This is a genomic window from Planktothrix sp. PLAVEN19ND (assembly GCF_057220675.1).
This window is the reverse complement of record NZ_CM170132.1, coordinates 1403754-1461424: the sequence shown is the minus strand read 5'-3', so window position 1 is coordinate 1461424 and position 57671 is coordinate 1403754. Positions and strand designations below refer to the sequence as shown.

At 39.8% G+C, this 57671-nt stretch carries 40 protein-coding genes and 1 other RNA gene (2 of these 41 cut by a window edge); 11 read left to right on the top strand and 30 right to left on the bottom strand.

From position 1 onward, the window contains the following. The 8 genes from AC2D3N_RS06270 to AC2D3N_RS06235 form a co-directional block, all read right to left on the bottom strand. A protein-coding gene (locus AC2D3N_RS06270) for a hypothetical protein (protein ID WP_079677232.1) crosses the window boundary here: on the bottom strand, positions 1-74 show its beginning. The gene continues 334 nt to the left of window position 1, outside the view; 74 of the gene's 408 nt are visible here — the first part of the coding sequence; its start codon is at positions 72-74; the stop codon falls past the left edge of the window. A gap of 125 nt (positions 75-199) precedes the next feature. Beyond that, a complete protein-coding gene (locus AC2D3N_RS06265) occupies positions 200-556 on the bottom strand; it encodes a phasin family protein (RefSeq protein ID WP_079677231.1) in 357 nt (118 codons plus the stop codon). 103 nt (positions 557-659) lie between these two features. After that, positions 660-756: signal recognition particle sRNA small type (gene ffs / locus AC2D3N_RS06260), an RNA gene on the bottom strand. A gap of 190 nt (positions 757-946) precedes the next feature. After that, on the bottom strand, positions 947-3196 hold the full coding sequence (locus AC2D3N_RS06255; protein WP_484693107.1) for a GumC family protein: 2250 nt from the start codon (positions 3194-3196) through the stop codon (positions 947-949). Between the two features lie 50 nt (positions 3197-3246). Next, the gene (locus AC2D3N_RS06250) at positions 3247-4905 is read right to left on the bottom strand and encodes a polysaccharide biosynthesis/export family protein (protein WP_079677229.1); all 1659 of its coding nucleotides are present in this window, start codon (positions 4903-4905) and stop codon (positions 3247-3249) included. 63 nt (positions 4906-4968) lie between these two features. After that, positions 4969-5715 (bottom strand): cyanoexosortase B system-associated protein, encoded by a 747-nt coding sequence (locus AC2D3N_RS06245; RefSeq protein ID WP_079677228.1) that lies wholly within the window; start codon positions 5713-5715, stop codon positions 4969-4971. Between the two features lie 12 nt (positions 5716-5727). Then, positions 5728-6624 carry a cyanoexosortase B gene (crtB, locus tag AC2D3N_RS06240; RefSeq protein ID WP_079677227.1) on the bottom strand — a complete coding sequence of 299 codons (897 nt, stop codon included), beginning with the start codon at positions 6622-6624 and terminating at the stop codon, positions 5728-5730. 109 nt (positions 6625-6733) lie between these two features. Continuing rightward, on the bottom strand, positions 6734-7873 hold the full coding sequence (locus tag AC2D3N_RS06235) for a DegT/DnrJ/EryC1/StrS family aminotransferase (protein WP_484693735.1): 1140 nt from the start codon (positions 7871-7873) through the stop codon (positions 6734-6736). Positions 7874-8141: 268 nt separating this feature from the next. Here AC2D3N_RS06235 and cysH point away from each other — a divergent pair, with 268 nt between their 5' ends. Beyond that, on the top strand, positions 8142-9026 hold the full coding sequence (gene cysH, locus AC2D3N_RS06230; RefSeq protein ID WP_484693106.1) for a phosphoadenosine phosphosulfate reductase: 885 nt from the start codon (positions 8142-8144) through the stop codon (positions 9024-9026). Between the two features lie 92 nt (positions 9027-9118). Here the strand turns inward: cysH and AC2D3N_RS06225 are convergent, their stop codons facing one another. Further along, positions 9119-9505 (bottom strand): helix-turn-helix domain-containing transcriptional regulator, encoded by a 387-nt coding sequence (locus AC2D3N_RS06225; RefSeq protein WP_484693105.1) that lies wholly within the window; start codon positions 9503-9505, stop codon positions 9119-9121. A gap of 667 nt (positions 9506-10172) precedes the next feature. On the opposite strand from AC2D3N_RS06225, the gene dnaK reads away from it, so the two are divergent. Together dnaK and AC2D3N_RS06215 are read left to right on the top strand one after the other, a co-directional pair. After that, entirely contained in the window at positions 10173-12197 is a 2025-nt protein-coding gene (dnaK, locus tag AC2D3N_RS06220) for a molecular chaperone DnaK (protein WP_484693104.1), read from the top strand. A 78-nt stretch (positions 12198-12275) separates the two neighbouring features. After that, the gene (locus AC2D3N_RS06215; protein WP_079677223.1) at positions 12276-13265 is read left to right on the top strand and encodes a DnaJ C-terminal domain-containing protein; all 990 of its coding nucleotides are present in this window, start codon (positions 12276-12278) and stop codon (positions 13263-13265) included. Between the two features lie 165 nt (positions 13266-13430). Here AC2D3N_RS06215 and fbp read toward each other — a convergent pair whose 3' ends face one another. The 6 genes from fbp to AC2D3N_RS06185 form a co-directional block, all read right to left on the bottom strand. Further along, positions 13431-14507 carry a class 1 fructose-bisphosphatase gene (fbp, locus tag AC2D3N_RS06210; RefSeq protein ID WP_484693103.1) on the bottom strand — a complete coding sequence of 359 codons (1077 nt, stop codon included), beginning with the start codon at positions 14505-14507 and terminating at the stop codon, positions 13431-13433. Positions 14508-14533: 26 nt separating this feature from the next. Then, positions 14534-15670, bottom strand: a complete 1137-nt coding sequence (locus tag AC2D3N_RS06205) for a fatty acid desaturase (RefSeq protein WP_484693102.1) — start codon at positions 15668-15670, stop codon at positions 14534-14536. Positions 15671-15696: 26 nt separating this feature from the next. After that, on the bottom strand, positions 15697-16059 hold the full coding sequence (locus tag AC2D3N_RS06200) for a rhodanese-like domain-containing protein (protein WP_484693101.1): 363 nt from the start codon (positions 16057-16059) through the stop codon (positions 15697-15699). A 210-nt stretch (positions 16060-16269) separates the two neighbouring features. Further along, positions 16270-20586 carry a helicase domain-containing protein gene (locus AC2D3N_RS06195; protein ID WP_079677220.1) on the bottom strand — a complete coding sequence of 1439 codons (4317 nt, stop codon included), beginning with the start codon at positions 20584-20586 and terminating at the stop codon, positions 16270-16272. 256 nt (positions 20587-20842) lie between these two features. Further along, a complete protein-coding gene (locus AC2D3N_RS06190) occupies positions 20843-21643 on the bottom strand; it encodes a hypothetical protein (RefSeq protein WP_484693100.1) in 801 nt (266 codons plus the stop codon). A 212-nt stretch (positions 21644-21855) separates the two neighbouring features. After that, the gene (locus AC2D3N_RS06185) at positions 21856-24030 is read right to left on the bottom strand and encodes a WD40/YVTN/BNR-like repeat-containing protein (protein ID WP_484693099.1); all 2175 of its coding nucleotides are present in this window, start codon (positions 24028-24030) and stop codon (positions 21856-21858) included. A 378-nt stretch (positions 24031-24408) separates the two neighbouring features. Here AC2D3N_RS06185 and AC2D3N_RS06180 point away from each other — a divergent pair, with 378 nt between their 5' ends. Then, on the top strand, positions 24409-25581 hold the full coding sequence (locus AC2D3N_RS06180; protein WP_484693098.1) for a hypothetical protein: 1173 nt from the start codon (positions 24409-24411) through the stop codon (positions 25579-25581). 5 nt (positions 25582-25586) lie between these two features. Here AC2D3N_RS06180 and AC2D3N_RS06175 read toward each other — a convergent pair whose 3' ends face one another. The 11 genes from AC2D3N_RS06175 to AC2D3N_RS06125 form a co-directional block, all read right to left on the bottom strand. Continuing rightward, a complete protein-coding gene (locus AC2D3N_RS06175; RefSeq protein ID WP_484693097.1) occupies positions 25587-26753 on the bottom strand; it encodes a glycosyltransferase family 61 protein in 1167 nt (388 codons plus the stop codon). Between the two features lie 46 nt (positions 26754-26799). Further along, on the bottom strand, positions 26800-27894 hold the full coding sequence (locus AC2D3N_RS06170) for a glycosyltransferase family 2 protein (protein ID WP_484693096.1): 1095 nt from the start codon (positions 27892-27894) through the stop codon (positions 26800-26802). An 86-nt stretch (positions 27895-27980) separates the two neighbouring features. Then, positions 27981-28613, bottom strand: coding sequence for a serine O-acetyltransferase (locus AC2D3N_RS06165; RefSeq protein WP_079677214.1), 633 nt, complete (start codon positions 28611-28613; stop codon positions 27981-27983). A gap of 26 nt (positions 28614-28639) precedes the next feature. Next, positions 28640-29728, bottom strand: a complete 1089-nt coding sequence (locus tag AC2D3N_RS06160; RefSeq protein ID WP_079677213.1) for a glycosyltransferase — start codon at positions 29726-29728, stop codon at positions 28640-28642. Between the two features lie 63 nt (positions 29729-29791). Further along, the gene (locus AC2D3N_RS06155) at positions 29792-31069 is read right to left on the bottom strand and encodes an O-antigen ligase family protein (RefSeq protein ID WP_079677212.1); all 1278 of its coding nucleotides are present in this window, start codon (positions 31067-31069) and stop codon (positions 29792-29794) included. After that, positions 31066-31989, bottom strand: a complete 924-nt coding sequence (locus tag AC2D3N_RS06150) for a glycosyltransferase family 2 protein (RefSeq protein WP_484693095.1) — start codon at positions 31987-31989, stop codon at positions 31066-31068. The genes AC2D3N_RS06155 and AC2D3N_RS06150 overlap by 4 nt, the downstream gene beginning before the upstream one ends. Before the next feature lie 191 nt (positions 31990-32180). Continuing rightward, on the bottom strand, positions 32181-33509 hold the full coding sequence (locus AC2D3N_RS06145) for a flippase (RefSeq protein ID WP_079677210.1): 1329 nt from the start codon (positions 33507-33509) through the stop codon (positions 32181-32183). A 52-nt stretch (positions 33510-33561) separates the two neighbouring features. Then, a complete protein-coding gene (locus tag AC2D3N_RS06140; RefSeq protein ID WP_079677209.1) occupies positions 33562-35772 on the bottom strand; it encodes a GumC family protein in 2211 nt (736 codons plus the stop codon). Between the two features lie 169 nt (positions 35773-35941). Continuing rightward, the gene (locus AC2D3N_RS06135) at positions 35942-37090 is read right to left on the bottom strand and encodes a glycosyltransferase family 4 protein (RefSeq protein ID WP_079677208.1); all 1149 of its coding nucleotides are present in this window, start codon (positions 37088-37090) and stop codon (positions 35942-35944) included. 224 nt (positions 37091-37314) lie between these two features. Beyond that, positions 37315-38835 carry a C-3',4' desaturase CrtD gene (crtD, locus tag AC2D3N_RS06130; RefSeq protein ID WP_484693094.1) on the bottom strand — a complete coding sequence of 507 codons (1521 nt, stop codon included), beginning with the start codon at positions 38833-38835 and terminating at the stop codon, positions 37315-37317. A 137-nt stretch (positions 38836-38972) separates the two neighbouring features. Next, on the bottom strand, positions 38973-39752 hold the full coding sequence (locus AC2D3N_RS06125) for an amino acid ABC transporter ATP-binding protein (protein ID WP_484693093.1): 780 nt from the start codon (positions 39750-39752) through the stop codon (positions 38973-38975). Positions 39753-39975: 223 nt separating this feature from the next. On the opposite strand from AC2D3N_RS06125, the gene AC2D3N_RS06120 reads away from it, so the two are divergent. Then, positions 39976-44418 (top strand): nitric oxide synthase oxygenase, encoded by a 4443-nt coding sequence (locus AC2D3N_RS06120; RefSeq protein WP_484693092.1) that lies wholly within the window; start codon positions 39976-39978, stop codon positions 44416-44418. 89 nt (positions 44419-44507) lie between these two features. Here the strand turns inward: AC2D3N_RS06120 and AC2D3N_RS06115 are convergent, their stop codons facing one another. The 3 genes from AC2D3N_RS06115 to AC2D3N_RS06105 all read right to left on the bottom strand — a co-directional run bounded on the left by AC2D3N_RS06115 (position 44508) and on the right by AC2D3N_RS06105 (position 47489). Beyond that, the gene (locus AC2D3N_RS06115) at positions 44508-45725 is read right to left on the bottom strand and encodes an amino acid ABC transporter permease (RefSeq protein ID WP_484693091.1); all 1218 of its coding nucleotides are present in this window, start codon (positions 45723-45725) and stop codon (positions 44508-44510) included. Positions 45726-45802: 77 nt separating this feature from the next. Further along, positions 45803-46834, bottom strand: a complete 1032-nt coding sequence (gene rlmN / locus AC2D3N_RS06110; protein WP_484693090.1) for a dual-specificity RNA methyltransferase RlmN — start codon at positions 46832-46834, stop codon at positions 45803-45805. 52 nt (positions 46835-46886) lie between these two features. Next, the gene (locus tag AC2D3N_RS06105) at positions 46887-47489 is read right to left on the bottom strand and encodes a Uma2 family endonuclease (RefSeq protein WP_484693089.1); all 603 of its coding nucleotides are present in this window, start codon (positions 47487-47489) and stop codon (positions 46887-46889) included. Between the two features lie 50 nt (positions 47490-47539). Here AC2D3N_RS06105 and AC2D3N_RS06100 point away from each other — a divergent pair, with 50 nt between their 5' ends. The 5 genes from AC2D3N_RS06100 (at position 47540) to AC2D3N_RS06080 (ending at position 57124) form a co-directional block, all read left to right on the top strand. Next, on the top strand, positions 47540-50665 hold the full coding sequence (locus AC2D3N_RS06100; protein ID WP_079677201.1) for a hypothetical protein: 3126 nt from the start codon (positions 47540-47542) through the stop codon (positions 50663-50665). A 28-nt stretch (positions 50666-50693) separates the two neighbouring features. Next, positions 50694-54368, top strand: coding sequence for a helicase-related protein (locus AC2D3N_RS06095; RefSeq protein WP_484693088.1), 3675 nt, complete (start codon positions 50694-50696; stop codon positions 54366-54368). Positions 54369-54479: 111 nt separating this feature from the next. Continuing rightward, entirely contained in the window at positions 54480-55643 is a 1164-nt protein-coding gene (locus AC2D3N_RS06090) for an AAA family ATPase (RefSeq protein ID WP_484693087.1), read from the top strand. 2 nt (positions 55644-55645) lie between these two features. Continuing rightward, complete coding sequence (locus AC2D3N_RS06085; protein WP_079677198.1) at positions 55646-56317, top strand: phage tail protein; 672 nt, start codon at positions 55646-55648, stop codon at positions 56315-56317. A gap of 39 nt (positions 56318-56356) precedes the next feature. Continuing rightward, positions 56357-57124 carry a sulfite exporter TauE/SafE family protein gene (locus tag AC2D3N_RS06080; RefSeq protein ID WP_484693086.1) on the top strand — a complete coding sequence of 256 codons (768 nt, stop codon included), beginning with the start codon at positions 56357-56359 and terminating at the stop codon, positions 57122-57124. 3 nt (positions 57125-57127) lie between these two features. Here AC2D3N_RS06080 and AC2D3N_RS06075 read toward each other — a convergent pair whose 3' ends face one another. Further along, positions 57128-57523 carry a hypothetical protein gene (locus tag AC2D3N_RS06075; RefSeq protein WP_079677196.1) on the bottom strand — a complete coding sequence of 132 codons (396 nt, stop codon included), beginning with the start codon at positions 57521-57523 and terminating at the stop codon, positions 57128-57130. 146 nt (positions 57524-57669) lie between these two features. Between AC2D3N_RS06075 and hslO the strand changes: the two genes are divergently transcribed. Beyond that, positions 57670-57671, top strand: a 2-nt sliver of a protein-coding gene (hslO, locus tag AC2D3N_RS06070; protein ID WP_079677195.1) for an Hsp33 family molecular chaperone HslO. It continues 931 nt past the right edge of the window; a 2-nt sliver of its 933-nt coding sequence is all that appears in the window; the start codon is cut by the window's right edge — 2 of its three bases fall inside, at positions 57670-57671; its stop codon lies off the right edge, out of view.

Here is a 57671-nt window from a genome sequence, read left to right as displayed (position 1 = left end):
TCTGTAAAAAACTTCTCCATGTCAGAAACGGTTGTTTCTATCGCTTCTACAATACTTTTTGACCAATCTTCCATGACACTGATAACCAGTTTTCTAAATAATTTATATAAAATATAGCAAAAAACAGCTATACCAGAATTCTAGTATAGCGCGATTGAATTAACCCTTCACCTTGAATTTTTTCTGTCGGGTCAACCTCCTAATCTTTCTGGAGACGACGCAATTCCTCCTGTAAATCCCGCACCTGGTCTTTTAACTGATCAACCCCATTATCCCCAGAATCATCATCATCAGAAATCTCAATCCGACGAGGTTCTGGTTTTTTGGATGGGGGCGTGGGTTCATTCGTCGGTTGTTGCACTTGCTGAATCGTATCTTCCACAAAACGACGCGCTTCTTCTGTGGTCATTTCGCCCCGCTTGACTAGCTCATCGGCTAGTTTTTGGGCATCTGTGCGTAATTCTGCCAGAGTTTTACTAGCTTTTTCACCCGCATAGGAGGCTAAACCCACCCCTAAATAAACCGCTTTTTGGACAAGATCTCCGAAACCCGCCATAACGACTCCAGTTTCTTAAAATATTAGTAATTACACACTTGCTGGCTAAAGGTTAATCAACTTGGTCTGTAATCCGTTTTCAATCCCGATATCGTCTCAAAAAAGTGACCCGGAGTTTACGCCTATCAGAAGCATCCCGTATTGCTGCCACCTTCCGGTTCTGACAAGATTTGGGCGTTCCAATCGCATAAGTCCAGGTCATTTACTACTATAACACAATTTTTGATTTTGCAACCCAAAACCCTAAATCAATTTCAAATTACGAATTACGAATGGGTAATCGGTAATAGTTTACTCCCCCTGCCTCCCTCCCCTGCCTCCCCTGCCTCCCCTGCCTCCCCTGCCTCCCCTGCCTCCCCTGCCTCCCCTGCCTCCCCCTGCTCCCCCTGCTCACTTCCTCGCCCTAGCAGGTAATCGTTTCTGCTTCTTATTAGGAGCTTTAGGTTTTAACGCAGGTCGAGGGCGAGGTTGATCTCGAACCGGTTGGTCATGTTCGAGGGAGTCTTCCTCAAAGTAGTCAACAAAAATATCCGCCCCATTCACAATTGCCCCTAAAAGTCGCGGACGATATTTTTTGGGATCGGCTGACTCGGTATCCATTAATCTGTCCGTAACCTCTCCTAATAGCCCCGAGGCGGTGTAAATTGGACGGGTAACAATTACCATCCCATCGGTGTAGGGTTCCAAGGTTAAAACATCATTATTGCCTTCTAAAGCCGGACTATCCACCACCACAAAATCAAACCGATAGCGGACTTCTTCTAACAAACGGCGCAATTCACTCGATTCTAAAACCGTTGCTGGGTGACGCACTCCCCCCGGACTGGGAATCACATATAAGTTAGCCACATCGGGAACTAGACGAATACAACCATATAAATCTCCATAATATTGTAGGGGTTCCACCGCACTCTGGGAATCCAGGGCCAATCCTAAAGATTCTACTTCCGAAGGTGATCGCAAATCCGCTTCAATTAATAGAGTCCGTTTACCACTGCGAGCCGCGGCGATCGCTAAATTATAGGCACTTAAGGTTTTTCCTTCCCCGGTTCCCACACTGGTGATTAAAATAACTTTAGGAGATTTATTTCCCACCCGTTGTAAATTACTGCGAATTTTTTCATAAAATTCCAGATAGGGGGAATAACGTTTAAGTAACAACGGTAAAACATAATCTTCTGGGAATAAAAACACATTAGGCACCACACCCAAAAGGGGAACTTCTCGCTCTTTAAACGCTCCTTGAATTTCTTCCCAGGTGTAGAATTTCCCACTCAACATTCCCAGGACAAAAATAATCACCGCCCCGCCTAAAACTCCTCCGAGTCCTCCCATTGCCAGAATTAAAGCCATACTCAACGCTTTAGGAATTTCGATATCAGGAGCCTGTGCGTCTTTGGCGATCGCTAAACTACTAGTAATTTCAGCTTCAGCCGCTTTCGCATCCACTAACTTCACCTGCATTTGATCATACAAGGCTTTTTTATAAGCTACTTGCTGTTCTAGCCGTTGTTTTTCCGATTGTTTATTCGGAATATCAGCATAATTCCGCTTGAGGTCTTCTCCGGTTTTTTGGGATGATATTAATTGTTGTTCTAAACTTTCCTTTTGAGTTTTTAACCCAATTAAATTTTGAGCTAATTGTTGACGAGTTGGATCAAGAGAAGAATCAACCCTAATTTTATCCACACTGACTAAAGGAGCCGCAATTCCACCTCCTCCCAATACTTCTGAAGCTCGAGATTGTAACTGTTTTTCGGCGGCTTGTTGACGTTTGACTAATTCTGCAACTAAAGGATGTTGATCTTTATAATCCTTGCGTAAAACCACTAATTGGGATTCGATTTCATACAATTGAACCCGCAGTTGAGCAATAATTGGATCAGAGGCTAACGCTTGAGCCACAAAGGCTTGGTCAGCATTTAATCCCAACTGAGATTCTAAACTCATCACTTGAGCATCTAGGGCATCTAACTGTAACTGAATCTGTTTTTGCTGCTGTTCATTGGCTAAAATTGCTGCGGGTAAGGAGCCACCTTCTAAACTTAAAATTGTAGCTCCTTCCCGTTTATCATAATTTTCTAACTCTTTTTCTGCCTGTCTCAATTCTGCTTCGGCTGGTTTTAATCTTTCTTGAATTAGATTAATAATACTATTTAATTGTTGAGTATTAATGACACGACTTTGTTCATACATTGTTTTCATAAGTTTATTCACAAAAGTTACCGCCCGTTCTCGATTAGGATCTAAATAAGCAATGGTAATTTTCATCGGAGAACCGGGAGCATCTTTAGTACCAGCAGCGGCCGGCTGCACCTGAATCGATAATTTTTTTTTCAATTCCTCATTCGGAACCAGATGATATTCTTTCAGAATCGGTTCTAAAATGGCTGGAGGAAGTAACATTTCAGAAGTGAGTTGTTGTCCTTGTTGTTGAATCACCTCCCCGGTTTTAGAAAAGATCACCGGACTACTTTGACCCATCAGAATACCCGTTGCTTTATAGGGAGGAATAGCCGGAGGTTCCATCAACATTGCAGCGGCTCCCGATGCCCCTAACGCTACAATAAAGGTGGCAAAACCCGCCAATTTATATTGATCAAAAGCAATTAAATATCGTTTAACAATCGGTAAAGTCATAATAATATGGGTAATGGGTAATAAAAAATAGGATGATAGGTATTAACTGCTTATTTTTTCTTGTTACTATTACTGCTACCACTACTACTACCACCAGGACTAAATAGATTTTCCACCCCGTTTTGTAACTGTTGGAAAAATAGGAGAAATCCGAGAATATCGCGAAAAGGTTGAGTAAAAGTATTTAAAGCAAAACTCACCCGAGTGATTAAATTGCGGTTAACAACAATCACATCATTGTCTTGTAATAAAACATTATCCGTGGCATCCCCCGCTAATACATTTTTACCATTTAAAAGTTGTTTTGTGGGTTTTCCAGTTTCTGGATCATAACGAATTAAAGCAATTTCCTGTAAATCCGCTAAATTCAAAGGAACGGAATTTAATACATCAATAAAACTACTACCATTTTGTAATGCTACCGTTCCCACCGTACTCACAGGATAACTCAAAATTCTTACCGTAATTTGAGGACTGGCTAAGGTTGATGTCGCCACCAACCGTTGATCATAACCTGACCCTTCATCCGGTTGTAGTTTCGGGATAATAATAGCGTCGCCATTTTGTAATGAAACATTCGGTAAAGCCGTAGCTTCTTGAATGGGAGTATACAAATCGATAATATCTTCGATTAAGCGACCATCGGCCGTCATCCGACAAATCAAAACCGACCGTAAATCCGAGGTGATTCTTGCCCCACCAGCAGCTTGAATAGCCGTTGTTACCTGTCCACTGCCTGGGGGAAGTTGATAAAATCCTGGTCGGGTGACATCTCCCACAATGGTTACACTAACGGCTGTGGGGGCGGCGGCCAAACTATAGGTTTCTAAAATATTCCGAGTTGGCCCTTGATAGGCCCGCACCTCCTGGGAGGGAACCACAATCACATCCCCATCTTCAAGTAACAAATCCACAGGTCTCACGCCTAATAATAACGGTGTCAGCAAATCCACATCCGTTTCTACCACCTGGCCATTAGCTAAGGTACGCCGAATTTTGACCATTCTTAAATCCGCCGCCGTTGTGGTTCCCTGGGCCGTTGTCAGGGCAATCGGGAGTTCAGGACTGGCTAAGGGATAAAATCCGGGTCTAGCCACTTCCCCGGTCACCGTCACCCTGACCGGACGCTGGGTTAATAGGGAAAGATTGGTTTGGGGATTTTGGACAAAAGGAGTTAAACGGCTATTAATAATCCTTTGTACCTGCTCCAAGGTTAAATCCTGAACCCGAATGGCTCCAATTAAAGGTAATAAAATCGCACCATCGGGGGTAACGGCCGTAACGGGGACGCTGAGATCATTAGAACGCTGGCCATTAATAAATACATCAATATAGAGTTGATCCCCTGGGCCAAGACGATAATTGACCCCGCGATTTTCACTTAAACGCCGGAAATAAATATTATCAATGGGGGGGGCAACGGCTCCAGAACGGTCTAAGACGGGATTTCCGGCCCGGTCAAACAGTTGTATTATTTGGGGCCAGGTGGGTTGGGGAAAGCTCGGGGGCCGTAACTTTGCCCCCGGATAGGGTTGGGTGACTACTCCTTGGGGAATCACACATTTTTCTGGAAGATTGACGGTTTGGGCCATAACCCTTTGTCGGCTGGAAAATCCCCAGAGCAAGGTGGCGAAACAGACTATCCAACTGGTGGAATAAAGACTGGCGAGGACTAGGGATACAAAGGTCTGGCGACAACGTTGATTCATAATTAACTCATCTAGCAGCGTCGGTGAAGGAATTGTGGTGTAGCAATTGTGATGTCTACGCAGTTAGGACTCATACTGAGACAGCAAACCTGTTTTTGCCTCCCCATTCCCGGTTCCGATGTTCCCTGCTATAAATAAGGCTTTAGCCATTAGGGATGCTTGTATACTTTCACCCAGGGAAACGGCCACGGGCCAGACATCCTGAATATTATCTAAGGGTTTAATCGGAATCAAAAGACTAACACCCACCCAGGGGGCGCGATGCTGATGGAGTTGGGCCCAACGATCAATCCAAAACCAACGACTTGGGGCGGGATTTCCACCGTTTGGCCAAGCGTACCACTGAGTCACGGCCCAGGTCTGAGTTGCAGTCCAGGCTCTAAAAAATTGAACTTCAATTTCCGCCGGGCTAATTTCACCGGCGGTGGATTTTAGGGAAAAGCGATCGTAACTGAAATCATCGGTTTTCCACCCGAGCAATCCATTCAGATCCATCCATTCCAGTTGAGGCTGATCTTTATAGTAATTTTGAGGAAATAATAGCACCGTTGCTGTCTGATTATCGCGTTTTACTTCTTGTTTTAACCACTGTTTACTGCCCGCACCCAAGGATTCAATTTTAACCGTTTGCCATCCTGGAATTGTCAAACCTTCCTTTCTAATGGTTTGAAGTTGGGGCAAGGTTTGGAGTTGGGGCATATCCATCCATGACCACTTTTGATTAATATAGCCCGGCAGTGCTGCACCGATTAATAATACCATCATTAAGATGACAATGATAATTTTATACTGTTTTTGTTGCAGAATCATATTAGTTATCAGTTATTGATCGGGTTGTTCTAATGGATCTTCGGAATCGATTCCTATATAATGTTGTAAGCCATTAATTAATACAACTAATAAACCCAACATACAGGCTGAATATAAATCTCCGCCCCAACCTTCATGCAGCCAGGAAAATAACCCCTCTTGACCTGTGCCATGGAACAGAGTTAACAAGGTATTGCGAATAATATTGGCAATAATACTAATTATTGCCGCACTCAATAAAAAGAAGATACTTAATTTTTTTGAACTTAAAAGTCCTGTCCAGTACAGTAACATTAATCCAACATAAAGACTGGTAAATAACATTTTTAACCCGGAACAGTGTGGGGCAACTTCAACAATTTGATCATTCACAAACAAATAAATTTGTTCTACCTGAACATTCAAGCCAAACTGAATCAAAATAAATCCAGCAACATGAGCAATAAATTTCTGCAAAGGTAAGGCTAGGGGTTCTATTAAATAGGGTAAATGATGGGGGGTTGCTAGTAATATAAACACTAAGGGCATTTTTTGTAATTTTAAGCCTTCAATTCCTTTAAACGATAGGCAAAGTCCTGCCAACATTAAAGGAAAAGAAAGATTAACTAAATCTGATAAACCGCTCCAATAAAAACCACTCCCAATCAGAATTAATCCGATGCCTAACGGATGGCTGGTATTGGGTAAACGTTTCCACTGATGTCGTTTTGTCCAGGCAATATAAGCTGCAAAAGGCAACCCAATTAAACCATGACTAAAATATTCATGTTCAATGCTGATCGTTTTATGCAGCCAACCGTCATACCAATGAATTAAAAGTGGTGCATACAACAACACCATTAACACAACAATCATCCAATTTAATAGAGATTTTTCCAGCGTGATTGGAATTTTACGATTGATTTTCATAACACTTATTGACGGTTAACCGTTGACCTGAAAAAGTAGGGGCGGGGTCTCCCCGCCCAAGGAATTTCCTTGCCCAAGGAATTTCCTTGCCCAAGGGATTTAGGATAATCTAAGATATAACAGACCCAATTGATGTCAAAACTCGATTAATTTGGTTAGTTGTTAATCCGGGATACATGGGTAAGGATAAAATTTGTTGACTTAATTTTTCAGCTTGAGGAAAGTCTCCTTCTTTGTAACCTAAATATTGATAAGCGGGTTGTAAATGGCAAGGAATTGGGTAATGAATTCCGACCTGTATTCCCTGTTCCGTTAATCTATCTTTGAGGGTATCACGATTAACCGCCGATTCTTCCGTTACCCGAATCACATAGAGATGATAAACATGACCATCGGCACTCTGATTTTCAATCGGAATAATACCCCGTTCTCGCAGTAACAGAATAGACGCATCATATTTTTCCGCAGCAAAATTGCGATCGTGATTCCAAGTGTTTAAATGGGGTAACTTAACATTTAGAACGGCGGCTTGTAAGGTATCAAGACGGCTATTTGTTCCTTTTTCGGTATGGAGATATTTTTGAGGAGCTCCATAATTGCGTAGACTCCGCAGATTTTGGGCAACAATTTCATTCTGGGTTACAACCATTCCCCCATCCCCAAAAGCACCCAAATTTTTACTCGGATAAAAACTAAAAGCCGCAGCTAACCCAATACTTCCCGCAACATAACTTTCTCGCTCGGCTAGGTGGGCTTGGGCTGCATCTTCAAAAATAATTAAATTATGGGCCTGAGCAAAAGCAAACAGTTGATGGGGGGAAACCATTTGGCCATAGAGATGCACCGGAATAATCGCCTTGGTTTTTTTAGTGACCACCTGATCCGCATGGTTGAGATCAATCAGGGCCGTATGGGGGTCACAATCGACTAATATTGGAGTGGCTCCCGCGTGTAATACCCCGATCAGCGTAGCCACAAAAGTATTAGCCGGAAGCAGAACTTCATCCCCGGGTTTAATTCCACAGGCTTGTAAACCCAGAGCGATCGCATCGGTGCCACTGGCCACTCCTACCCCATACGGCACACCACAGGCTTTAGCAAAGGCGATTTCAAATTCTGTTAGGGCGTGACCTAAAACAAAGTCGCCCTTATCTATTACAGCCTGGATCGCGGCTTGAATTTCGGGTTTAAGGGGTTCGTGGATCAAACTCAAATCCACAAAGGGAACAGAAGTTAGGGTGCTAGTCATACAGGAACCATGAGCATACATCAGCAACACCAGCATAACTTAACCTTTAGCAGCCAACTTCTGATCTGATCATTGCAGAAACGATTTATTGTAAAATTAAAACAGAATCCATAAAGTCACAAAATATCAGGGTCGGGTTAGCTGTAGGGGTGTTCCAAACCCTTTGCATAAGGTTAGAAAGTGCGAAAATGACTAACCCTGGTAATCCAGTGTTAAGTCAATTCCCAAGGCCCTTTATCGTTTACTAACAAGGGAAACCACAAAAACTATGCCACAATTGAATCTGATCGATCCCAATGTCAACGGGAATCTCGGGTATGTATCTTCTCCCGTTACTAACGGTCACACTTCTTTCCAACAGCACCGTGATCTTCGGGATCAAACCTCAGAGCATAAGGCAATTCCAGGGATTCAACCACTCGAATTCGATTTGGATGCAACTAATCAACAATTGATTGATGCCGATGCCGTTACTATTGTCAAATGGGCGACGGAAGTATTTGGGAATGGCTTGGTCATGAGTACCAGTTTTGGAATTCAAGCGGCGGTGATGTTGCATTTAGTCACTAGCGTTGTTCCAAATATTCCGATTATTTGGGTTGATACGGGTTATTTACCCACAGAAACCTATATTTTTGCCGAACAGTTAACAGAACGCCTCAACCTAAATTTAAAAGTCTATCAATCTCCGATGAGTCCAGCCCGCATGGAAGCACTACGCGGTCGATTATGGGAAAAAGATGATATTGAATCCTTAAACTATTACGACAAAATTCGTAAGGTTGAACCGATGCAACGGGCTTTAAAAGAATTAAAGGCGACGGCTTGGTTAGCGGGATTACGCGCCGATCAAACCAATCATCGCAAAACCTTAAATCCAGTTGTTCAACATTCGGGGAGATACAAAGTTCATCCGATTTTGTCTTGGAATTCTAGGGATATTTACCAATATTTAACAGCCCATGATTTGCCCTACCATCCCTATTTTGATCTCGGTTATGCCACCGTGGGAGATTGGCATTCTAGCCGTCCTTTAATGGCAACGGATGAAAATGAACGGGATACTCGTTTTCGCGGCTTAAAACAGGAATGTGGTTTACATCTACCCCAAACGGAAGAAGAAGCAAAAAGTTTGGATTCCAGTTACTTATAGGTCAGGTATTTTCCCCCCATCCCCCGTCATATATTTTGGGGGATTTTTTCTTGCGAAAATATTACTCCCTGGGGGTTCACCAGAGGGCGTTTTCAAAGTTGGGTGTAAAATATCCATATCAAAAATTGAAGTAAGTCACCTACCCTACGGTTTAATAGCCAGTTATGATTTTCATGTTCAACCGCAACCGTTAATTTTAACCCTAACGTATTTAACCACAACCCTAATAAATAAATTTCTCGGCTTCCTTCAATTGATAATAACTGTTCTAATGCTTCTAAATGTTGATTAAGTTGTTCCTGAGACAGTTTGCCTTCCCCTAATGCCTTTCCTACATTTGCTAAAGCCTGTTTTAGTAATAAAGGTTCAGGATCTTTTTCTTCCATAATTGCCTCTAAATACCCGGCTGCTTCTTCGGGGTCTTTAAGACTTTCAATTAAAAAATCATGGTATAGCAAGAGGCAATAGGGAATAGGCAATGGGCAATAGGTAAATACTTACTGTGAGCAGCTTTTAGCTTTCAAGAATGTCCTAATAGATGTGGCGACTGCTATAACTTAAATTTTTAATTCCCGTCTGCATGGTTAACTCCTTTGACACTCCCTGTGCCTAAAGGCGTGGGGATTCTTGGTTCACCGAAACCACTTAATCAAAGTACCTTGCAGTGCTTTAACCAGAGGTGGGATTCTCCCCAAGCTAAAGAGCGGGTATGCCCTACCCTATTCGCACGAATGCGAGTTCTTTTTGACTTGAAACTAATTGGTTTCAAAAAAACTGGTTGTTGAGCTTCCCACGAATCTTTTACCCACTGCTGGGGGAAACTAGAACTGTGCAGTAGAACCCTATAGATTCACTTGTCAAGGTGAGCGCGTTTTGCCGTTAGGCATACTAGGTTTTTAGACAGGTTGTTTACCTTTTCGGTGTGACTGGAAATGGTAGCACAATCAGATGTCAATAGACAACCTAATATAAAGCCTAAGTAGAACTTAGGGGTTTTAAACCCATTTTTTCGATAATCTTTCCCATACTTGCGAAAATATTACGCCCGGGGGTTAACCGCACGGGTCAGACGTTACAATGCGTAACAACACGATAGAATAGGAGTGATCTAGCCAGAAACCATATAGACAAGGAGATAAGCAACGCATGGGCAAGGTAGTCGGCATTGACTTGGGAACAACAAACTCCGTGGTGGCGGTCATGGAGGGCGGTAAACCCGTTGTGATTGCTAACTCTGAAGGGATGCGAACCACCCCCTCCGTGGTTGGGTTTACCAAGGAAGGAGAACGCATCGTGGGACAGATGGCTAGACGACAGGCGGTTTTGAATCCCCAAAATACCTTTTATGGGGTGAAACGACTCATGGGTTGTCGCTATTCTGACCTCACCGCCGCCTCTAAACGGGTTCCCTACACGATGCGACGGGATGAAACCGATAATATTCGGATTAAATGTCCCCGGGTGAATAAGGATTTTGCCCCGGAGGAACTTTCGGCGATGATCTTAAAAAAATTAGTCGAAGAAGCGACCCGCTATTTAGGGGAAGAAATTACCGGGGCTGTAATTACGGTACCCGCCTATTTTAATGATTCTCAAAGACAAGCGACCAGAGATGCTGGACGCATTGCCGGATTAGACGTTAAACGCATTTTAAATGAACCGACGGCGGCTTCTTTAGCCTATGGTTTGGAACGGCAAGATTATGGCACGATTTTAGTCTTTGATTTGGGCGGTGGCACCTTTGATGTCTCGATTTTAGAGGTGGGAGAAGGGGTATTTGAAGTTAAGTCTACCTGTGGAGATACCCAACTGGGCGGAACGGATTTTGATCAGAAAATTGTCGATTGGTTGGCGGAACAATTCCTATCAGAAGAAGCGGTGGATTTAAGGCGCGATCGCCAATCTTTACAACGCTTAACAGAAGCTGCCGAAAAAGCTAAAATAGAGCTTTCCGGGGTGGGAGTAACCGATATTAATTTACCCTTTATTGCCGCTACCGAAGATGGCCCTAAACACTTAGAAATTCGCCTGACTAGAGGGGAATTTGAGGGGTTATGTGGGGATTTAATTCAACGGTTACGCCGTCCGGTCAAACAGGCCTTAGCCGATGCCGGATTAACCTCTAATGATATTGATGATGTGATCTTAGTCGGGGGTTCTACCCGAATGCCCATGGTGCAACAATTAGTGAGAAGTTTAATTGATTTAGAACCGAATCAAGGAGTTAATCCCGATGAAGTAGTGGCTGTTGGGGCGGCAATTCAAGCGGGTATTTTGGGGGGAGATGTGCGGGATGTTTTATTATTAGATGTAACTCCGTTATCCTTGGGATTAGAAACTATTGGGGGAGTGATGAAAAAATTAATTCCTCGCAATACAACTATTCCCGTGCGGCGTTCTGATATTTTTTCAACTTCTGAAAATAATCAAACTTTAGTGGAAGTTCATATCCTACAAGGGGAACGAGAATTAGCCGTTGATAATAAATCTTTAGGGCGATTTAAGTTAACTGGGATTCCTCCCGCCCCCCGAGGGGTTCCGCAAGTTCAAGTGGCGCTGGATATTGATGCCAATGGTATTCTACAAGTCACCGCTTTAGATAAAACCACCGGACGGGAACAAAGTGTAATTATTCAAGGGGCTTCTACCCTGTCTCAAGAAGAAGTGAATCGCATGATTAAGGATGCGGAAAAGTATGCAGAAGTTGACCGTTTGCAACGGGAAAAGGTCGAAAAACGCAACCGCGCCCAAGCTTTAACCTATCAAGCAGAACGACAATTAAGGGAAGTAGCCTTAGATTATGGAATGCAATTTGCTCAACGTCAACGGTCAAGAATTGAAACCTTAATTCGTTCTTTAAGAGATAGTTTAGAACGGGATGATGACCGAGGAATTGATCAAATTAGTGTGGATTTACAGGACGCTTTATATGAGTTAAGTCGGGAAGTCTCCGTCTTTACCATGGAGGATGATGAGGATGATTTATTTGGTTCCATTCGCCGAACTTTTTCTGGTGAAAAACGTCGAGTTGATCCCTATGAACCTCAAACTCGCAGTTATCCCCGTTATGACCAACGCAATAACAATGGTAGTAGTTTGGGCGGGGGTACAACTCGTTCCCGTCGCCCCACTCAAACCGATAATTGGGATGATGATGATGATTGGTTGTAATAACCCTAGAAACCCCTGGAAACCGGGTTTCTACTAAATTTAAATTAAATTTAACCTTTAAAATCCTAACATCAACCTATGCAAAATTTTCGGAATTATTATCAAATTTTAGGGGTTTCGCGTGAAGCATCCATTGATGAAATTAAGAAGGCCTATCGACGGCTCGCCAGACAATATCACCCCGACTTAAATCCTGGGGATAAGGAAGCCGAAGAAACCTTTAAAGATATTGGAGAAGCCTATAATATTTTATCCGATCCTGAAAAACGAGCGCAATATGATGATTACAGTCAATTTTGGAAACAAAAAGGGTTCCAAGATTGGCAAAAAAATGCTTTTTCCGGCCTGAAAAACTGGGGGAGTCGTCGGACAATTTCTCAAACTGAAGATGTAGATTATGGGGATTTTTCGGATTTTGATACCTTTGTTGACCAATTATTAGGACGGCGGCGAGAAGTCCGAACCGTTGACCCGAAAGCGGCTCAAATGACGGCGGCTGACCCCTATAATTCCCCTCGGACAAAAGCCGTTTATAAACCGACTCCTAGGGAAACAAAACGGGATATTGAGGCGCGATTAACCTTACCTTTGGAAAAGGCCTATACTGGCGGAACAGAACGGATTCGTTTAGAAGATGGACGGTCTTTAGAAGTGGATTTACCCCCGGGAATGGTGAAAGGTCAACAAATTAGATTAAAAAATCAAGGGATGAATGGCGGGGATTTATTTTTAAAAATTAATATTACTCCCCACCCCTTTTTTAGATTAGAAAAATCGGAAATTTATTGTCAAATTCCGGTCACTCCCACGGAAGCTATATTAGGAGGAGAAATTGATATTCCGACTTTAGATGGTTTAGTTAAAATGCGTTTACCTTTGGGAGTTGTCTCCGGTCAACGGTTACGATTAGCAAATAAAGGGTATCCCAATCCTCAAGGAGAAAGGGGAGACCAATTAATTGAAATTCAAGTGGTTATTCCTAAAACCATTACTCCCCAAGAACGAGAATTATATGAACAATTACGTCAAATTGAAACCTTTAAACCCCGTCAAAATTTAAGGTTTTAATAGTATAGCGCTAGGGAACAGGGAACAGGGAAAGGGTTTCAGAACTCAAAAGTGTCCTAACTGTAATGCGTGGCGCTATATATAGCAATCCTAAATCGATTGTAATATTTTACCGTAGGGGTTGGGTCTCCCAACCCTCTTTGCGCCTGGGTTGGGAGACCGTTTTTATTCAATTCCTCCTTCTTGTTCCCGACGTTTGCGATCTTCAATAAATGATTTAACTAACATTACATCCTCTTTACTTCCAATAATTAAAGGGGTGCGTTGATGCAGTTTTCCGGGAATCACATCTAAAATTTCTTGAGCTCCGGTTGAAGCCATTCCTCCGGCTTGTTCAATTAAAAATGCCATGGGTGCAGACTCATATAATAACCGTAATTTTCCCTCGGGTTTCTTAATCGTACCCGGATATAAAAACACACCGCCTTGATATAAAATTCGGTGAACATCTCCCACTAAAGCCCCACTATAACGGGCCGTATATCCTTCATGACGATGGACATAACGGGTATAATCTCGAATGGATTCATCCCACTGCCAAAAATTCCCTTCATTCACACTATAAATCGGCCCATGATCTGGAATTTTAATATTCTCATTCGCTAGAATAAATTCTCCCAAACTCGGGTCAAGAATAAACGCATGAACCCCGGTTCCAATAGAATAAACGAGAATCGTACTTGGGCCATAAAGAATATATCCGGCGGCAATTTGTTTGCGTCCACTTTGTAATAAATCCTTCGCCTCCCCGTCTTCATCATTACCTTCTTGTTGACGAATCGCAAAAATTGATCCGACATTTAAGTTAGTATCTAAATTCGATGAACCATCAAGGGGATCATAGAGCAAAGTATAGCGTCCAATCGGGCAATTTTCGGGAATATAAAAGGGTTTTTCCATTTCTTCGGAGGCCAAACGACAGACTAAACCGCTTTGTTTGAACACCGAAATAAACACGGAATTGGAATAAACATCCATCTGTTGTACGGACTCTCCCTGCACGTTTACAGCCCCGGTAAACCCCAACGCATCATCCACTAAACCCGACTGAGATAGGCGACGGGCGATGAGTTTTCCCGCCAATCCGATGCGATTCATTAAAGCACTAATATCCTGAGCATCGTGGGAAAAACTCTGGAGTTGTTGGAGAACATGACGGGATAAAGTGGTGCAATCTCGATCTAAGTAATATCCTTGATCAATAGCATCGGAAAAATTAGATTGAACAGATTGATCTACCATAATCAAGGGTCTCCATGTTAGGGGGTTTAAACGGACTTAATCGCTGCTGGCATTTTGTTTAGAGAATTTAAAGCAGTAGCTTGACGAAATGACCGGATTGAGACTAGACGGTTAGCCGTAGAATCCCAGAGAATAAACTTAAAACAATCAGGAATATCTGAAATTCTCAGGGTTTTGACCCCGGCGAGTAAATGTATATTCTGATTATGACAAGCTTCGAGGTTATAGTTGGGGATTCTTTCACAAAGATGATGAATATTATGATAGCCAATATCGGCGGAAAACCACTTTAAAATCGGAGGTAATTCCAGGTAACTACTGCCCTCAATTGCCCCTCGGAGATAGTCCCAACCTTCGGTTTTATGGGCGTAGGAACCCTCAAAGTTATGTTGTACAAAAAACACACAAATAAACAGCGCCGCTGAACAGGTTAGGGTGATGGAATATACTGTCCAGAAAAACCCCCATCCCAGATAATGACTGAGGATAATCCAGCCCCCAACCACACAAATATTGTTAAAAAGTAGATCCCAAAATTCCCCAGTAGTATACCAATTTCTGGATTGATAAGATGAAAAACGCTCCTTTAAACTAATATTAGGATCTTGTTTGAAGGAAGTTAAAATATGAACAAAACAACCATAAATTCCTAGGATTAATGCTAGTCTAGGTTTAATGGCTAGGTAGAAAAACCCGCCCGGAAAAATCATGAATGGATGTCTGAGAAATTCATACCACCCCTGAGCCGATGGACTCAGTTTAGCAAATTCCTCCGTGGAAATTAAAGCCGAGGGGCCGCGATAACGTTCCCAGTCCCCATTGGTTTTGTGGTGATAGGCGTGTCCTCTTGACCAGGGATATTGGGGGATGGCGTTAATCACACCCAGGACAAAACCCACAACTCGATTCGCCTTTTTTGAACTAAATAGGGAGTAGTGTCCGCAATCGTGCATTAAGGAAAAACAACGGACTGAAAATAGGGTGATTAACACCATAATCGGTGGTAGCAACCACAGAGAAATAGCGGCGGCTTTAACGGCTAAAATCCATAACAGCAGATAGGGAATAACGGTATTTAAGATTTGATAAGTTCCCCATAAATTATTACTTTTCCTGTAGGGAGAAAGGACAAAATCTGACTTTTTGATTTGAGTTTCTATCATTATTATTGAAATAAAATGGATATTTTTTAATATCGGGAAATCCGGGGATTAACTAAAATTGAATAAGCATCAATTCCCCCATTAATATTTTTTACCTGGGTAAAACCTTGCTGAATCAACCATTGACACATTTGGGCAGATCTCATGCCATGATGACACAGAATTAAGGTTTCTTGGTGCGGGTCAAGTTGAACTAAAATTTTATCTGACCAGTCGCTATATTGACTTAAAGGATAGTTAATAAATCCTTCTATTTTCGCCATTTCAATTTCTTGAGGTTCCCGCACATCAATTAACTGAATCTCTGCTTGGGAAACCGTTTTAAGTAAGTTTTCTAACTCTTGAACACTAATTTCTGGAATCGGTTGTGTAAAAAATTGTTCTGACATAAAAATGTACCTAATATTCCTGATTCGTAGTGAGCCCTTCAGGACTCTATCATATCTTTAATTAATCACCTAAATCACAAATTAACCTACCTCTACTGATTACTCCTACACTGATAACTGTTACAGACGCGCCATGGCACATCTCTACTGATGACTGATTAAACTGATCACTCTTACACTGATAACTGATGACTGATAACCGATAACTGATTAAAGGGAGATAATACTAGAAATTCCCCGAATATGCAACTCTACCCTCGGCTTTTCATCTCGATAAAAAACCGTGCCTCGATAATCCCCCGTGATACTATTAAAAGAAAGTTGATGACCGTCAGCCACTTCTAATATTAATTCTCCAATTCTGACTTTTCCTTGTATCCCATCGACATCAATTTGTAGGGCTTTGGAACTATAAATATCCGTCAAAAGTACCCATAAACTATTATTCCGTTTGGCTCGTTTAACTTGAATATGACCAATTTGGAAACTAAAGCCATCGGCTTCTGGCCCCAAAAGGCGGATTTTTGTGCCGGGGGGTAGACCCTGAACCCTGTCATCATCCAGGTCAGGATTCGCCTGGGAGGGGTCGGGAGGCGAAAGTTGGAGTAATTTGGGATTTTCGATTAAATCCACCCGGGGAGGGTCGGAATTGAGGGTGGTGGGATCGATGTTCCAATCCTTGGCCCGGCGAGTAATATCTTGTTGAATTTCCTGCGCCCGGATGGGTTCGGCAACTAAGGCATATTCTTTTTGTTTGAGTTTAGTTGCTAACCATCGTTGTTGAGCAAACTGTTTTAAAGCGGGTTCATTACTACTAATAAATCGCTCATAAAATTTAAGAGTGGGGACTAATTCCCCAATTTTTTCTAAAGCAATTCCCACCTCAACCACGGCTAACTTTTGTCGCCAGTTGGAGACCGATAGGGCTTTTTCAATTAAGGCTAAATAGCGACCCCGAAAATCCCTGGCTTGTTCAGGGGTTAAATTAGAACGGGAAATTTGTCGAATTAGTTCAAACCTAAATAGAATGGTCTCTAGTTTACCACATTTTTCGATCGCTGCGATCGCATCAATCCAACGTTTAATTCTAATTAAATAATTAATCCAATCCCGCAGACGATTTTGTCGCTCTAAAGCCCGTCCTAAACAATCTAACTGTTTAATCCATTGTTGATTTCCCGACTTCCCAGATTTTTCCCATTCCACAATAATTCGTTCAAAATCTAAGGCTTTTTCCAAATAGGGTAAACCTTCAGGAAATCCCGATAATTCAGCTTTAGCCAGATAATATTCTCGTTTTTGATTTGCCCCGCTTTCTTGCCAACACCGAACAGCCCGACGTAAGTTTTTAGCCCGATAATAACAATCTCCAGCTAATTCTAAAACCCCATGGTATTTGGCTTCATCTAATCCCTCTAAAACCTCTCCTAACCGTTGCCATTCTTCCGGGTCTAGGATTTTTTCCCGCATCAATATTCTCACTTGACGACTATAATCCTGTACCGCCGATTTCCAAGCCTTAACTAAACGGTTTTCTTTAATCAGTTGACTACTCAAACCTTCCTCTAAAAATTGAGTAAATTGTCGAATATTGGGCAAGGTTTTTGACGTTTGTGCCATAAATTCAACCAAGGGTTTTTCTATAGTTTTTTTCTGGGGAAATTGATGATACCATTCCGCTAAAGCTTGCCAACACATTCCATCCCAGAAACATTCCCACGCCTCTAATTCCTGACCTCTTTTCAGGAATAAACGCCCCGCTTCTCGAAACCGTTTATCGAATTTTAAAGCAAAGGCTTCACATAAATCAGATCTTTCTAAATATCCTAATTCTCGATAAAATTGTTTCGCCCGTCGTAGGTCGGCGGCATTTTTTTGATTCCGACCATTCTCTTCAAATTTTTGGGCTTGGGAGGCTCGGTTATCCCGTTGTAATCCATCTAAATTATCCCCCCAACGGACTCCTCCGATATAGGTTTGCCAATGCTCCGGTTTGTTAACTTGATTTAACCAATATTGATCATACTGTAGAGACGAGCCACGGCGCGTCTCTATCTCTATCGCAGGGTCTGTTTCAACTGTTGCATATTGCCATAAACAGCGATCGCCAATTTCCGTATCAATAATGACTAAATCCGACATTCCTCGACTAGCTGCGACATAAAGTTTATTAAAAAAGTATTCTAATTCTAAGGGATGATTCCCCGTCCCTTGAACATAATCAATTAAAGGTTTTTTATTAAATTCCTTGGCAAATTGATCCCCAAATTTATATAAAATAACCAGAGGAAATTCTAATCCTTTTGCTTGAATTGCACTCAAAATATTCTTAGGAGGATTTTCTTCCGTAGCATCGGGAAATAAAGGGGATAAAAATTCATCTCGTCTAATATAGTCTAACTCCCCTCCCGCTTCACAGGGAACAATAAAAATCGGGGATTTTTCAATATGTTGTTTGAGGGAGTCGGCGGAAAAATTATTCTGTTCAAAAATAAATTTTTGCGGGGTGGGAGACTCCAGATAAGATTGCCAAGACTCCTGGGGTCTTAACTCTTGAATTTTAAATAAAATATGTCGCCATAGATGAATTAAATTCGTGACTTTGACAATGGAAGGACTTGATCTATAATTAGATTCAAGCTCATAAAAAGTCATGGTTAAATTAAGTTTTCGCGTCGGGTCAAGGGCGGCAATCACTTGATCAAAAAAGGTCGCCTTGACGCTTTCCCAGCGAAATCCCGTGGGGTTTAGGGTCTGAAAGGGATCTCCAGCAAAGGCAAAGGGTAAACACCAAACCGGGGGGTATAAATCACAATGGGAAAAGATGGATAACTGCATAATTAAGCGCAGTTCTAAACTGGTAAAATCCTGAGCTTCATCACAGAAAATAGCCGTATAAACGGGTAAATTATCTCCACTAAATTCCAAAACTTTTCTAATCAAATCTTGATCATCCCAATAGCTTTCGCGGGTGGTTAATTGATAATACCAAGGCCAAACTTGCCGATAAATGGCTTGAAAAATATCCAGGGATAAACTCCGTTCTCGTCGGGGAATTTCTTCATAATCATCGGGGGTCATATACCCTTCATTTTGTCCCGTGAGGGTATAACCTTTAATAAAGGTTCTAATAATATGCCAACAAAGTTCGGGGGAATAACGACTATAGCGACGGCTACACCGTTGCCTAAAATCATGGAAACTAATATATTTATCGGGATCAAATTTATCGCTTTCTTCTGGGGGGAGTAAACTTAATAAAAACTGTTGAAAGGATTTAAAACAAATATCAATCGAGGGTTTGTTTCCCTGTCCATCGGCTTCTAATAGAAATTTATGGTGACTTTTGAGGAGTTTTTTTACCCCTTCTTTGGCTTTCCCTAATAATTGTTCATTATAGGTTAAAAACAAAGGATGGGGCACCGAGTTTAATCGTTGACGATGTTGTAAATAATATTTTTGATATCGATAACAATAATCGGCAAACAGATAAAATAACATGGTTGATTTGCCACTCCCCGCCCGTCCATTAATAAAAACTGGCAGGGAACTATTACTAATTTCTGGGGTAGATAATTCATGGAGAATTTTTTCTTCCTCCATCGATAACGCCCAATTAATTCCAAATTCCTGCTCAATTTCTAACCAGATTTCCGAATCTCCTAATAAATAATCGGGATAGGAGCGGCGGGTATAACGGGCTAAATCCTCTAAGGTTAATTCCTGGGTTAAAATATTACTTTGATTAGGGTTTTCTGAGGTTTCTCCCGAAGTAGAATTAAACAGACGGGTGATTTGACCGACTTCTAAAATATCCTGGGAATTGGGATAATGATCAAAGGTAGAAAGTAAAAATAAAACGCTGCGGTTGGGAGTATCGCAGGTGAGAATCCAACTATAAATAATATAGCGATTTTGCTCCGGTTGCCCGGCAATTTCAATCCCTAAAAAGTCAGTGGGTGTAATTTCAATTCCCGACTTTTTCTCCACCAAACTATCCACAATGTCATAATAAGTCCGCCATTGCAGTTGAGTGTCGGGTTGTTTAAATTGTGTGACCCAAATTTCACTTTCACAAATCACCGCATCGGTGGTATTTTTAATCCAATCTGGCCCTTTTAACCAAATTTGACGTAAATCTTCGGGCAAACTGGGGCGACGGGGAAAGGATTTTTGTTCTTCCCGTTGAGCATTAATACTATTTTCTAATTCTTTGGGATCAATTAACGAATCTAAATGACTGATACCATATTCATCGGGATTTCTTAAAAATGCCTCATACTCGTTTCCTCCCCGGGGAAAAACCGCCAATAAACATAAAATGGGGTCATTATTCACCCAGAGAATTTTGCCCAGTAAACGCAAATTCCGCACCGGTCGCTTTAAGTAGGGATAATTCCACTCAAACAGCGCCTGCACAGCCACTGTCCCCTGAGTCTTGATGGTGACGAGTAATTCTGCCACTTGACTCTGGATGCCCTGCTGTTTCGCTTGTGCGTCGAATGTCGGGGTTGTGTAGATTAGCATGACTTCGATTTTGACACAATTTCATTGATGTCACCATAAAGTCATTTTGCGTTATTTAACGGGAAAATATCAAATCGAGTTGAGGAGCAATCGTCAACTGTTAATGGTGATCCCTGCAATCCTGGATATTTTAGGACATTTTGGGATCTCAAACCCTCTAAAAATACCAGAATCAGCAGCAGCCAATGTATTACTTTTGAAGCATGAATGTTTCCTTTGGGCTTTTGAATCTGGTATTACGCCTTTTTAAACCAAATTAATCGACATAATTTTGCATTTTCTCATCTATTAAATGGGCTGATGATGGTAATAAATGGGCTGATGGTAATGGTTCATCTCCTTTAACAAAATTGATCGTAATTTGATCGATATATAAACCAAGGTGAAGTAAGAGGAAGTCGATAAAGATAACGACTCCTAGCATTTCTAACGCGTCTTCTGATGTGCTAGTGAACATATAAATTAATTGTTTATTGCCGATTGTATCAAAAATCAAAGCAGAGATCATTTCCATTCCTAAAGCTCCCATCACATATGTGATGGCGGCAATAATTAATAATTTTCTTTGTTTGATAGGAAAAGACCAAACGAATTTTAGGTAAGACAATCCGAGTAAAAAAACAATCGGTATGGCAATTACAACCCAATTAAAGGTGAAGACTCCTTGTTTTTTAATCCCAGCTATTGAGGAGAGGTTAGTAGCTAGGGCACTGTTAGTTAAGGCATCATGAAGTTGAACTCCTTCATCCCAGCCTAAAAGTAGAAAAATTACAGCCAGAAAACCCCAATGAATAGTATACCGATCCCCTTTTTCTTTTTTAATAAAAGTAATTAAGGCGCATAAAAAAGAGACAAACCAAAGAATGAGAACGGAAAATAGTGTCGGAATATTGCGTTCTGTCCCTAAATTAAAAATATCTGAGAAGAACTCAAAAATTCTATTGTCTAAAAATTTACTAATTATTTCTGTTAATAAACTTAAGCTAGTCAAAATACAAATAATAACCAGCAAAAATTTAATAATTTTTTTGGCAGAGATGGGAATATTTAGATTCATATCTGTTGTTAATCCAAATTATAATCGGTTTCAGCTTAACACTAATTTAACCTGGCAATAACCTAATCTTAACGTTTCTTTATATTAGAATGGAAGCGGATAAAAACAGTTATGAACACTACGGTAAAACACCTCTAGCTCCCCTCTAAACTCATTAAAAATGAGGGGGAGCATTGTGGGGGATCAAAATGTCAATTAACTCAACGAATCATTCAGAAAGGTTGTCCATAAATAAACCCATTACCACCTGTTCCTAAAAAGACGCGACCAAATACTTTCATATCTCCGGTTAATACCCGTGAGCTTCCCCAATATCCTAGAGGATAATCAGCTATTCTTAACCAAGTTGTACCGGAGTCTGTAGAGCGAAATACCCCTGATTGATTAGCGATCTTACCATGAACAAACAGCGTTAGATTCTGACGATTGGGGGCTGCTTTACCAAAACCAATGGTTTGACTTTCTTCAACCTGGGAAATTTTGATAAAATCTTGACCAAAATTGCGGGAGTAATACAGTCCTTGGTCTTGTAAACTCACCCAAACTTCTCCCTCTTGACCGGGAACAGTTTTTACCCTGGCTCCTTGCCAAACACCTCCAGGTAGCTTGTCATTAACAATTTTCCAGGTTTTCCCCCCATCATCACTGCGAAATAATCTTCCCTTAACGTGATGATAAAGATAAAATGTTCCGCCTTTAACCCCATCGGCGGCTAAAATTTGTTGACTATTCCATAAGTGGCTATGGGCTCCTCCGCCCATATCAGGTTGTTCAAAAGCATCAATTTTCTGCCAAGTTTTCCCTCGATCTTGCGTAAAATAGGGCGGTTTATTATCACTAGGTTGCCAGACAATATTATTAACATCCGTAGCGGAAACCGCCACATTCCCAAAGACTAAACTGGGAGGATGGGTTTTCTCGGTAATAGAAGCAAAATTTTGCCAAGTTTTGCCATTATCTTCGGAAAATCCCGCCCGAATTACACTGGGATCATGATGACTTGCACCCACAGAAACAATAAAGTTAGGATCACCTGCACTATAGGCAAGACTGGTAGTAGTATTAAATGCTCCGTTTCCATGGGTAGTTTGGGGAAAGGTGTCTAAATTTTGATGACGAAATCCATCAAGATCGGCGATCGCAGTAATTAAACTTGCTTCTCCTGGGGGACTGATGGCATCAAAAGTTACGGTTTCCTCGATCCCATTCACTCGGACTGACCAATTAAGAGTTTGATCGCGGTTATTTTCTGTTTTTAAAACTCCTAGTCCCGTGGTTAGCCAAAGATGATTAGGATGGACGGGATCAATAGCAATTCCTCCGGTTAATGTCCACCAACTCCAAGTCGGCCACCAAGGAATTCGATCCAAATTATTGTTTAATTTTATCCAAGTTTTTCCCCCATCTTGTGACCGATAAATTCGGGTAGGGGTCAAAGGATAGGTGGCAACAAATAGGGAATTACTATCTTGGGGATCAACGGTAATGGCACTATAATTCTTATTCAAGGAGGGAGTAATATCTTGCCATCCCTCGGTTGTGAATTTCCAAACTGCACCCTGGGGATCTTTTTCCCTCAAATACAAAGTTATGAATAATTCTCCCTTGGAGTTGATCACAGCTTGTTGGGGAACTAAATCAGAATTCGATAATTTTTTTAAAACTTGCCAGGTTTTTCCGGCGTCGTTGCTGTGATAAATTCCTTCCCCTGATACTCCTGCATAAATACTTTGAGTTTTCCCCTCTAATATTCCTGATTTCGGATCAAAAATAACAAAGCTAACTCCGGCTTTATTTTGAGTTTCAGAATGGGGTTTTCCTAGAGGTAATTGTTGGGGATCGATTTGTTGCCAAGTATTCCCCCCATTTTCAGAGTGCCATAACCCATTTAATCGCGAGCCAAAGTAAACGATATTACTATTATTCGGATCAATGGCTAAACGTTCTCCCGTCCAGCGCCACCATTCATTTCCTCCCATCGGTAAAGAAAAAGGCAGAATTTGCCAAGATTTCCCCTGATCTTCTGATTTCAAAAATTTCCCAGAAGGTGGTTCTCCCGAGTTCGTTTTAGTATAAGCTCCGGCTGCTAGATAAATCAAATTGGGGTTTTGGGGAGTAATGGCTAGACTTTCAATATTCAGGGACACGGGTTGGGAAATAGTTTGGGCACTCAACAATTGCTCCCAACGTTGCTCATTTTCCAGCCAACGAAAAGCTCCCCCGGCATCAGTTCTAGCATAGATCAGATTGGGAACCGTTGGATGAATCACAATTCCGGTCACAAATCCGCCGCCGCCAATTTTAACTGGACTCCAAACGTATTGTTCGCCCGTCTGGGTTTTAAAGTGAGATTTATGGGTGGTTTGGGGTGTTGTATTAGAAGACATAATAGATATGGAAGATTGACAAGCAATGATGATCAACAAAGTCCCAACTGCGAATACCAGGGTACTTGAGCGTAAGAGATAGGGTATTTTCACGGAGTTACTGACCTTTCAGGCACGATCTGAACTCAGTGTAATCCACAATTGATAGATAATTTTAATTAAACCAACATTGATCATCTTAAATCAAACTGTTGTCATTTAAGTTAATCAGGGATAACATTGTAGAAAAGGAAATTTTTTAAGAGTGCATCCGATCATTGAATCCCAAATCCTACTGAGCAAAATCTTAGTATTGGTTTGATTTTGGATACACGGGTATTAATTGTAACAACTTCTGTCAATCGCCAACACTGATCAATCGAAAAAAGGAACTTTTCAATGATATTTTATGTAGTGACCGAAAAACACGCTTTTACGATTAACCAACATTTAGAATCTTGGGGCAGAAACCTTTTACCTCAAATCCGCCCGGTTTTTTATGAACAATTAGATAAAATCAAAAGTCTTCCAGTGGGAACCTATATCTTTTCAGATTTAGAGCGTTTAAGTCCTGAAGAATCGGAAATGGCGGCTCAAGTCTGGGAACAACTTGCCAATTCAGGTCAAGGAGTTCGCCTGCTGAATCATCCAACTCGCTCTATGCGACGCTATGAACTATTAAGAACTTTGTATCAACAAGGTTGGAATAAGTTTAATGTCTATCGCATTATTGAAGGGCTTCAACCAGAACGATTTCCTGTATTTTTACGCGGAGAAACCGATCATGCTGGGAGCCGAACAGCATTACTAGAAACTCCTGAAGACATGAAAAAAGCGATCGCGGAACTGTTAGAAACAGGGGATAGTCGAGAAGACAAAATTATTACCGAATTTTGTGATACCTCAGACGAAACTGGACGATTCAAAAAATATGCTGCGTTTATTGTCGGAGATCAAATCATTCCCGATCATCTATTTTTTAGTCCGAATTGGATGTTAAAAATGAGATATTTGGATTTACAGAATGAGGAGATGGTATTAGAAGAAAGAGATTATGTAAAAACTAATCCCTATGAATCCCAATTGAAAGAAGTCGCTAAAATCGCCCGCATACAATATGGACGGATCGACTATAGCATTCTCGATGGCGTTCCTCAAATTTGGGAAATTAATACCAATCCTGTGATTTTAGAACGGTATTATTTAGCGGATACAAACTTTAATCATCCCTTAATTGATCAGAGTTTCTTTACTCGCAGACCGGAATGCTGGACAAAAGTGCGGATTACTCCCGAACACTTACCCGCATATCAGAAAAAACATCAACCTTTATCCATCGCCAGAATTACGGCAGAAGAATACTTTTCCCAGCAGTATGAAAACGCCTTAAAAAGTCTGGATACTCATCAACATTCAACCGCCAAAGTTCCTATTTCAGCAATGAAACGCACCGATGAAAAACCCTCACCCCGACAATTATTATTCTCAGGGCTGAAGTTTCTTCCCTATACCCTAAAAATCAAATTACTTGAGAAGATCAAAGGTCTTTCTTATCAGATTTTCGGAGCTTAACCCACTTAGGTTAACACCCTCAGCAATTCTTTTCTGAGGGTGTCTACATTAATGGTTAGGTTATGAAATTGATTAGTAAAATGTTCAATGGCGATCGCATCATCGAAAATACAGGAATAATCTAAGCCTAAGACTTTACAAAAATAGTAAAATCCTGCTTTTGTATAACCACTATAAAACAATTCAATTACTTTTGTTCCGGGGTCACACCAGAGAAGATTCGTTAATCCCGCACCATGGACGCCAACAATTACAGCAGCTTGTTGAAAAATAGCGATTTGTTCTTCAACGGTGCGGGGAATATCTTCAATTACTTCAAAATCAAATTCTTGCAGCAGTTGTCGAATTTCAGCTTCATTTTCTAAGACTCGTTTACTGCGTCTGGGGAAGAAAATTCGTTTTTTAGGTAAGTTAACCACCGGGGACAAAAACTTTTTCCTCAACAGTTGAATATCCGATGGACTAACGCGATTAATATTACTTTGATTATTGGCAATAATTAAAGATTTTGCCTTGATTTTATAATCAATATTGGCGGTATCAATCAGATGATCTTGATCAATGCCCAATTTTTGCAAATATTCCGTTTCAAATTGAGTTTTAAACAAAGGATAACAGACTTTTGCTGACCGCCAAATTTCTTCACCGCAAGCCTGTTCAATCCGACACAGTTTGACAATTACTAAAGACACAAAACTAAAATATCCTCCAAAAAAATGTGACCAGGGTGCAACAACTAACGGATATTCAACTTCTTTGGTTTTAAATTGTCCTTTAAGTTTTAAACCCGCGGCGGTTCCATAGTCCAAATCTAATAATAGGTTTTGATTCACTAAAACTGTTCCAGATGGACAAAGATTCAAGGTTTTAAACTTGTCATTAACATCAACTTTCCAAACATATTCCGGCTCAAAAATAATATCATCTTGATATAACTGATCTAGGTTATTTAAACTATTCCAGGGAATTGTTCTTCTTCTATCTACCGATTCAAAGACAAAATCTGAAATCGGTTCTTGCTGTTGTTGATAAACAATATTATCCTTCAGCAGTTGAGACGTGGCTTGATGATCTAAAGATTTTCTCCAAAATCCCATTAGATACACCAACCAATTAGAGAGTCGAGAGTTTAATTGAAACTGAATCGGTTTCCAAAAATCCGCAAATTTCATGGTTAGACTTTTTATTTATAAAACAATTAAATCAAATTAAGAGTGCTTATTTTCCCCAACTTCCCGATGCTACCCAATTGCTATATCCTTTCTTTTCTTGCATTTCTTGATTCACTTGAATTGCTAATACTAGATCAATTAAAAACGCAGTTAAGGCTAGAGGACAAAATAAAATGGCTTTAGGTAGGGGTTTTTTAACTAAACTTTTAAACCGACGAATTAAAATAAAACGAGGAATTAACCAACCGTTTTTTTCCTCTATTTTTTGCTGAATTAGTTGATTCAGCCACAGAGGATCTTGCTGATTTCTTTGCTGAATTAATGCCCCAATATTCTGTTCTTCAGTTTGATGTGCTTTTAAATCAGCGTAGAGCAATTGATTAACAGCTTGACCAAAAATCAACCACTTTTCATGACGAAAAAGACGACTAATATCCGTATAGGCTTCAAAAATATGGGATGCAGAGGGCGCCAAAATTACACGATTTGGGTTCTCTGGAGATTTTAATCCGTCGGTGACAATCATGGTATACAAAAAGGCGTCATCCGTCGGTAAAGTTGTCGGTAGCCAGATGGATCTTAACACGGAAGAACGAGCGCAGTAAAGTTGACCACTGATCCAAGCCGCACTACCTTCTACGGGATTATTTCCCGATAACCCTGAAATCAAAGTTGACAGACGATCTTTTAAATTCTGAGCGGGTTTGACGGCCACATCTTTAATCCGTTTATCAACCGTCACAAATACTTCAGATTGGGTTTCTAACACTTGAATCATGGAGTACAGAGTTTGAACTTCAAGAAACTGAATATCTGCCGCCATCACAATCAGATAGTCACTTTCGGGATCGGAAAAATCATGCACATAACGATTGAAAGCATTAGCTAAACCGGGTTCGGGAATCTCACAAATTTTACCCGTGATTTGAGGGCTAATGGAGGATTTAAGCCATTTTTCTAGTAAGGTTTGAGACACTAAAGCCGTATCATCTTTACAACCATTGGGAATCACAAGAATTTCAATTTCCCAATTAGGATTAGACTCGGTGAATAAAGTTTGTTGAAATAAAGATTCTAAAGTAATTGGGATGACAAGGGCTTCGTTATAAGCTAAGATCCCTAAACTAATTTTCCGCTTCATCTTACATTCCCTCAAGAATTATTAAAAACAAGATTAAAGTTGTAGGCAACGTTTCTCTGATGCACCTTGATCCCTAAAAGTTGAAATTATTTCTCTAAAGAAATTTCCGGGTTAATTAATTGATCTGCACCCAAAATAATCCAATCTTTAGAGCCTTGATAACTAATAATTTTAGCAGGAATTCCAACGGCAACGGCTTGATCAGGTAAGTTCTTTGTGGCAACAGCATTCGCGCCTATTGCAACGTCATTACCAATGGTAATTGACCCAAAAATCCTCGCTCCTGGCCCAATAAAAACCCGATCGCCAATTTGAGGACAGCCTCGTTTTTCCCCTCGTCCGCCAATCCCAATTGTAACATCTTGACTGAGTGTACAATTTTCACCAATTGTTACTTGATAATGAATAATAATTCCAAAGGCATGAGGAATAAATACACCGGGAGCAATATTGGCTTTATTGGGCAATTCGCAGCAGGTGATGATCTCAATTAGTTTTTGCCAAATGGCACACAATACTTTTAACACAAAACGAATAATCGGTAGGTGAACTTGTTGATCAACCCAACGACTACAACGATATTGAGTTAAAACCCATAATCCCGGTTTAGTCAAAAAAATCAACAGCCAAGAAGCATTATCCATGACAACATAGCGATCAATATCGCGTTTGAGGTCATTAAACAGGGTTTGAAGATGATCGGGTAATAACGTGATCATATTATGGGATTAGTGGAAAATAACAGTTAAATACACAAGTGTTGATATTGGTCAAGAGCATTTTCCAGGGAAAATATCTGCGCCCGTTCTCGAAGCATTTGCGAGTCCGGGGGAGTTGCTAGGGTGGAAGCGATCGCCGTGGCCATGGCTTGGGGGTCACCAACGGTCACCAACTGACCATAACGACCCGCGGCTAAAATCTCCGACGGCCCACTGTCACAGTTTGTGGAAACAACGGGAGTCCCGGCGGCCATGGCTTCGACTAAGACATTCCCAAATCCTTCCCAAGCCGAAGATAGAACCAAAATAGCCGATGCCGCCATATAAGCATAGGGATTTGATACAAATCCTAACAAAGCCACATCGGTTTCCAGACCCAAGGTTTGAATCAAAGATTGTAGAGCCGAACGTTCCTCTCCTTCTCCTAAGATGATCAGGCGGGCGGGTTGCTGTTGACGCAGTTGAGCAAAGGCTAAAATTAGCGTCCGAAAATCTTTTTGGGCGTGTAAGCGACCCACACCTAAAATAACCGGAGGTTGGTTAGGGGCAAACCAAGGATGATCAACCCGGTTGTGCAGGTTTTGTAGCAGTTCTGGGGTGATAATCGGGTTATAAATGGACTGAACTTTGTGAGCAGGAACCCCAAGTTGAATCAAATTATCGGCAACACCTTGGGATACCGCAATCACATAATCGGCCCAAGGATAGAACCACCCGACTAATTGAGGAGTTAGTCGTCGTTTAAGTTGGGTGGCATTTTCCGCTTCCCGGGAGAGATGATTGTGCACTGTAACGGCAACTTTTGTGGAAACTCCGGCTAATTTTTTAGCCAAGAGTGCAACAAAATTGGTATCTTCTAGGGCGGAAAATAAAACTTTGGGTTGTTTTTCTTTTAAGTAATTGATTAAACGGGGCAGGCTAGAAATTAATCGGGAACTTTCTAGTTTTACAACATTAATTTGGGGGTGCAGTTGGGAGAGATAGGGGCCTTCGGCTTTGACTAAAACCAGATCAACACTTTTTTGGCGTTGGGCAAAACCTTGGGCTAAATTAATCATCACCCGTTCGGCACCTCCGCCTCCTAAATCCATCAGAAAAATGGCAATATCGGTCATGATTATTCAAATTCGGTGAGGGTTAATTAGGCATTGATTTTAACTGATATGCAAGCATTATGTTTAGGAAGAATCGACTGGATAGCTAGGGTAAATCATGGTTGTTCTTCTGGGTTTAACTCGTTTCATTGATAGGGAAACCATCACCACTAAAGCCCAAAATATGGAATTGAATTCAATAATGGTACTTTCAGTGATGTTGTACATTAATAGAAAAATGATGAAGAAAGCCGGCCAGAATTCGATGCTAGTGTTTCCATTTTTCAACCAAATAATAGCCCGAGCATAGGTCACAAAGATGATTAACAAAAATAAAAATAAACCAACTAAACCTAAATCAATAGCAGTATTAATATATCCATTATGACCGTGGGGGGGTTTATAACCTTCTTCTTTCCAAATCACCTCTGCTTCTCCCCTTTCTAGCCAGAATCCCTGATATCCATAGCCCAGCCAAGGACGTTCAGAAATTTTTTCAATGGCAATTTCCCATAGGTTTGTGCGACCACTCAGTGTAGGATCTCGACCTAATGCCGCCAGAATTTCTATCCAGTATTCCACGACAAAAATGGTTAAACATCCGGCAATTAAAGTGGTTAGAACGAGGATAGGAATTACTAAGGTATCTTTCTGGCGCAACAGTTTATATAGAGGTAAAAGAGCCAGGATCATGATTAGTAATAACAGAGCCGTTTTAGATCCTGTTAACAGAATCATCAGAATACACATTCCAAAAGATCCCCAAGCTATTTTAGGCTTTTCGGGTTTATCTAAGGCAACGAGTAAGCAAACAATCGCTCCTAAAACCATGAATCGAGCTAACAAATTTTTTTGAGTGAATGGGCCCCGCCAAGATCCGGCATTCGCTCCAGCTTCGATGGCTGATCCGGGGAAAGCTAGGGTAAAGAAAAAAGAAAAAACAGCAATAAATCCAAACACCCAAGCTAACATTTGTAGTTGTTGTTTCATGGTGAAACGGGATGCAACATATAGTCCAAAATAACTGGTTTGGATCGTTGTAATCCCTTTGCGTTTGGAGAGAGACGGAAAATCAGACCACAAAAATGACAAAAAGGTGTATATGATCAGCATCCAAACCGTAGGATCTCGGATCATGGCGCGAACTGTACTTTGTCCCCTAGCTAAGAGCAGAAGCAGTGTAGTGATATAAAGAAATTGCTGCAACAGGGAGGAAACTTTATCGAGTGGATTGGACATGGGAGCCGTGTCATTCAGAGCATCCGGGCTAGTGTAGAAGCTGGCGAGGCGAAAAATCCCGGTGAGAAACATCATCCCAAAAATTGTAAATCTTCTCTCAAAAGCATCTAACTTGGGGTTCATGGTTTTAGGAAATAGTAAATTGCTCTAGCATAAATTTTGGCAATTTCCCAAGGCGAAATTGATGATAAATAAGCGTTGATATAGTAATTGCAAATCTCGTCTTTAACTTTTCCCATCCAAGCCAAGCAAATCCCAAAAGCTAACATTGTGTTTGTATATTTATGAAGAATTGGGAAGTTGGTTTTCATCCAATATGCCGTCACCACCTGGAGTTTGACTGATAAAGTAGCCTTCTGACTACTTAAGGTGTGGATATTGTGTTTATGAATTCTTTGTAATCCAATTTTTTCTAGCAAACAAAACCCTGGGCTTAAGGCTAAGGCAATATATTTGATATAACTATCACTAATAGATACACTCTCAGCTTCCGGCATTGGTAAAATTTGTGCTAATAATGAATGTCTGAAGCAGATTCCTGATGTCGCTGGTAAGCAGGGGATGAAACCCGTTAAGTGACCTTGTTGAATAGTGGATCTGATATCATAAACACCGGATTTTCCTTCTGCTTCTGAGGCAAAGTAACGGTCTTGAAGTTCAGATCCTGTGTCATTGGCAAATAATTTCAGGGTATGGAAACACCAGCCAATATCAGGGTATTGGTTGAAAATATAGGCAATTTTTTCGATTTTATCGGGAAGAAAAATATCGTCAGAGTCTAAGAAGCAAATTAAGTCTCCTTGGCTGGCTTTAAACCCGGCATTAAAGGCAGAAGCCTGACCGCCATTAGATTTTAAAATGGGTTTAATTCTATCGGTATACCTGGCAATAATTTCTCGTGAATTATCGGAAGATCCATCATCAACAACCACCACTTCTATATGAGGATAGGTTTGATTTAAAGCACTATCAATCGCATCAGCGAGAAACTGTCCATAGTTATAGTTATTAATCAGAATACTTACTAATGGCAGGGTTTCCAAAATCCTATCTCCTGAGAATAATAATGTTGTAAATAATACCAATTGCCCAACAATCCATGCCCCCCCGCTTCGCTCACAATCATATTCTAGCGTTCACGAATGTTTGAGAATAGCGATAGGCAAAATTATATCAAAAACTCCAAAAGTAATCTATCCCTAGATGATTGAGCTTTCTGTAGATACCCCAAGGATTATTTTACATTAAATTTGACCAAATTTAACATCATTGCCTGTGTCATAATTTTACCAAACTTTCGAGCTGGTGGATAAAGAAAGCACATTACATAGTCAGCAAATCCATAGGAAATGACCGTGGCAATGGCAGCACCCATACCTTGATACTTGGGAATTAACCAAAAATTTAGGATCACATTCATGGCCGCACCCGCCGTACTAAAAACAAAAGCAAATCCGGTTAATTCTTCTGTTGTGATCCAGATATCTTTGACGTAACCGAGAAAACCGAACATTGAAGACCAAATATGAACCGCCAAAATTGGGCCAGCTAGAGCATATTCTTCACCAAATATTAAAACGGTGAATGGTGTTGCTAAAAAAGTCATCGGAATGGCAATACAGTAAACCAGTAAAGCTTGGGAGTTACTCAGCTTTTGCAGTTTTTGATAATAAAGTTCTTCACTCACTTTTTTAGCCGCAATTATTGAAGGTGCAATGGATTGAACAATAATCGTCGAAGTAAAGGGCCATAATTCCGAGAGTCGCACAGCAGCCGAATAAATCCCAACAGTTTTGGAATCGGATAATTGACCCAACATCACCTGATCAATTCGCATATAAATCACAATAGAGAGACTGGCAAATATCAATGGGAAACTAATTTTCATCAATTGTTTAGCTCTTTTCCACTTAGCTTTCCAGGCAAAAATATCGTTCCCAGTGATTTTATAGGTAATAATTAACGCCACAATATTCAGACTATTTTCAATCATCACCAGCCAAGCAAAGGCAATCAGAGGCGCTTGAATTTTAAGCAGAAAAATTCTAGTTAAAGTTACTAATATGAACAAACCGTTGCGGATGAAGACGGTGTACTTCATTTCTAGCTGGGATTTAAACCAGCATTCAATTCCACTAAATCCTCGTAAGAATGAAGGAATAGATAAAATAACAACCAGCTTAATCGTTAAAATATTATCGGGTTGTAAAACAAGTATTGTGATTGCTGTTAAGATAAAAACAACCACTCCAGTGATAGTTTTAATCCAAAAATAAGTTCCTAAAATTTCTGATTTTAAGTCGGGATAAGTTACTAAGTCTCGAAAAATAAATTGAGATGATGCTATTTCAAAGAGCGGCGAAAAAATTTCACAAAATGCTAGGGCATAATTCAGTTCTCCAAACTCTTTGACTCCCAAATAACGGGCTACCCATGCCAGCATGATAAAAGCAATGCCCATGCGAAAGACTCTTTCCCCTAGTAACAAGATAATGTTAAAGAAAGCTTTTCGCTGATCTGGTTGCAGTTTTTCTTGAAGTGTGCGAGTAATTTTTTGCAGCATTTATTATGGTATGGGATTAATGTAAATTTTTATAAAAACACCATTATCGGATTTATGACTTTTGTTTAGATAAGAACTTTTTAGAATTTTTCTTCTCCTTATAGGAATAGACTTTGGCATGGTGAAAGTAACTATCAGGTTCTTCACGAATGTTGACATCATTCGCCACTAAACCCAATACATTTTGGCCAGATTTAATTAACAGTTCTTGTACGGCTGTTATGCTTACAGTATCAATGGTTCCCGGTCTAACTACCATTAAAATTCCATCGGTGACCTTACTGAGAGTTAAAGCATCGGCAACGAGTAATAAAGAGGGCGTATCAAAAATGACAAAATCATAATTTTTCCGAAACTCTGCCACTAAAAAATTCATTCGCTTAGAGCCCAAAAGAGCCAAAGCATTGGGTGGAATTACACCCGAAGGCAAAATATCTAAGTTAGGTACAACAGTCCGCACAGCCCATTCCCACTCCGCTTGATTGACAATCACATCACTTAATCCTTTGGGATTTAACTCATAATTTAAGTCCCAAATCTGATGTTGTCGAGGATGACGTAAATCGGCATCAATTAGCAATACCCTCTTACCTAATTCGGCGATCGCCACGGCTAAATTTGCAGAAACTTTAGACTTTCCCTCTCTGGAAACGGCACTCGTAACAACAATAACTTTTAATTCCCGATCAGGACTAATAAAATTCAAATTAGCTTGCAACATCCGGTAGGATTCACTAATAATAGAATGGGGTTCATCCAAAACCGGAATATTTGGTGTTGTCCGTTCGATTTTTATTCCCGCCCAGCGAACTTTTTCCTTGGAGGCGGGAATCATCGCCAACAAGGTATATCGATTCAATAACTTGCGAACTTCCTTAATAGTTTTAATGGATGGATCCATTAACTCCAGTACAAAAGCCATCACCACATAGAGCATTGCCCCAGCCACAACTCCACCCATCAAAATCGTTTTTTTACTGCTAGAAACAGGATTTTTTGCTACAATTGCTGGAGTCAGAATTTGGGCATTTCCCACATTTTGATTCTCGGCGATTCGGACTTGCTGTAGTCGGCTTGTCAGAATATCATAGGTACTTTGAGCTACGTTAAGCTGTCGCATCAAATCCCTTTGAGTTTGTTCTAAACGAGGTAATAGTAAAGCCCTTTCTTTCTGTCTTGATTGCGCCTGAATCAAAGAATTTAACTGCTGAACCAACCCTTGCTTTCCTGATTCCAAAGGTACGAGTTGTTCAATTAACTTTTCTTCTAGTAAGCCATTTTGTACCCCTCCCGGTGGTGCTGGTTTATTTCCTAAAACAAGTTGCATCCTTTCTTCTAGGAGGGCTTCAAGTGCAGCTTTTTCATTTTCTAAGGCCATAATTTCTGGTGTTTTGTCTAAAAAACGAGTTCTCAAAACAGCAAGTTGGTCTTCAACGTTATTTAGTTTAGCTACAACCTGTTGAATTCCTATGGAAGAACTCAGCGCACTTCGAGTAATCGCGGCTTCTGAACTCCCTCCTAGCTTTTGCTGCATAGCTTGAACCTGAGCATTGACCTGTTCTAGGGAAGCTCGAGCTTGATCAATTTGGTTATCCAGATTTTCAATTGTACTAACAACTGTCTTGAGTTCTTCTTCTAAATTAACAATATTATATTTTTCTTTGAAATTTCTTAAAGCAATTTCTGCATCTGTGAGTTCTTTTTCTTTTCGTGGTAACTGTTCCGTAATAAATTGACGAGCAGCAACGGCTTCCCGGCGATTTACTAAAATATTATTTTTGATGTAAAGCTGCATAACTTTATCAACAATTTTTTGAGCCTCAGCCGGGTTGGGACTTTCATAGGAAATACTCAAAATGTCCGTTCCTCTCACCGTCTCTACCCCTAATTTTTTAACGAAGTCTTCATAGACTAAGGGTTTGCCAGTTTTTCTGTTTTTTAGCTGTAATTGCTGAATGGTTTGTTCCGCAATGTCCGCAGACCGAATCACTTCCGCTTCAGTATCTAAGGGACTATCCTTGGCACTCAGGGTATCGAGACTACCAATTTTTCCTTCGGGATCTGAAACTAATGCCGAGGTGGGACTAATTTTCTTTAATCGCAGCTTTCCTTCGGCGGCAAAAGTTTTTTCGACGGACATTGCCGAGAATGTTGCCAGTCCGATGGCAATACAGGCAACCCCCACAGATGGCAACCAATGACGCTTCAGAATCAGCCAGTATTTTATAAAATCAATATCTTCTGGATACTCTTGAGGTTCCATAACTACTTAATCATTTACCCGTGTTGTTACACCATGCCTAAAGGCGAGATACTCCCTGATTTCGTTCAGCATTGACCGACCGATTGGAACTCAAACATTTTGAGCATCACTGTATTTATACAATTGTAGAAGTTACACCTCAAGACTGTGTGATCTGAATCGATTCTCTCTACAGGGTTTGTTTGTGTAGTCCATCTGATTCCGTGTCTTCTTGAGGATGATGGTGATTTTCTTTGTATTCAAAAATATGATGATAGAGGTTAAATAAAGCATCACTGTAATGCTCAATGGACAAAGGTTCTACCCGTTTACGCGCGGCCGAACCTAAAGATAATCTGAAGGCGGGATTTTCAATTAAAGACTGCATGGCTGTGGTCAGGTCTTGGACATGACCCGGGGTAATCAATAATCCAGTTTTGCCATTTTCGATGACTTCGGGTATACCCCCGACGGGAGTAGTAATAATCGGAAGTCCCCAACTCATGGCTTCTAAAATCGCCATTGGCAGTCCTTCATTATAAGAGGGAAGTAGCATCACATCACTTTGAGCTAATAATTGATCGCGTTGCTGTTGGTCAATCCAACCTGGAAAAACGATTTGATCTTTAATTCCTAATTGTATCGCTAAATTTTGAGCCTGTTCAACTTCCCCGCTTCCCGCTAGGACTAATTCAACCTGATTTCTATAACTAGGTTCCAGGTTCGCAAAAGCAGTTAATAAATCAAAAATCCCTTTACGTTTATTGATTTTTCCTAAAAAGACAAATTTGAGTTTGCCTATGGGTTCGGTTTTTTGCCATTGTTCAGGCAGGGCGACCGGGTTATTTAGAACCACCACTTGTTCGGGTGCAAGATGACAAGTTTCAATATAATAATTCCTCCAACTTTCTGACAAAGCAATCAAATAAGCGGAACGTTGGAATATCGCTGTAATCAGTTGCCGTATCCCTTGGGGCAATTTGTCATAAAATTCATGGAATTCACAGCCATGGGCATGAAGAATAAACGGTTTTCCCGTTGCCATACAAACTAAGGCAATTAGGCTTTTGCGAATCACACTTCCCCGTTCTGAGATATGGATGTGAACCAGATCAACTTCCCCTTTTAACAACTTCCATAAAAACGCCAAAAAAGCTTTGATAAAGACGATAGCTGTGGACAGCTTGGTAAACCGACTCACCTGACCATTCCAGGTCGTGATATGCTTAATAGTGAATTCCCTTGAGGCTATGTTGAGAATCAAGGTTTCAACACTTCCCATTCCACCTTTTTCTGCGGGAGAAGGGCCGAGCATAATAATTGTTTTGTGTTTGTCCATTATTGACTCAATCTTTTGATGGGTTGTCTTTTTAATTATCCCTAAATGGCAGTGCTACCGGCGATCATCGGTGCAGTTATCTATGCGTATCGTTTTCAAATCTATTGGTTGATAGATACTAGCCTGACTAATTTTAATTGTAACCGCTTTAGACAGTTTTGGCTAGACCGAGATTTAAAGAGATTAGAGATCGGTTCAAGTTCCTAAAAATCGGAAACTTATTACTAAGAATTAATCGCATCAATTTGACGAACAACGGTTAAAGCCGAATAGGAAACTCCGGCTGTTCCTTCTCCGGGATGGGTGGAATCTCCTACTAACCAAAGATTTTTGATCGGGGTACGATTCCCTAAGCCAAAGGGCCCAAAGGTGGAAACCCGTTGACCGACTCCGCCAACAACTCCTTGATCCCGGGCGGTATAGCGTTCAAAGGTGCAAGGTGTGGCGGCTTCCTGATGCAGAATGGTTTCTGGGGTTAGGTGAAAGTAAGACCCTAAACGGGCGATCGCCGTGTTCATATAGTGTTGTTTTAAACCCTGATAGTCCTGAGAATCCCACCATTGTTGGGTTTCAGTGAAACTCGAAGCAATGATCGTGGCTTGTCCGGCGGGGGCTCGTCCATCTCCGGGGTGACTGACGGAGACAAAGAGAGAATTATTTTCACCAATCGGCCCTTGATCATAGAGGAACTGTAGATGGGGTGGACATTCGGGCGGTAGGGCGACCGCTTGCACTCCTAAATAGATCACAAATGCTCCTGATGCCGGGGGAAGTTGCTCAATTCGTCGTTGATAAAGAGGTAATGAAATGGAAAATCGCCGATGATTTTTGCTGTTTTTATCTAACAATTTAATTAGGTTTTGTGGGGTAATATTAGCAACAATATGATCGGCGGTTTCATGAACAATTTCCCCAGTTTTTTGATTCCTAATTTTCACGGCGATCGCTTGCTCCGGTTCTGTTTTAATGGCTTCAACGGTATGCCGCATTAACAGTTTACCCCCATCTTGTTCTAGGGCTTGGACTAAGCGATCACTCAATACCTGCATACTTCCTTGCAGATGAGATAATCCTTGCGGTTCCTGAGAGACCCCCAAAGCCGTTGCCGCGTACAACAAAGCCGTTTCTTCAGTGTCTACCTGGGAATATAACTTTAGTTGCAGATCTAAAAAGGTTTTCAGACGCCGATCGCCGTCTAAATTATACAACCGTAGGGCATCAGCCACCGTCATCAGGGTAAAAGGCAGGGTGATCAAGGTATCGGGGCGAACCGCTTGGATCAATTGCCACAAATCCCATAAATTCCCAGGAGGGAGCACCGGATCACGGGATTGAAACCGCCAACTGGCTTGAAATAGGGTAGTCATTAATTGCCAAAAGGGTTCACTCCCGGGAAATTGTCGCTGTCTTTCCTGTTGCCATTTGGCGAGATCTCGCCACACCTGAATCGGTTCAGTTTCACCAGGTAAAAAAACGGCACAAGCGGGATCACAGGGAGTCGCGGGGGGTAATTCAATCCCCAATTCCGTGAAAATACGGTGATGAATCCCACCCGGTTCGAGTCCCGCTACCTGAGTCGCCCCGACATCAAAGGTAAACCCCCGACGTTGAAAGGTAGAAGCACATCCCCCCGGGACAATTCCTTGGTCTAGGATTAAAACCGAATATCCCCGATGGGCTAATAACGCCCCGGCCGTTAATCCCCCAATTCCAGCCCCAATCACAACCACTCGTTCTGTGTTCACCTTGGCTGATCCTAGTTACTTAAGATATTTTAATATCTTAAAATATCTGATGGCGATTAAGGTTTTATAACTTTGAGGATGTCAATTAGAATATTATGATTGTGGAGACACAAAGTTTCCTGTCTCCACAGCAGCAGTTAAAGAATTTGAGACAGAAACTTTTGAGTTCTTTCTTCTTGAGGATTCGTAAAAAATTCTTCCGGGGTGGCTTCTTCGACTAATATTCCATCGGCCATTAACACAATTCGATCGGCAACTTCTCGCGCAAATCCGACTTCATGGGTAACACAAACCATTGTCATTCCCGACTCGGCTAAAGTTCGCATCACGTCTAAAACTTCGCGTACCATTTCCGGGTCTAGGGCCGATGTGGGTTCATCAAATAACATAATTTTAGGCTGCATGGCTAAAGCTCTAGCAATGGCTACCCGTTGTTGTTGACCGCCGGATAATTGACCCGGATATTTTTTTGCCTGTTCTAAAATCCCGACTCTTTCTAATAATTGTAAGGCCACTTCTTCGGCTTTTGCCTTCGGCCAACGTCGTACCCAAATTGGAGCTAAAGTGATATTTTGTAAAATACTTAAATGGGGGAATAAATTAAACTGTTGAAACACCATTCCCACTTCTTTGCGAATTTCTTCAATATTTTTTAAATCATGGGATAAATTAATTCCATCGATGACAATACTGCCCTGTTGAAATTCTTCTAAGGCATTAAATGTCCGAATAAATGTCGATTTTCCTGAACCCGAAGGCCCCATAATCACCACAACTTCCCCGCGTTTTACTGAAAGGCTAACCCCTCTGAGAACGTGGAAATTATTGTCATACCATTTATGCACATCGGTGGCAATAATTGCAATATCTTCAGTTGGTGATTCAATTGGGTAGGGATTAGGTTGTATTTGTGTCATGGCTTAAAATTGGGGTTAATATTCAACAGTGGATTCCTTGCTCTATATACTATTGTATGGTGTTTATCCCTAGGCACAATTCGGATAGTTTTTTGCTTAACCTTACCCTCCTGAAAATATTAGGGTTAGAGAGAATTCCCCAAAAGTCCCCAAAATCAGTAAAATTAAAGCTGTGTTTCACAACTGACCCACTTCCATCACCCTTTTATCAACTCTGTCTAAGATGCAAGATCCTCAAACCCTCCACAACCAGAAAATTATCCATCTCACTGAAGTTTCTGCAACGGACTTGCCCATTGGCAACCGCTACAAGTATAAGTGCCGAGTGCAGGTCATTTCTAATGAGGGGGAGACTGGACTGCAAAAAGATCTATTGGCTCGAATGCAGCCCAACTGGTTAGTGGATTTGAAGAATCAGGGAGACTGCACCATTGCCATTACCCTATGTTATCGGGAAGGAGACATGACCCATCCCTGGCAAGATGCGGGAACCGTGACATTTGGGACGGAAAATTGTTTCAATGGCGATCGCAATGCGGAACTGGAATTTCCCATCACCACCTGGGAACAATCTCCCCAACTCAAGCTGAAACTCCGCTTAACCCAAAGCAGCAGTGAGGGTAGTAGCAACACGGTGACATTAATTAGTAAACAGAGTAGTTTGGGTCGGCGTGGGAAGGTGGAAAAAGTTGAAGTTGAGCTTCCTCAAGCCACATCCCTAACGCCACAGGATGAAGTCATTGTTAAAGATGTCTGGAATAAGTTGCGGGCGTGGAAAGAGTTACAAATGGAAAAATTCCTCAAGCGCCTGTTACTAGAAGAACCAGAACTTGAGTATTTGTTTGGGGAAGCGATCGATAGTATTAGCGACTTTTTCTATGAGTTGTTTGATTGTGCCATTCATCAACTTCAACCCGAAACCCAAGTGATTGTCGGTGAACCCCTGATGGGTGTTCCCCCAGAAGGCGAACATGGGTTTAAAACCGTTGCCGAATATGGGAATTTGTTTGCCGATGCGGGACTGCGCCCGGAACATTGGATCAAAGCCCGTCAGGTGTGGATGTGGATGTTGCCGTCCATTCCCTATTTAGAAGAATATGATCGGGAAGATTTAATACAAGGAGAGAATTCTGCTCTCTACAAATTTTTTAATACTTATATTATTCTGCCTATGGTGGAAACCCTCCATCAGTATGAAGCCGCATTACCCCCGGAATTGTTACAGGAAATGGCAGCCTGCTGGGAGATCTTTAGCCAGAACAAACAACAAATGGGGATGGAATTTTATCAAATTCTGTTTGAGAAATATCCCTTTGTCTTGCCTATTTTTGGACGGGCAGATATGGATTATTTATCCTTACATTTATTCCAAGCCCTAGAATTTTTGGTACGTTGTCTGAGAACGGGTAGCAGTGATGAGATGTTGCAAGAACTCCGGTTTTTAGGACAGGTTCACAGCTTTGCCGACGTACCGACCTGTGCTTATCCGGCGATGTCAGAAACCCTATTTGTTCTGTTTGAAAGATACTTGCCCAACTTTACCCCCGAATTGCGTCAAGGGTGGCAGATCTTGCTGGATCGGATCATCAACGTGGTGAAGATGCCCATGCTCAATCAAGAACGGGTACTGAAAAAAGCCAAACAGTTTCTCAATTTGATTTCCTCTGAACAGGCTTGGGAAGCAGAGGATCAGGAACGTCGCTGGAAAGAAATTCAGGAGGAAGTCAAAGCCACGGGAACCTATACCCATACCTATGAAGAAGTCGCCTATGGGACTCAGGTGGCTTGGCGTAATGCTTCTAAATGTGTGGGGCGAATTGCTTGGAATAATATGGTGGTGCGTGATCGCCGTCATATCAGTGACCCCGATGAAATGTTCCGCGAACTTCAGGAACACGCCCAATTTGCAGCCAATGGGGGCAACCTACAAATCACCATGACGGTATTTCGCCCCCGACAGCCGAAGGAACGCTGGGGGCCGAGGATCTGGAATTCTCAACTGTTCCGTTATGCCGCCTATAAACTGGCCGATGGCAGTATTTTAGGCGATCCGGCGAATCTGGATCTCACCACTGCCATTATTAACTTTGGCTGGGAACCTCCCCAACCCCGCAGCGCTTACGATATTCTGCCCTTGGTGATTGAGCTTCCGGGTCAAACTCCCAAGATGTATCACTGGAAACCGGAGGAAGTGCTAGAAGTGGAGATTGAACATCCCACCGTCCCAGAATTTAAAGCCATTGGGATGCGTTGGTATGCTATTCCCGCCATTAGTAACTTCTCCGTTCACATCGGCGGAATTCATTATGGCTGTATGCCCTTCAATGGCTGGTATATGGATACTGAGATTATGCGGGATTTCCTCGATGAGTACCGCTACAACAAAATTGAGGAAATTGCCCAAGTTCTGAAACTCGATACCAGTTCGGAACAAACGTTGTGGCGGGATCGGGCGGCTTTAGAACTGAATACGGCGATCCTCTATTCCTTCCAAAAAGCGAAGGTAACCATGGTGGATCACCAAACTGCCTCTCGCCAATTTCTCACCCATGACCTCCGGGAAAAGAAAGCCGGACGGGAATGCCCGGGGGATTGGGGTTGGGTGGTTCCGGCGGCGGGAGGGAGTGCCTGTCCGGTATGGCATCACCAGATGCGAGATTTTTACCTGGAGCCCGCCTATCATCACGCAGCCGACCGTTGGGGAGTCGAAGATGGATTAGATTTGGAAAAACTCACGGTTGTTGCCGATGAGCAGGGCGATAAACAGGATCGAATTTTGATTCTATATGCCTCGGAAACCGGAACAGCCGAAGGTTTTGCCCGCAAAGCCGCCCGTCAACTCAGTCGTTACCGTCCGCAGGTGATGGCACTGAATGAATATAACACCGATACTCTGGCATCGGAAAAGCTGTTATTGGTTGTGACTTCGACCTTTGGCAATGGGGAAATGCCCAGCAACGGAAAGCGATTTCTCCAATGGTTACAACAACAGCCCCGGGCTTCCCTCAACGGTCTGAGTTATTCGGTTTTGGGGATTGGGAGTACGGTGTATGAACAGTTCTGTGCCTCTGGGGTTTCCGTCGATAAGGCACTGGCAAAAGCCGGGGCAAACTGTATTGTACCGATACATAAAGCCGATGAAATTAAAGGACAGGCTGATACCTTTAAGCAGTGGTTAGGTTTAGTATCCCGGGTCATGGGCGAGGATACCACTTCTGGTAGTACCGCCACCGATACCCCTAAACTCACCGTGACGTTTCTGGCTGAAGCCCTACTCTCCCCCACAACAGGGGAACGGGGTATGGCGGTTCCCCTGGTTGCCAATCAAGAACTTCTGCAAGAAGTGGTTCCTGGGAGTCGTTCCACCCGCTTGATTGTTTTTGACTTGACCGATACGGATCTGCAATATGAAACGGGGGATCACGTTGCGGTGTATCCGGCTAATCCCCCGGAGTTGGTGCAGCGATTGTGCGATCGCCTCAATCTCAATGCGGACAGTTACTTTACGGCTGAATATAGGACGGCTAGTGGGGAGGCGTTAGAGGATCAAACCCCCGTTACCGTTCCTAATACGGTTAATCAAGTCCTGTCTGAAGATCTGGATCTGGCATTGCGGGAACCCTTGAGCGAGTTACTGGCCTATCTCTATTCTGTGGTGCAGAACCCCCAGGAAAAATATCGCCTGGAAACCTGGTTAGAAATTTTACGCCAGGGGGATGAAAACCCGGATAGCATCGCCCTCAAGAAAAACCTTATGGATAATTTGATGAGCGTGGTGGATTTGCTGGACGAATTTCCTTCGGCCGCGATTGAACTAGCTCCCCTGCTGGAACTGTTACCCAAGCAAAAACCCCGGCTTTATTCTATTTCCTCCTGTCCCCTCCTCCATCCCCGACAGATTCAAATTACTGTGGGTGTGCTACAAGTGACAACTGATGCGGGGAAAGTGCGTCAAGGACTGTGTTCTAATTATCTGGCCGGACTGCAACCGGGTTCCTCGGTGAGAATCGAAGTTCTAACCTCTACTTTCCGCCCCCCGACGGACTCCCATGCTCCGATTTTAATGGTGGGGCCAGGAACGGGGGTGTCTCCTCTGATTGCTTTCCTGCAACATCGGGAAGCGTTGCAAAACCAAGGAATCAGCTTGGGTGAAGCACACCTTTATTTTGGCTGTCGGAATCCTAGTGATTTTATTTATCAGGAACAGTTGCAAGTGTGGCGCGATCGCAACGTTCTTACGGGGTTAGAGGTGGCGTTCTCGCGGTTAGGAGAACAAAAGCAATATGTACAGAACCTGATGGAACAGCAGCCCGAAAAAATCTGGCAAATTCTCAGCCATCCCCAGTGTCATTATTATGTTTGTGGCGATGCGAAGATGGCGGATGATGTGTTTGCGGTGATGATGGCGATCGCCAAAAAGCAAGGAAAACTCACCCATACGGAAAGTGTTTTATTCTTTGACCGGATGAAGCAAGAAAAACGCTTCTTTACCGATGTTTGGGGGGTGCAGTTGAACTTTAAGGAAACCATTGGTCAAGTCCAAAAAGACAATTATTCTAAAGCCGAACGCTGGCTAAATCGGATTAAGGATTCTGTGGATGCTGACAATCCAGAGTCGAACCCCACAGAAGCACCTCACGGGGTGACAACCCCGTTAAAAGGTTGATAAAATCAAGGAGATAGCCCTCAAACCTCCCTTATTTCGGGGGGTTTGTTGCGTCTTTCTTCTTACCGCCGACCTACACAGTTTTGAATTTATTTATGTTCCGTATTCAATTGTTGTTCTAATTTTTGACTGGCTATCGACATTCCATAACAAAATATCCAATACAGAATCCCAACGAAAATATAAACTTCTAAATGTCGTCCTAAAAACTTAGGGTTGGCTAAAATGGATCGACTCATTCCTAATAATTCCATTAATCCCACAATTGACAGTAAAGTTGTATCTTGAAATAGGCTAATAAACTGACCGACAATAGAAGGAATTGCAACTTTTAAGGCTTGGGGTAAAATAATTAAACTCACCGTTAAGGGGGTATTTAATCCCAAGGCTTTGGCGGCTTCGGTTTGACCTCTGGGAATCCCCTGTAACCCCCCTCGGATGTTTTCGGCTAAATAGGCGGAACTAAACATAGTTAATCCAATAATAGCGCGTAAAATGCGATCGGGTCGCGCTCCTTCAGGAAGGAATAAAGGCAGTAAAATTTGCCCCATAAATAGAATTGTAATTAAGGGTAATCCTCGAATTATTTCAATATAAACCGTGGATAAAATTCTGATTACGGGTAAACTACTTTGTCGTCCTAATGCTAATAATATTCCGATGGGAAAAGACAATAAAATACTGATAATTGACATCAACAATGTCAACATCAGTCCTCCCCATAGGTTGGTTTCGACTACTTTTAATCCCAGTCCACCGCCAATAAACCAAACACAAATTAAGAGTAATAAAAACCAAGAAAAGGGCAACCACTTTCCCAGTTTAGGTTGAGTATTTCCGATAGTTTTACCCCCCCAAGCCCACGCCACCAATAATAATAGCATCACAATTAATAGCAGACGAAAAACTATCGGAGTGGGAGTAATAACCGCCAAAACTCCTGTTAATCCAATCCCAATTAAGATATTATTACTAAATAAAATCCTGCTATTTCTAGCTAAAAATCCCCAGGTTATACCAGATAAAATAGCAATTATCCCTAACATTATCCATAATCGCCAATATTGATCGACGGGAAAACGTCCCACAAAATAGAGGGGAAAGTTAGCGGGTATTACACTCCATTTAGCAGTAGTAAAAGCCCAAGAGATAAACCCTGTTAACATTGATAATAACAGGGAACTAATTCCAATTGTAATTAGGGTATTATACCAAGTATTAAATAGATTGTTTTGTAACCATTCTTTTGTAGTTAAGGCTATGGTATCGGGCGGTTGCTGGCTGGGGGGAGATTGTACGGAATTCATTGTCAATATATAGATATTGTATTTTGGGTTTTTATTATAGCGGTATAGAGATACAAATATACCGCTTATGGAAAAATCTAAGCCTGAGAAGCCCGTAATTGTCCACAGGCTGCATCAGCTTCTAAACCTCTGGAATATCTGACGCTGACGGCGATATGACGCTCTTTTAAGATATCCATAAAATCATTAATTCCTTGGGTATTGGGTCGTTTATAATCAACTTCTTGAATCGGATTATAGGGAATTAAATTAACATGACTTTGAAATCCTCTTAACTGACTGGCTAATTCTATGGCGTGTTCGGGTAAATCATTTAATCCCGCTAAAAGGATATATTCAAAACTAATTCTTCTTCCGGTTAATTTAACATAATCTCGACATTCTGCAAATAATTGGGATAGGGGATAAGCTTTGGCACTGGGAATTAATTCTTCTCTAATATTTTGATAGGAAGCGTGTAAACTTACCGCTAAAGTCACTTGTAAATCATATTCTGCAAATTCCCGAATTTTTCCCCGTAAACCAACAGTAGAAACAGTGATCATTCGTTGTCCGATTCCCACATCTTGATTCAGGGATTTAATCGCAGCAATCACGTTTTCTGTATTTAATAAAGGTTCTCCCATTCCCATAAATACTATATTACTAACTCGTCGTTGAAAATCTTCTTGCACTGTTAACACTTGGTCTATAATTTCATGGGGTTCTAAATTGCGAGTAAAGCCGCCTTTTCCCGTCGCACAAAAATCACACCCCATCGGACAACCTACCTGGGAAGAAACACAAACCGTTAAGCGTTTTTCGCTAGGGATTCCCACGGCTTCAATAATTTGACCATCGGCTAATTTTAATAAATATTTAATGGTTTTATCAGGAGCGATCGCCTTATAATGAATCGTGGAGCGACCCATATTCACATCCCCCATAGTCTCGCGCCATTGTTTCGGAAATACCGTAATTTCCCCTATGGATTTCGCCCCTTTGTGATAAATCCAATCATATAATTGTTTTCCTCGATAAGCGGGTTGTCCCTGCTGTTGTACCCAGTCGGTGAGTTGTTCCAAAGATAACCCGAGTAGGGGAGTTGATGCGGAATTGAAAGTAATCATAGCAGTTAATAATAACCAGTATAGGAAAATTTAGACGGAAATAGATCAGATATTATATCTGATATTTTAATATTTGTTCGGCTGTTAGTTCCAGATTAGGAAAAGTTTTTGATTGAATTTGAACCCCTCCAGTAAACTCCAATTCATCATACCATTCATCAACTAATGTCAGAATTGTGACTTTATTTTCCAAAGGATCAACTATCCAATATTCAGAAATTTCCAAAACACTATATTCTGCTTTTTTGGCGCGGTAATCCGTTCGTTTAGTAGACTCACTCACCACTTCAACAATTAATAAAGGTACGGGTTGATTCAGTGTAATCACCGCTTCTTTATTTTGTAATTCTCGCCATTGTTCTAGTGGTAAAATCACAACATCAGGAATTCTAACTGTATCCCATCTTCCCCCACGGGGAGATTGAATGCCCAAAACACTCTGAATAGCAGTCCAATTTAAACCCATACGCTCGATTTCTGCATCAAAAGTGCGCTCTAAAAATTTGATAATTGCACCGTGTTTTCCTGTTCCTAAACTCATGGGAATTAGTTCTCCGTTAACCAGTTCATAGCAGGTATCTGTACCATCGTTGTAATTGAGATATTCAGCTAGGTTTAGGGGTTTTGTTGTTAATTCAGACTTTACAGTTACCATAAAAGATTGTAGTATGGATATGACTTATACAATTATGACATATTTTGACAATGACTGATCAACATATTCTGCAAGAAACCTTTGATTCTCTGCCTAAATTAGATTATATTCCCCTATTAGATACTATTCTAAAAGAAATTAAAACAACAAATACCCCAATTTTTCAACTTGCTCCCGACGATCAAAATCGTCTCCTCATTCGTGCTTATGATTTTGCTTATAAAATAGCAACTGAAAATAAAACCCTCAATCCCTTAACTCAAACTAACGGTATTCGCGCCGCCACCGTTAATTTTGAAGATGCTGCTAAATTCTGTGATAAAATTAGACAAATTCAACAGTTATTAAAAGAAAAATTAAATCTAGCTTGTCAACCCGAATCTCCTGAAAATATCCTAGCTAAAATTTGTAGTGATCTAGGAGAATTTAATCAGGAAAAAGATGATCTTCCTTTTAACTATGATTTTAATAAACAATCCCCATTTAACTCCAAACGCCTAATCCTGGAAAATAGTTTTACCCCCCATCGTAGCAATGGAAGTGATGCGATTATTAAAGCACATCATTTTAATATTCGGTTTACAGGATTGGCAGATTTTCAAGACAATTTATGCGCATATATTCGACATCATATTGAAACTATTACCGATGAAGATTCACCAGAAAGACGGGATCTCAATGAGTTATTCAATGAACTATTAGCTCGACCCGACTCCAGTTTAAATAACCTCAGAAGCATTATCGATCAAGAAGCGTTACCTCGTCTTTTACGCGATCTAAAAATTGACTATTTAGAGTATCTCAAAAAAGGATGGCAAAAAACTCATCCTAACGTAAATTCCCCCGACTTAACGCTGTTACAAACCTTAATTAATCGCTTAAAAATAGTGATTGAATATGTCAATGATCCGAATTTAGATAACGCCCATTATGACATTACTTATTTAGGAGAAACCGTTAACCTCAGAACTGCATTTTCTCAATCCGATGCGTTTGATAGTTTACCCATTATTCCTGATTATCAAGGAGTAATGGGTGAAAGTTATAATCGCAATAGTAATAATTTTAAAGAATTTAATTTAGGAATACGTTTAAAGCTGAATGGTTCCGTTAGTGCTTATAATGAAAAATCTTCCTTAGATTATCATATCGCAGAAATTGACCCCACCAGTCCCAGACATCGAGAATATTTACAAAATTCTAACAAAGCAAAAAGTTTTAAAACTAGAGTTTTAAAAACCGTTTGTTTGTATTATCTAATTTTTGCGATTGATGAAACAGGAAACACACCCGATGAGGAATATAACCCCATTCTTCAATTTGAACAGGAAGTTTTAAAAGGTTTTCAGTCCCATCAAACGAACCCAGAAGCAATTACTCAACTCTTATCAACCATCAAAAATAAAATCGCTAATTCTGGTTGGGAAGTTAATCAAAAAGTCAATCGTTTAAAATCATTTTTGCAAAATTTTCTAATGCAAAAAACGGTTTTAAACTGTGAACAAAAGACAGTTAAATTACGTTTATACAAAGATATTCTTCACGAAAAACCCATTAATATTATTAATAGTCAAAACTTTTTTAAAATCAACCTAGAAGATGATGATACCAGTCGTTCACGCTCATCTGGGAGGGAAGCATTAGCTTATTTAAAAGTCGAAGAAAATCAACTGAGTCAAGACTCTTTAGCATCTTTAGAAGTAACTTTTACCTTTGATGATGTGCGTTATTTTACCGTAGAGGAAGAACAGAAATTTGCTCTCAGGTATAATATTGATGGAATTAAAGCACTACCTGTGGTGTTTTATCCAATCAGAAAATTAAATGCTGAAGAAATAAAAAAACCAGGCGAAAAATTCAAACCTCTTTCTCTCTATGATAAACATTTTAAAGAGAAAAAGCTAATAGCGATTTATTATAATATTACCGACCTGAGAGAAACTATATTTAAAGATAATCAATCTCCTGAAGCTAGAATTTATCGCCAAGTCTTTAGTTTATTAACCTATTTGTGTATTAGCGTTTGTCAAAATCCCCTCAAAGACCAAAATTTGTTTATTCCTATCTTGCGATTTCATGTCCAAAGTACCGTTGATGATAGCGAAGATGAGAAATACTTAAGGACTTTAACTCGATCTTTAGCACATATTTTAAGACGAGATTGTTTAGCAAATGATCAAGGGTTAAATACAGAAAATAAAGGAATTGAATACCGCACTAGAAATGCTTTATCTTCTCTCTATTGTTTACTTCCCAAACGGTTTAAATTTAATAGTGATTTTAAACCGCAATTAGATAAATTAGCGATTATTGTTGTTTCCAGTTGGGTGAGTGATGCGGTTTGGAATGAACCGGATAAAAACCAACGGATTTCTAATATTTATGGTGAGATTGTTTTAATTGAAAGAGATCCTGATAAATCCGACGTCATTCAGATCAATAACTTTAAAACCTTTTCTAGTAATGAAAAGCATGAACAACTGTATCAAAAACCAACGGTAATTCGAGATGAAATCACTAAATTATATGAAGAAAAAGGATATCGACATTTCTTATATGTTGCGAAAGCACCCTATAGTAGACGTTTGGGATTAATTCGCTCAGAATCTGACCCAGACTCCCTATTTTTTATGTCGGAAACGGTGATTAAATACCTCAAAGATGAAAAACCCGATCTCAAACTTTATCCGGTTTTTATGGACACCTATCCTGCTTTAAATTTAAACACTAAAAATCAAGAATCTTTCTATATTCCCGATGTAGAAGAATTGAAAAAACTCTCTAATGATCCCAGTCAAAGGACTAAAGTATTTTTAAATTTGTTTACGGGAGTTACAGTTGATAAAAAGCGAACTATTTTCAATAGTGTAGTTTGTTATAGTACCCTGTTAAATATCTATGATGATGAACATACAAGAGATGTGATTTCAGGATTATTAGACGATTCTTCTCCTCTCCAAAAAACAATTTTAAACTATATTATTTTGTTTCATTTTTCCCGTTATGAAAAAAGCTATAATAACAATACTAATATTGTTTTAAAGTTAAATCCTTATAGTAAACTCATCGGAGATGAAGGACTGGGAACACTTTCCAGCTTTACTTACTCTCCCAAAAATATTAATTTTAATACTTTAGCATTTTTAACTATGGTTAGAAGTGCGATCTATGATTGATAAATAATTAAGAATTGAGGAATAATTAATGATCTCTCAACTCGGAATACAATTAGGTAGAATCTTTGAAATTGGGTTTAATTTAGGAATTTTAACTTATTTTAAACAAAGACAATTTAAACAATCCTATCAGGATATTTATGTTGCTCCCCTAAGTCAGATTTATCTCTATAAAATTAGTGAAAAACTAGCCAATGAAAATCATTATTTTGATCGGTCAGATCGCCAAACGATTTTGACTTGGGTAAAATTATTTTTACAAAAAGGTTGGACTTCCGGGGTAACTTTTATTCGAGAATATAGGGAAGCAACGGGATGGAAAGATGATCGAGAAATTGAGATTCTCTATTTTCAATGCGATTTTTATAATGATAACTGTTTTAATCTGATCGAAAAAAATGAAAATACTGCTTATCGAGAGGTTTTAGAAACTCAAGGGTTTAATAATGTTGATATTATTCACTATAAAGACACGGGAGAGTTTTTAAAAGCAGATACATTATTATTGACTCGCTATCGTGATCAATATCGAATTTTAGTGGTGGATTTATCAACTTTTACTACTTCTGCGGTCTATTCAATTCAGGATATTAAAAATATTGATACCCTAAAAAAATTATTAAAACAAGAGTTAAATTATATTCGCTCAAAATCTCAATTTTGTGGGTTAGAAATTGATACGGGAGAGACGAATAATTATCAGGTTTTTTCTCAAAAATTAGAACAATATTTTTCTGCTTTTTCGACTAAAGATAAAGAAGCAGTGAAAGTAATTCAAGCTGGTAGTTATGCTTGGAGTTTTTATGATTTTTTGTTGAAAAATTGCTATTTAAAATCTAGTGATATCGTAAAATTCAACTGTTTTGGATATAGCGATCGCCTGATCAATGGAATTTCTCTGAATTCTGAATCATCTTTAAAAATATTAAAAACCTGTTATGAAATCTATCGCCATAAAGTCAAAATTAACATTTCAGAAAATCGTAAACGGGTTTTGAATGTGATCAAAAGTAATGCGTCAAAAAGTTTTAAAAATGGGAGTGAATTGGTAAACTCAATTATTGAAGCAAAACCGAATCAAATTACATCAATCACTCATCAAGAAATCTTAAAGGTAAGGGAATCAGACTTTTTTAATACTGCTGATAATATTCCTGAAACCTTACAGCGATCGCTCCATTTAACCCAAAATAATCTATCTCTAAGAGATGCTCATGCTGAGTTAATTCAGCGATCGCTCTCTGATCCCCAAATTCCCTATTTATTTCTAACTGGAAACCCAGGAATTGGTAAAACCACAGCTATTGCTAACTACATTTTACACCATTTAGAAACCGGAACACTATTATTTTATGTCAGTCCCCGGATTCAAGTCAATCGGGATATTATCGAAAAATTTTGCGATCCTGTTACCCATCAATTAAACAATAATATTATTTGTTTAAATACTAATGCGATGATTTTAAATGATCAAAAAGGAGGTTGTGCGGTTGAATCTTATTATCATCGATTTTCCGAAGATGTACAAATCGGAAAAGTTAAGTTTTTAAATGCTAGTTTAGAGCGCGATTATCAGTTGAAATCTTCCCAACGATTTGGGCGAAATTCCGAAGAAATTTTAGAAGTAAAACCGCGAAATCAAGCGGGAGTTTTAGCGAGTTTATCGGAAGCAATTCATACTTGTTTAATTCATCCTGATCAATTTCCTAATAATATTATTGCGACCGCATCAATTCAAGCGTTAAAAGAAACCCGATCAGGAAATACCTTAAAACATTTAAAACGAATTTTTAGCAGTGTTTATAATTCTTCTACCCGTCGTGTCATTCCTGAAAAAGTTAAACTGCTATCGCAACGGTTGAGAAATATTTTTATTATGATTGATGAAATTACCGGATCACCGGAAGGGGTTGCTTTTTTACATGGAATTAAAACTTTTATCGAAGAATATGACTTATTAAATCCTGATTATGGGTTTAATATTAAAGTGATTACTGCGGATGCTTCTTTAACCTTAAAGGATGTGGTTGAAAGTCATTTATCCGATCAAAATGTCCAAGCAGATAAAATTTTTGTTCGACAGGTTTCCCCAACCCAGCAACAGTGTTTATGGGTGGATCAGTTTAAATTTTTAAATCAATATCCAGCAACTTTAATTAATGCAAATTCCTATCCCGCTTCTCAATTAACAATAGATTATCAGGTTTTGATTCACTCAGTCAGTGACCAAGAAAATAATGAGGATGATCTAACGTTAATTAATCAAATGATCGATATCATTAAAAGCGATATTTTGCAAAGGTTAAATCAAAATCAAGGTCAAATTATTGTTTATATTCAAAATAAGGATAAACTCAAAAAACTGATTGATCTAATTGCGAAGCAACTCCCTAACTTTGAAGCAGAAAAAGATTATTTAGAAATTCATGCGAGTCTTTCTGAGAAGGAAATCGCCAATATTCAACAATTCAAGGATAGCGTTAATGTGATTTTTATGACTGCTTCCGCGTCTCGCGGTTTATCCTTCCCGAATACCCGATATATTTTAGTAGAAATTCCCGGGTTTCAAATCGAACAAAATTTAATGGAAATTATTCAAGTTATCTACAGAGGTCGCGGGGGAAGTTTAGACCAAGGGGAAAAATTCATTAAGTTTTATCTATCGGATAAAGCAATTTATTTTACCCCTAAAGTTGATCAAGATAATCACCCTTTATCTCCAGCAGAATCTCAGGAATTAGCCAAAATTTCTTTACAAGAATCCTGTTTAAGTGCGTTGAATATTCTGATTATTTTAAAAGCATCAATTATGACTAGAATTGTGGGATCGGGTCAAATTGGATTTCAAAGTTATGTGATGATTCCGATTGGGGGAAAGTCGATTAAACAAGGAGGAGATAGTTTTTTGGGGTCAATGGTAACTCTATATCAGGAAGTACAAAAAGAGTCTAAAAAGCATCGTCAAGATCAACACTTAAAAGAGATTTCTCAACGATTATTAAATTTATTATCCGCTCAAAAAATAGAAATTTATCGTCCTCCTGTCACCTCTAAAACTCAACAGGAAGTATCTTATTTATCTTTGGGATGGGAAATTTTATCTAAATTGGAAAAAAGTTTAGATCAATTTTTGGATCTCCCCCCTTTAGAAAAAACCTATGTGCGAGGAAGTTTATTGATTATTCCGTTATCGGAAAAAACGGTTAGGGAAATTAATTATATTGATTTATCTCGGATTTTTGCTTTAGAAAATAGCGATTTTTTTAAACAACTGTGGGGTTTAGCAAAGGGAAATTATCCCAAACAAATTAAGACACTGGTTGCTTCTGCTTTGGAATTAGTCTATACTTTAGTCGAGGTTAAAGAGCGATCGCAACAAGTCATACAAACTTCTAAAAGTTGCGATCGCTATTATGCTTTTCCCATTCAAACTTTTTTAACCTTTTCTGAATTAGAGGAGTATTTTTTAAGCGATCGCAAATTGTTACCTCCATCCTTTCAAGATATTCTAAGACGCTTAGTTTATGCTCTCGCTTCTGCGGATAATATTCTACCTGCTGATGGGAATTATAAAAATCTTCCCTATGTAGTTTTTAATACTAACTCTATGGACAAACTGGGTAAAAATTTATTTAATGAAAATCAACTGTTTCACTCTAAGGAAATGAATATTTTAAACTTAATTTTGTCTCAAATTAATTGACAATTCCAAAGATTTATGATTTAATTGTTTGAAATATAAATTTATTTAAAGAAGGCAAACAATCAAATCAATTTTTTATACACCTTTTAAATCCGAAACTTGAAGATACCCATGATTAAAGAGATTACCATTAAAAATTTTAAATCCATTGACCAGTTTAATTTTAAACTAGGGAGGGTAACGGTTTTGATAGGCGAAAATGGTTGTGGGAAAACTAATATTTTGGAAGCGATCGCGTTAAGTTCAGCCGCAGCAAGTGATAAACTTGATTATGAGTTTTTAGCATCCAGAGGAATTAGAATAACTGAACCTCAATTCATGCGATCCGCTTTTAATTCTGATAATCTTAACAAAGAAATTGAAACATCTTTCCAGTTTAAAACCGATAAGATTATTACCTATAATTTACAACATGATGGGAAACCCTACTCTAGTTGGGTTAGTAAGATTTCGGACAATTCAGAGGAAATTTCTGAATTTAAGAGGATTAGCGAGGGAATTTATCTAGCTTATGAACAAAATACCCATATTTTTTCAAGTTTATCAGAAGCAGATTTTCTTGAACAAAGCGTAAAACGGTATATTATGGAAAATCCTGATAATTCAACTTTAAAAAACTTTTTGATTTTTTCTCCAGAGAATTCAAGTTTACGAATTTTTAAAGAAGAAGGTCAAATTCAACCTTTGGGAATTCATGGAGAAGGATTATTAAAACTATTAACGGTTTTAAATGCAGAAAAAAATCAAGAAAAAATTCAAGAGATAAAAGAAAAAATGCAGCTTATAGATTGGTTTAAGGATTTCAGGATTTCTGATGAATTATCCCTGAATCAAAAAAGCATTGAAATTGCTGATCGATATCTTCTTTCACGAAAACAAAAATACTTTGATCAAAATAGTTCTAATGAAGGATTCTTATTTTTACTATTCTATTTTTGTCTGTTTATCAGTGATAATACCCCTAAATTTTTTGCGGTAGATAATATTGATGTTTCCCTAAACCCCAGATTAGGACGTAGATTGGTTCAAGAATTAGTACAATTAGCAAAAAAATATGATCGACAAGTTATTTTTACCACTCATAATCCTGCTATCTTAGATGGATTAGATTTGGAGGATGATCAACAAAGACTTTTTGTAATTTACCGTAATCGCTTAGGTTATACTAAAGCAGAAAGGATTTTACCCCCAAAACCACCGGAGGGAGAGGAACCTGTGAGATTATCAGAAGCATTTTTACGCGGTTATATTGGGGGACTACCTAAAAATTTTTAGTTATGATTACTTTTGGATTAATTACTGAAGGACTTACAGATCAGATTGTGATTGAAAATATTTTAAGTGGATATTTTAACACAAATGATTTAATTGTTAATCCTCTCCAACCCGAAAGAGATAAGGATAATGAGGATAAATCAGACTATGGAGGTTGGACACTGGTTTTTAAATATTTTCAGACCCAAGATTTTAAACAATCTTTTCAATTTAATGACTATCTGATTATTCACATTGATACTGACGTTTCAGAAGATATTAATTATGGGATTTCTCATCAAGACAAAAATGGTGAATTGAGTCCGGAAAAATTAATAGAAAAAGTTAAAGAAAAATTCAAGATTTTAATCGGGGAAGATTTTTATAGTAAATATTATGATAGAATTATTTTTGCGATCGCTGTACATTCTATTGAATGCTGGTTACTTCCTCTTTACTATACAGATAATCGGAAGCAAAAAATAAAAAACTGTTTAGATACGTTAAATAAAGCTCTTATTAAAACTAAAAATAATTTTACAATTGATGCTAAAAAACCTGAATATTATAGAATCGTTTCTGATCCTTACAGTAAACATAAAACCTTGATAAAATATTATCGCAATAATCCAAGTTTAAAAATTTTTATCCAAGAAATTGAATCCCGAAATATTGTGATACAGTCCGATGATTGATCATTGAAATTCCAATTATGATCCAATAATTTTGATCAGATGGAAAACTTACTGACACCCATTTTTTTACTAACTCTAGTTTTAGTTTTTTTCTTGACCGGAATTATTAGTGTGGTCACGGGTTGTACGTCTTTAATTACCGTCCCGGTGATGCTACAAATGGGGATAGAAGCGGATATGGCGATCGCCACTAATATGTTAGCATTAACTTTTCTAAGTTTAGGGGGAACAATTCCTTTTATTCGGGAAAAAAAAATTAATCCTCAGCGTTTACCAAGTTTAATTATTTTAACAATATTAGGTTCAATTTTAGGTGCTTTTTTAGTTTTTACAATTTCTAAAAATACCCTATCTTTATTAATTTCTTTATTTATGGTTGCGATCGCAATTTTTGTATTTTTAAATCCCCAAACCGGAGTGAAACCCAACCCAACCCCTCCCTCAAAGTTAGCAAAAACTTTAGGATATCTAGTCACCTTTTTATTAGGAATTTATGGGGGATTTTTTAGTGGTGGTTATGTGACCCTACTAACGGCAAGTTATGTGATGCTATTTAATCAAACCTTTATTGAAGCTGTCGCGGTCACTAAAGTCATAAATCTGTTTTCCTCCTTAGTTGCTACTCTAATTTTTATCTCCTATGGACTAGTTAATTATAAATTAGGAATTTTGCTAAGTTTAGCAATGTTTTTGGGAGGAATATTAGGGGCAAAAATTGCCCTTAATACCAGTAATATTTGGATCAAGCGATTATTTATGTTGGCGGTCTTAGGATTAGGGATTAAAACCTTTTTATCGGTTTTATAAAACCTAAGTTTGCGGGATATTTTTCTTGACTAGGAACTCGCGTAACTGGATTAAACTGATGGTTTGACCCAAATTCAAAGGTAATATAGAAATTCCTTCTAAACGAGATTGTACCCAACCTTCCCCCCAATACCACTCATGGAAACCATCAATTCCTTGACTTAATAACAGTCTTAAACAATTCGGTTGACTGACATCCACATAATGTTGAATTTTTACCGGGCCAAGGGAACTGGTAAAGGTTAATCCCGATTGAAGTTGTTCAGGAATTCCCGGGTTAAACTGTTGAGGCCATAACCATTTTTGCAACTGAATCGGACGCAATAAACTATCTCGAATATCAGCTTCCTTGGCGTTTACTTCAATACGGATACTACTTTGTTGAAACGTACCGAGCATAATAATTCTACTTTAATAACTGTTAGTTTTTTGATTATAACATTTTTTGATTATATCAAATCAAAATCAATTTTGACTGACCCCTAACACCTGATCCCAGAAAAAATTAAAATGGGAGCAGGTACAAATTGTGAAAAATTGTAAAAAT

Coding starts and splice junctions, on each gene's coding strand:
- AC2D3N_RS06200 (WP_484693101.1), bottom strand. CDS start 16,059: ATGTCAGAACAATTTTTTACACAACCGATTCCAGAAATTAGTGTTCAA.
- AC2D3N_RS06265 (WP_079677231.1), bottom strand. CDS start 556: ATGGCGGGTTTCGGAGATCTTGTCCAAAAAGCGGTTTATTTAGGGGTG.
- AC2D3N_RS06155 (WP_079677212.1), bottom strand. CDS start 31,069: ATGAACCCCAAGTTAGATGCTTTTGAGAGAAGATTTACAATTTTTGGG.
- AC2D3N_RS06135 (WP_079677208.1), bottom strand. CDS start 37,090: ATGGACAAACACAAAACAATTATTATGCTCGGCCCTTCTCCCGCAGAA.
- AC2D3N_RS06145 (WP_079677210.1), bottom strand. CDS start 33,509: ATGCTGCAAAAAATTACTCGCACACTTCAAGAAAAACTGCAACCAGAT.
- AC2D3N_RS06205 (WP_484693102.1), bottom strand. CDS start 15,670: ATGATAGAAACTCAAATCAAAAAGTCAGATTTTGTCCTTTCTCCCTAC.
- AC2D3N_RS06120 (WP_484693092.1), top strand. CDS start 39,976: ATGCAAGATCCTCAAACCCTCCACAACCAGAAAATTATCCATCTCACT.
- AC2D3N_RS06080 (WP_484693086.1), top strand. CDS start 56,357: ATGGAAAACTTACTGACACCCATTTTTTTACTAACTCTAGTTTTAGTT.
- dnaK (WP_484693104.1), top strand. CDS start 10,173: ATGGGCAAGGTAGTCGGCATTGACTTGGGAACAACAAACTCCGTGGTG.
- AC2D3N_RS06170 (WP_484693096.1), bottom strand. CDS start 27,894: ATGAAGCGGAAAATTAGTTTAGGGATCTTAGCTTATAACGAAGCCCTT.
- crtB (WP_079677227.1), bottom strand. CDS start 6,624: ATGAAAATCAATCGTAAAATTCCAATCACGCTGGAAAAATCTCTATTA.
- AC2D3N_RS06160 (WP_079677213.1), bottom strand. CDS start 29,728: ATGACCGATATTGCCATTTTTCTGATGGATTTAGGAGGCGGAGGTGCC.
- rlmN (WP_484693090.1), bottom strand. CDS start 46,834: ATGATTACTTTCAATTCCGCATCAACTCCCCTACTCGGGTTATCTTTG.
- AC2D3N_RS06215 (WP_079677223.1), top strand. CDS start 12,276: ATGCAAAATTTTCGGAATTATTATCAAATTTTAGGGGTTTCGCGTGAA.
- cysH (WP_484693106.1), top strand. CDS start 8,142: ATGCCACAATTGAATCTGATCGATCCCAATGTCAACGGGAATCTCGGG.
- AC2D3N_RS06085 (WP_079677198.1), top strand. CDS start 55,646: ATGATTACTTTTGGATTAATTACTGAAGGACTTACAGATCAGATTGTG.
- AC2D3N_RS06125 (WP_484693093.1), bottom strand. CDS start 39,752: ATGACACAAATACAACCTAATCCCTACCCAATTGAATCACCAACTGAA.
- AC2D3N_RS06140 (WP_079677209.1), bottom strand. CDS start 35,772: ATGGAACCTCAAGAGTATCCAGAAGATATTGATTTTATAAAATACTGG.
- AC2D3N_RS06185 (WP_484693099.1), bottom strand. CDS start 24,030: ATGTCTTCTAATACAACACCCCAAACCACCCATAAATCTCACTTTAAA.
- AC2D3N_RS06250 (WP_079677229.1), bottom strand. CDS start 4,905: ATGAATCAACGTTGTCGCCAGACCTTTGTATCCCTAGTCCTCGCCAGT.
- AC2D3N_RS06165 (WP_079677214.1), bottom strand. CDS start 28,613: ATGATCACGTTATTACCCGATCATCTTCAAACCCTGTTTAATGACCTC.
- fbp (WP_484693103.1), bottom strand. CDS start 14,507: ATGGTAGATCAATCTGTTCAATCTAATTTTTCCGATGCTATTGATCAA.
- AC2D3N_RS06075 (WP_079677196.1), bottom strand. CDS start 57,523: ATGCTCGGTACGTTTCAACAAAGTAGTATCCGTATTGAAGTAAACGCC.
- AC2D3N_RS06235 (WP_484693735.1), bottom strand. CDS start 7,873: ATGACTAGCACCCTAACTTCTGTTCCCTTTGTGGATTTGAGTTTGATC.
- AC2D3N_RS06245 (WP_079677228.1), bottom strand. CDS start 5,715: ATGATTCTGCAACAAAAACAGTATAAAATTATCATTGTCATCTTAATG.
- AC2D3N_RS06255 (WP_484693107.1), bottom strand. CDS start 3,196: ATGACTTTACCGATTGTTAAACGATATTTAATTGCTTTTGATCAATAT.
- AC2D3N_RS06100 (WP_079677201.1), top strand. CDS start 47,540: ATGACTGATCAACATATTCTGCAAGAAACCTTTGATTCTCTGCCTAAA.
- AC2D3N_RS06105 (WP_484693089.1), bottom strand. CDS start 47,489: ATGGTAACTGTAAAGTCTGAATTAACAACAAAACCCCTAAACCTAGCT.
- AC2D3N_RS06190 (WP_484693100.1), bottom strand. CDS start 21,643: ATGAATCTAAATATTCCCATCTCTGCCAAAAAAATTATTAAATTTTTG.
- AC2D3N_RS06180 (WP_484693098.1), top strand. CDS start 24,409: ATGATATTTTATGTAGTGACCGAAAAACACGCTTTTACGATTAACCAA.
- AC2D3N_RS06195 (WP_079677220.1), bottom strand. CDS start 20,586: ATGCTAATCTACACAACCCCGACATTCGACGCACAAGCGAAACAGCAG.
- AC2D3N_RS06095 (WP_484693088.1), top strand. CDS start 50,694: ATGATCTCTCAACTCGGAATACAATTAGGTAGAATCTTTGAAATTGGG.
- AC2D3N_RS06090 (WP_484693087.1), top strand. CDS start 54,480: ATGATTAAAGAGATTACCATTAAAAATTTTAAATCCATTGACCAGTTT.
- AC2D3N_RS06115 (WP_484693091.1), bottom strand. CDS start 45,725: ATGAATTCCGTACAATCTCCCCCCAGCCAGCAACCGCCCGATACCATA.
- AC2D3N_RS06175 (WP_484693097.1), bottom strand. CDS start 26,753: ATGAAATTTGCGGATTTTTGGAAACCGATTCAGTTTCAATTAAACTCT.